50 protein-coding genes and 1 riboswitch (2 of these 51 cut by a window edge) are annotated in these 55,625 nt (G+C 70.7%); of the genes, 25 read left to right on the forward strand and 25 right to left on the reverse strand.

Annotated elements, in window-relative coordinates; all coding sequences use genetic code 11:
* The 5 genes from Adu01nite_RS12790 to Adu01nite_RS12810 all read left to right on the forward strand — a co-directional run.
* Nucleotides 1-212, forward strand: the 3' end of a protein-coding gene (locus tag Adu01nite_RS12790) for a sensor histidine kinase (RefSeq protein ID WP_239132344.1). It extends 979 nt beyond the left edge of the window; only the last 212 of its 1,191 coding nucleotides appear in the window; its start codon lies beyond the left edge, outside the window; it ends in the stop codon at nucleotides 210-212.
* Nucleotides 200-850, forward strand: coding sequence for a response regulator (locus Adu01nite_RS12795; protein WP_203726838.1), 651 nt, complete (start codon nucleotides 200-202; stop codon nucleotides 848-850). The genes Adu01nite_RS12790 and Adu01nite_RS12795 overlap by 13 nt, the downstream gene beginning before the upstream one ends.
* A 101-nt stretch (nucleotides 851-951) precedes the next feature.
* Nucleotides 952-1,704, forward strand: coding sequence for an ABC transporter ATP-binding protein (locus Adu01nite_RS12800; RefSeq protein WP_203726839.1), 753 nt, complete (start codon nucleotides 952-954; stop codon nucleotides 1,702-1,704).
* Nucleotides 1,701-4,172 carry an ABC transporter permease gene (locus Adu01nite_RS49100; protein ID WP_203726840.1) on the forward strand — a complete coding sequence of 824 codons (2,472 nt, stop codon included), beginning with the start codon at nucleotides 1,701-1,703 and terminating at the stop codon, nucleotides 4,170-4,172. The genes Adu01nite_RS12800 and Adu01nite_RS49100 overlap by 4 nt, the downstream gene beginning before the upstream one ends.
* Before the next feature lie 912 nt (nucleotides 4,173-5,084).
* Nucleotides 5,085-6,668 carry an acyl-CoA synthetase gene (locus tag Adu01nite_RS12810; protein ID WP_203726841.1) on the forward strand — a complete coding sequence of 528 codons (1,584 nt, stop codon included), beginning with the start codon at nucleotides 5,085-5,087 and terminating at the stop codon, nucleotides 6,666-6,668.
* A 21-nt stretch (nucleotides 6,669-6,689) separates the two neighbouring features.
* Here Adu01nite_RS12810 and Adu01nite_RS12815 read toward each other — a convergent pair whose 3' ends face one another.
* Nucleotides 6,690-7,253, reverse strand: coding sequence for a PIN domain-containing protein (locus Adu01nite_RS12815; protein ID WP_203726842.1), 564 nt, complete (start codon nucleotides 7,251-7,253; stop codon nucleotides 6,690-6,692).
* Between the two features lie 12 nt (nucleotides 7,254-7,265).
* Nucleotides 7,266-7,826, reverse strand: coding sequence for a helix-turn-helix domain-containing protein (locus Adu01nite_RS12820; RefSeq protein WP_239132345.1), 561 nt, complete (start codon nucleotides 7,824-7,826; stop codon nucleotides 7,266-7,268).
* Between the two features lie 104 nt (nucleotides 7,827-7,930).
* Between Adu01nite_RS12820 and Adu01nite_RS12825 the strand changes: the two genes are divergently transcribed.
* The gene (locus Adu01nite_RS12825; protein ID WP_203726843.1) at nucleotides 7,931-8,878 is read left to right on the forward strand and encodes an acyltransferase domain-containing protein; all 948 of its coding nucleotides are present in this window, start codon (nucleotides 7,931-7,933) and stop codon (nucleotides 8,876-8,878) included.
* A 5-nt stretch (nucleotides 8,879-8,883) separates the two neighbouring features.
* Here Adu01nite_RS12825 and Adu01nite_RS12830 read toward each other — a convergent pair whose 3' ends face one another.
* From Adu01nite_RS12830 to Adu01nite_RS12840, 3 genes are read right to left on the reverse strand one after another with little or no spacing between them, the layout of a single operon-like run.
* Nucleotides 8,884-9,216 carry a restriction endonuclease gene (locus Adu01nite_RS12830; protein WP_203726844.1) on the reverse strand — a complete coding sequence of 111 codons (333 nt, stop codon included), beginning with the start codon at nucleotides 9,214-9,216 and terminating at the stop codon, nucleotides 8,884-8,886.
* 11 nt (nucleotides 9,217-9,227) lie between these two features.
* Complete coding sequence (locus tag Adu01nite_RS12835) at nucleotides 9,228-10,223, reverse strand: ribonucleotide-diphosphate reductase subunit beta (protein WP_203726845.1); 996 nt, start codon at nucleotides 10,221-10,223, stop codon at nucleotides 9,228-9,230.
* Nucleotides 10,224-10,243: 20 nt separating this feature from the next.
* Nucleotides 10,244-12,595, reverse strand: coding sequence for a ribonucleoside-diphosphate reductase subunit alpha (locus Adu01nite_RS12840; protein ID WP_203726846.1), 2,352 nt, complete (start codon nucleotides 12,593-12,595; stop codon nucleotides 10,244-10,246).
* 111 nt (nucleotides 12,596-12,706) lie between these two features.
* Nucleotides 12,707-12,910: riboswitch (cobalamin riboswitch) on the reverse strand.
* A gap of 137 nt (nucleotides 12,911-13,047) precedes the next feature.
* Between Adu01nite_RS12840 and Adu01nite_RS12845 the strand changes: the two genes are divergently transcribed.
* Nucleotides 13,048-13,515, forward strand: coding sequence for a hypothetical protein (locus tag Adu01nite_RS12845; protein WP_239132346.1), 468 nt, complete (start codon nucleotides 13,048-13,050; stop codon nucleotides 13,513-13,515).
* Here the strand turns inward: Adu01nite_RS12845 and Adu01nite_RS12850 are convergent.
* From Adu01nite_RS12850 to Adu01nite_RS12860, 3 genes are read right to left on the reverse strand one after another with little or no spacing between them, the layout of a single operon-like run.
* Nucleotides 13,505-13,969 (reverse strand): group II truncated hemoglobin, encoded by a 465-nt coding sequence (locus Adu01nite_RS12850; protein WP_203726847.1) that lies wholly within the window; start codon nucleotides 13,967-13,969, stop codon nucleotides 13,505-13,507. The genes Adu01nite_RS12845 and Adu01nite_RS12850 overlap by 11 nt on opposite strands.
* Before the next feature lie 22 nt (nucleotides 13,970-13,991).
* Nucleotides 13,992-14,207, reverse strand: a complete 216-nt coding sequence (locus tag Adu01nite_RS12855; RefSeq protein WP_203726848.1) for a hypothetical protein — start codon at nucleotides 14,205-14,207, stop codon at nucleotides 13,992-13,994.
* A 23-nt stretch (nucleotides 14,208-14,230) separates the two neighbouring features.
* On the reverse strand, nucleotides 14,231-15,034 hold the full coding sequence (locus Adu01nite_RS12860) for a helix-turn-helix domain-containing protein (RefSeq protein WP_307836631.1): 804 nt from the start codon (nucleotides 15,032-15,034) through the stop codon (nucleotides 14,231-14,233).
* Nucleotides 15,035-15,051: 17 nt separating this feature from the next.
* On the opposite strand from Adu01nite_RS12860, the gene Adu01nite_RS12865 reads away from it, so the two are divergent.
* Both Adu01nite_RS12865 and Adu01nite_RS12870 read left to right on the forward strand, forming a co-directional pair.
* The gene (locus tag Adu01nite_RS12865; protein ID WP_203726849.1) at nucleotides 15,052-15,552 is read left to right on the forward strand and encodes a VOC family protein; all 501 of its coding nucleotides are present in this window, start codon (nucleotides 15,052-15,054) and stop codon (nucleotides 15,550-15,552) included.
* Entirely contained in the window at nucleotides 15,531-16,328 is a 798-nt protein-coding gene (locus tag Adu01nite_RS12870) for a sulfite exporter TauE/SafE family protein (protein WP_239132347.1), read from the forward strand. The genes Adu01nite_RS12865 and Adu01nite_RS12870 overlap by 22 nt, the downstream gene beginning before the upstream one ends.
* On the opposite strand, the gene Adu01nite_RS12875 is transcribed toward Adu01nite_RS12870, so the two are convergent.
* Nucleotides 16,321-17,319, reverse strand: coding sequence for an LLM class flavin-dependent oxidoreductase (locus Adu01nite_RS12875; RefSeq protein WP_203726850.1), 999 nt, complete (start codon nucleotides 17,317-17,319; stop codon nucleotides 16,321-16,323). The genes Adu01nite_RS12870 and Adu01nite_RS12875 overlap by 8 nt on opposite strands.
* A gap of 97 nt (nucleotides 17,320-17,416) precedes the next feature.
* Here Adu01nite_RS12875 and Adu01nite_RS12880 point away from each other — a divergent pair, with 97 nt between their 5' ends.
* Both Adu01nite_RS12880 and Adu01nite_RS12885 read left to right on the forward strand, forming a co-directional pair.
* Nucleotides 17,417-19,384 (forward strand): right-handed parallel beta-helix repeat-containing protein, encoded by a 1,968-nt coding sequence (locus Adu01nite_RS12880; protein WP_203726851.1) that lies wholly within the window; start codon nucleotides 17,417-17,419, stop codon nucleotides 19,382-19,384.
* A gap of 106 nt (nucleotides 19,385-19,490) precedes the next feature.
* On the forward strand, nucleotides 19,491-21,116 hold the full coding sequence (locus Adu01nite_RS12885) for a sensor histidine kinase (protein WP_239132348.1): 1,626 nt from the start codon (nucleotides 19,491-19,493) through the stop codon (nucleotides 21,114-21,116).
* On the opposite strand, the gene Adu01nite_RS12890 is transcribed toward Adu01nite_RS12885, so the two are convergent.
* Both Adu01nite_RS12890 and Adu01nite_RS12895 read right to left on the reverse strand, forming a co-directional pair.
* Nucleotides 21,082-21,867, reverse strand: coding sequence for an aquaporin (locus Adu01nite_RS12890; RefSeq protein WP_203726852.1), 786 nt, complete (start codon nucleotides 21,865-21,867; stop codon nucleotides 21,082-21,084). The two genes, Adu01nite_RS12885 and Adu01nite_RS12890, sit on opposite strands and share 35 nt — an antisense overlap.
* Nucleotides 21,868-21,916: 49 nt before the next feature.
* Nucleotides 21,917-22,636, reverse strand: a complete 720-nt coding sequence (locus Adu01nite_RS12895) for a DivIVA domain-containing protein (protein WP_203726853.1) — start codon at nucleotides 22,634-22,636, stop codon at nucleotides 21,917-21,919.
* A gap of 227 nt (nucleotides 22,637-22,863) precedes the next feature.
* Here Adu01nite_RS12895 and Adu01nite_RS12900 point away from each other — a divergent pair, with 227 nt between their 5' ends.
* The gene (locus Adu01nite_RS12900) at nucleotides 22,864-23,679 is read left to right on the forward strand and encodes an EamA family transporter (protein WP_239132349.1); all 816 of its coding nucleotides are present in this window, start codon (nucleotides 22,864-22,866) and stop codon (nucleotides 23,677-23,679) included.
* Nucleotides 23,680-23,682: 3 nt separating this feature from the next.
* Here the strand turns inward: Adu01nite_RS12900 and Adu01nite_RS12905 are convergent, their stop codons facing one another.
* On the reverse strand, nucleotides 23,683-25,221 hold the full coding sequence (locus Adu01nite_RS12905; protein WP_203726855.1) for a phospholipase D-like domain-containing protein: 1,539 nt from the start codon (nucleotides 25,219-25,221) through the stop codon (nucleotides 23,683-23,685).
* 103 nt (nucleotides 25,222-25,324) lie between these two features.
* Here Adu01nite_RS12905 and Adu01nite_RS12910 point away from each other — a divergent pair, with 103 nt between their 5' ends.
* Complete coding sequence (locus tag Adu01nite_RS12910) at nucleotides 25,325-26,029, forward strand: sulfotransferase-like domain-containing protein (RefSeq protein WP_203726856.1); 705 nt, start codon at nucleotides 25,325-25,327, stop codon at nucleotides 26,027-26,029.
* Here the strand turns inward: Adu01nite_RS12910 and Adu01nite_RS12915 are convergent.
* Both Adu01nite_RS12915 and Adu01nite_RS12920 read right to left on the reverse strand, forming a co-directional pair.
* Nucleotides 26,009-26,926 carry an aminotransferase class IV gene (locus Adu01nite_RS12915; RefSeq protein ID WP_203726857.1) on the reverse strand — a complete coding sequence of 306 codons (918 nt, stop codon included), beginning with the start codon at nucleotides 26,924-26,926 and terminating at the stop codon, nucleotides 26,009-26,011. The two genes, Adu01nite_RS12910 and Adu01nite_RS12915, sit on opposite strands and share 21 nt — an antisense overlap.
* A gap of 21 nt (nucleotides 26,927-26,947) precedes the next feature.
* A complete protein-coding gene (locus Adu01nite_RS12920; RefSeq protein WP_203726858.1) occupies nucleotides 26,948-28,372 on the reverse strand; it encodes an NAD(P)/FAD-dependent oxidoreductase in 1,425 nt (474 codons plus the stop codon).
* Nucleotides 28,373-28,455: 83 nt separating this feature from the next.
* On the opposite strand from Adu01nite_RS12920, the gene Adu01nite_RS12925 reads away from it, so the two are divergent.
* The 3 genes from Adu01nite_RS12925 (at nucleotide 28,456) to Adu01nite_RS12935 (ending at nucleotide 33,104) form a co-directional block, all read left to right on the forward strand.
* Complete coding sequence (locus Adu01nite_RS12925) at nucleotides 28,456-29,139, forward strand: TetR/AcrR family transcriptional regulator C-terminal domain-containing protein (RefSeq protein ID WP_203726859.1); 684 nt, start codon at nucleotides 28,456-28,458, stop codon at nucleotides 29,137-29,139.
* A gap of 30 nt (nucleotides 29,140-29,169) precedes the next feature.
* The gene (locus Adu01nite_RS12930) at nucleotides 29,170-30,174 is read left to right on the forward strand and encodes a Gfo/Idh/MocA family protein (protein ID WP_203726860.1); all 1,005 of its coding nucleotides are present in this window, start codon (nucleotides 29,170-29,172) and stop codon (nucleotides 30,172-30,174) included.
* 119 nt (nucleotides 30,175-30,293) lie between these two features.
* Nucleotides 30,294-33,104, forward strand: a complete 2,811-nt coding sequence (locus Adu01nite_RS12935; protein ID WP_203726861.1) for an RICIN domain-containing protein — start codon at nucleotides 30,294-30,296, stop codon at nucleotides 33,102-33,104.
* Here Adu01nite_RS12935 and Adu01nite_RS12940 read toward each other — a convergent pair.
* A complete protein-coding gene (locus Adu01nite_RS12940) occupies nucleotides 33,094-34,116 on the reverse strand; it encodes an alpha/beta fold hydrolase (protein ID WP_203726862.1) in 1,023 nt (340 codons plus the stop codon). The two genes, Adu01nite_RS12935 and Adu01nite_RS12940, sit on opposite strands and share 11 nt — an antisense overlap.
* A gap of 69 nt (nucleotides 34,117-34,185) precedes the next feature.
* Nucleotides 34,186-36,774, reverse strand: a complete 2,589-nt coding sequence (locus Adu01nite_RS12945) for an FAD-dependent oxidoreductase (RefSeq protein WP_203726863.1) — start codon at nucleotides 36,772-36,774, stop codon at nucleotides 34,186-34,188.
* Nucleotides 36,775-36,865: 91 nt separating this feature from the next.
* Between Adu01nite_RS12945 and Adu01nite_RS12950 the strand changes: the two genes are divergently transcribed.
* On the forward strand, nucleotides 36,866-37,606 hold the full coding sequence (locus Adu01nite_RS12950; RefSeq protein ID WP_239132350.1) for an ABC transporter permease: 741 nt from the start codon (nucleotides 36,866-36,868) through the stop codon (nucleotides 37,604-37,606).
* Here Adu01nite_RS12950 and Adu01nite_RS12955 read toward each other — a convergent pair.
* Complete coding sequence (locus tag Adu01nite_RS12955) at nucleotides 37,603-38,421, reverse strand: SPFH domain-containing protein (RefSeq protein ID WP_203726864.1); 819 nt, start codon at nucleotides 38,419-38,421, stop codon at nucleotides 37,603-37,605. The genes Adu01nite_RS12950 and Adu01nite_RS12955 overlap by 4 nt on opposite strands.
* Before the next feature lie 695 nt (nucleotides 38,422-39,116).
* Here Adu01nite_RS12955 and Adu01nite_RS12960 point away from each other — a divergent pair.
* On the forward strand, nucleotides 39,117-40,046 hold the full coding sequence (locus tag Adu01nite_RS12960; protein ID WP_203726865.1) for a M20/M25/M40 family metallo-hydrolase: 930 nt from the start codon (nucleotides 39,117-39,119) through the stop codon (nucleotides 40,044-40,046).
* 5 nt (nucleotides 40,047-40,051) lie between these two features.
* Here Adu01nite_RS12960 and Adu01nite_RS12965 read toward each other — a convergent pair whose 3' ends face one another.
* Together Adu01nite_RS12965 and Adu01nite_RS12970 are read right to left on the reverse strand one after the other, a co-directional pair.
* Complete coding sequence (locus Adu01nite_RS12965; RefSeq protein ID WP_203726866.1) at nucleotides 40,052-40,780, reverse strand: methyltransferase family protein; 729 nt, start codon at nucleotides 40,778-40,780, stop codon at nucleotides 40,052-40,054.
* Between the two features lie 49 nt (nucleotides 40,781-40,829).
* Entirely contained in the window at nucleotides 40,830-41,852 is a 1,023-nt protein-coding gene (locus tag Adu01nite_RS12970; RefSeq protein ID WP_203726867.1) for an alpha/beta fold hydrolase, read from the reverse strand.
* Between the two features lie 113 nt (nucleotides 41,853-41,965).
* Here Adu01nite_RS12970 and Adu01nite_RS12975 point away from each other — a divergent pair, with 113 nt between their 5' ends.
* From Adu01nite_RS12975 to Adu01nite_RS12985, 3 genes are read left to right on the forward strand one after another with little or no spacing between them, the layout of a single operon-like run.
* Nucleotides 41,966-43,228 carry a VanW family protein gene (locus tag Adu01nite_RS12975; protein WP_203726868.1) on the forward strand — a complete coding sequence of 421 codons (1,263 nt, stop codon included), beginning with the start codon at nucleotides 41,966-41,968 and terminating at the stop codon, nucleotides 43,226-43,228.
* Nucleotides 43,229-43,249: 21 nt separating this feature from the next.
* Nucleotides 43,250-44,248: a sodium:calcium antiporter gene (locus tag Adu01nite_RS12980; protein WP_203726869.1), complete on the forward strand. Its 999-nt coding sequence runs from the start codon at nucleotides 43,250-43,252 to the stop codon at nucleotides 44,246-44,248.
* A 44-nt stretch (nucleotides 44,249-44,292) separates the two neighbouring features.
* The gene (locus Adu01nite_RS12985) at nucleotides 44,293-45,801 is read left to right on the forward strand and encodes a serine/threonine-protein kinase (RefSeq protein ID WP_203726870.1); all 1,509 of its coding nucleotides are present in this window, start codon (nucleotides 44,293-44,295) and stop codon (nucleotides 45,799-45,801) included.
* Here Adu01nite_RS12985 and yiaA read toward each other — a convergent pair.
* Nucleotides 45,776-46,189 (reverse strand): inner membrane protein YiaA, encoded by a 414-nt coding sequence (yiaA, locus tag Adu01nite_RS12990; RefSeq protein WP_203726871.1) that lies wholly within the window; start codon nucleotides 46,187-46,189, stop codon nucleotides 45,776-45,778. The genes Adu01nite_RS12985 and yiaA overlap by 26 nt on opposite strands.
* A 136-nt stretch (nucleotides 46,190-46,325) precedes the next feature.
* On the opposite strand from yiaA, the gene Adu01nite_RS12995 reads away from it, so the two are divergent.
* Entirely contained in the window at nucleotides 46,326-48,398 is a 2,073-nt protein-coding gene (locus tag Adu01nite_RS12995; protein WP_203726872.1) for a PAS domain S-box protein, read from the forward strand.
* On the opposite strand, the gene Adu01nite_RS13000 is transcribed toward Adu01nite_RS12995, so the two are convergent.
* The 3 genes from Adu01nite_RS13000 to Adu01nite_RS13010 are packed head-to-tail and all read right to left on the reverse strand — an operon-like array spanning nucleotide 48,361 to nucleotide 51,585.
* Nucleotides 48,361-49,104, reverse strand: coding sequence for an alpha/beta fold hydrolase (locus Adu01nite_RS13000; RefSeq protein ID WP_203726873.1), 744 nt, complete (start codon nucleotides 49,102-49,104; stop codon nucleotides 48,361-48,363). The two genes, Adu01nite_RS12995 and Adu01nite_RS13000, sit on opposite strands and share 38 nt — an antisense overlap.
* Nucleotides 49,105-49,125: 21 nt before the next feature.
* Nucleotides 49,126-50,355: a prolyl oligopeptidase family serine peptidase gene (locus tag Adu01nite_RS13005; RefSeq protein ID WP_239132351.1), complete on the reverse strand. Its 1,230-nt coding sequence runs from the start codon at nucleotides 50,353-50,355 to the stop codon at nucleotides 49,126-49,128.
* 48 nt (nucleotides 50,356-50,403) lie between these two features.
* The gene (locus tag Adu01nite_RS13010; protein WP_203726875.1) at nucleotides 50,404-51,585 is read right to left on the reverse strand and encodes a helix-turn-helix domain-containing protein; all 1,182 of its coding nucleotides are present in this window, start codon (nucleotides 51,583-51,585) and stop codon (nucleotides 50,404-50,406) included.
* A 76-nt stretch (nucleotides 51,586-51,661) separates the two neighbouring features.
* Here Adu01nite_RS13010 and Adu01nite_RS13015 point away from each other — a divergent pair, with 76 nt between their 5' ends.
* Entirely contained in the window at nucleotides 51,662-53,452 is a 1,791-nt protein-coding gene (locus Adu01nite_RS13015; RefSeq protein ID WP_203726876.1) for an NAD(P)/FAD-dependent oxidoreductase, read from the forward strand.
* Here Adu01nite_RS13015 and Adu01nite_RS13020 read toward each other — a convergent pair.
* The gene (locus Adu01nite_RS13020; RefSeq protein ID WP_239132352.1) at nucleotides 53,435-54,253 is read right to left on the reverse strand and encodes an Fpg/Nei family DNA glycosylase; all 819 of its coding nucleotides are present in this window, start codon (nucleotides 54,251-54,253) and stop codon (nucleotides 53,435-53,437) included. The two genes, Adu01nite_RS13015 and Adu01nite_RS13020, sit on opposite strands and share 18 nt — an antisense overlap.
* A gap of 31 nt (nucleotides 54,254-54,284) precedes the next feature.
* Nucleotides 54,285-54,728 carry an SRPBCC family protein gene (locus tag Adu01nite_RS13025; protein WP_203726877.1) on the reverse strand — a complete coding sequence of 148 codons (444 nt, stop codon included), beginning with the start codon at nucleotides 54,726-54,728 and terminating at the stop codon, nucleotides 54,285-54,287.
* A 36-nt stretch (nucleotides 54,729-54,764) separates the two neighbouring features.
* Here Adu01nite_RS13025 and Adu01nite_RS13030 point away from each other — a divergent pair, with 36 nt between their 5' ends.
* Nucleotides 54,765-55,013, forward strand: coding sequence for a hypothetical protein (locus Adu01nite_RS13030; protein WP_203726878.1), 249 nt, complete (start codon nucleotides 54,765-54,767; stop codon nucleotides 55,011-55,013).
* A 28-nt stretch (nucleotides 55,014-55,041) separates the two neighbouring features.
* On the forward strand, nucleotides 55,042-55,625 hold the 5' portion of the coding sequence (locus tag Adu01nite_RS13035; protein ID WP_203726879.1) for an NAD(P)H-binding protein. It continues 337 nt past the right edge of the window; only the first 584 of its 921 coding nucleotides appear in the window; its start codon is at nucleotides 55,042-55,044; its stop codon lies beyond the right edge, outside the window.

Raw genomic sequence — 55,625 nt, forward strand, 5'->3', positions numbered from 1 at the left:
CGTCGGCCGCCGCCGTCACCGTGCGCCGGGACGGCGAACGCCTGCTGCTCCGGATCACCGACGACGGTCACGGCGGCGCCGGCCTCGACAGCGGCGGCTCCGGGCTCACCGGCATCCGCCGGCGCATCGAGGCCTACGATGGCCGTTTCACGCTGACCAGCCCACCCGGTGGGCCGACGACGATGGACGTGGAGCTGCCGTGCGGATCGTGATCGCCGAGGACGACGCTCTGCTGCGCGAGGGCCTGGCCCTGCTGCTGCGGGCCGAGGGCCTCGACGTGGTCGCCACCACCGACGCGCCCGCCCCTTTCCTCGACGCCGTCGAAGAGCACAAGCCCGACATCGCGATCATTGACGTACGCATGCCGCCCACCCACACCGACGAAGGAATCGTGGCCGCCGTCGAGGCCCGCCGGCGCCGGCCCGGCCTGGCCGTCCTGGTGCTCTCCGCGTACGTCGAGCAGGCGTTCGCGACCGAGCTGCTGGCGCACGGCAGCGCCCGCCTCGGTTACCTGCTCAAGGAGCGGGTGGGCCGGGTCGAGGAGTTCCTCACCGCGCTGCACCGGGTCGCCGGCGGCGGCACCGCGATCGACCCCGAGGTGATCGGTCAGCTGCTGGCCCGCACCCGCCCGGACAGCACCCTCGACCGGCTCAGCCCGCGCGAGATCGACGTGCTCGCCCTGATGGCCGAGGGCCTCGGCAACACCGCGATCGCCGAGAAGCTCTTCGTCACCGAGGGCGCCGTGCAGAAGCACATCCGCCGCATCTTCGCCAAGCTCGACCTCCCGCCGGACGACCGGGCCGACCGCCGGGTGACCGCGGTGCTGCGGTACCTGGACCTCGGAAGGTAGTGCTGGCACTACCCCTCTTGGCCCGCCTGCGGCATTTTCCGCCCGGGTGTTTTTTAAAAGAATTCTTCGTGAGACCAGCCGGCACACGGAGAGGCAGACGAATGCCCGCGGTTCGCATCCAAGGACTAACTCGCACCTACCAGGCCGACGGCGAGCCGGTCCACGCGCTGGCCGGCGTCGACGCCGACTTCCCGCGCGGCACCTTCACCGCGATCATGGGCCCGTCCGGCTCCGGCAAGAGCACCCTGCTGCAGACCGCGGCCGGGCTCGACCGCCCCACCGCCGGCCACGTCTGGATCGGCGACACCGAGCTGTCCCGCCTCTCCGAGACCAAGCTGACCGAACTGCGCCGCGGCCGGATCGGCTTCGTCTTCCAGGCCTTCAACCTGATCGGCGCGCTCACCGTCGAGGACAACATCCGCCTGCCGCTGCGACTGGCCGGCACCCGCCCCGACCCGGCGTGGCTCGCCCAGGTGATCGAGCGGGTCGGCCTCACCAATCGGCTGCGGCACCGCCCGTCCGCCCTCTCCGGCGGCCAGCAGCAGCGGGTCGCGATCGCCCGGGCCCTGGCGTCCCGCCCCGAGGTCATCTTCTGCGACGAGCCGACCGGCGCCCTCGACACCACCACCGCGGCCGAGGTCCTCGCGCTGCTGCGCGCGGTCGTCGACGAGCAGGGCCAGACCGTCGTGATGGTCACCCACGACCCGGTCGCCGCGTCCTACGCCGACCGGGTGATCGTCCTGGCCGACGGCCGGATCGTGCACGACATGCCACAGCCGGGCGCCGCCCGCATCGCCGAGCACCTGGCCGCCCTCGGCCACCGCCGCGTCGCGACCGAGGGGGCCACCCGATGACCGCGCTCGCCGCCCGCATGCTGCGCCACCGCCCCGGCGCGTCGTTCGCCACCCTGCTCGCGCTCGCCCTGGGCGCGCTGATCCTGACCGCGATGGGCGTGCTGGTGGAGTCCGGCCTGAGCTACCACCCGGCCCCGGTCCGCTACGCCGCCGCCGATCTGGTCGTGGCCCGCCCCGACACCACGTTCACCGGTAAGGACTTCGACGGCGAGATCACCAGGAGCACGGTCGCCCTCCCCGAGGGCGGGACGGTGCCGGCCACCCTCGTTGCGCAGATCCGCGGCCTCCCCGGCCTCTCCGCCGTCGCCACTGACGAGAACATCCCGGTCGTCACCGCGGCCGGTGGGCCGGCGTCCGGGCGCGGCTGGGGGAGTGCGGCGCTGACTCCCTATCGGCTGCTCTCCGGCACCGCGCCGGCCAACGCCGGCGAGGTGGTGCTCGACGCGTCCCTCGGCGCACAGACCGGTTCGCGGGTGAGTCTGCTGGTGGGCGGCGTGCTCCGCCCCTACACCGTCAGCGGCCTGGCCCAGGGGAGCGGACCGGCCTCGGTCTTCTTCACCGACGCGCAGGCGGCGGCGCTTTCGCCGCACCGCGGACAGGTGAGCGCGATCGGCGTGATCGCCGAGCCCGGCACCGACCTCGGCGAGCTGCGCACCCGGATCGCCGCCCTGGCCGGTGACGCCCGCGTCCTGACCCGCGCCGACAGCGGCCAGGCCGAGCGTTCCGCCGACCGCGCCGCCGCGAGCCTGCTCGTGCAGATCGGCGCGTCCTTCGGCGGCTACGTGGCGCTGCTGATCATCTTCGTGGTCGCCGCCACCGTCGGCCTCTCCGTCCGGCATCGCCGCCGCGACCTCGCCCTGGTGCGCGCCGTGGCGGCCACCCCCGGCCAGGTCCGGCGCATGATCATGGCGGAGTCCGCCCTGCTCGCCGCGGTCGCCGGGCTGATCGGCGCGCCGGCCGGCCTGGCCGCCGCGCACTGGCTGACCGGCGAGCTCACCACCCGCGGCTTCGTGCCGGCCAGCTTCCCGATGGTCCCCGGCGCGATCGCCGCCCCCGCCGCCGTCGCGATCGTGCTGGTCTCCGCGGTCCTGGCCGGCCTGCTGGCCGCCCGCCGGGTCACCGGCATCAAACCGGCCGAGGCGCTCGGCGAGGCCGCGGCCGAGCCCACCGGCGGCGGCCGGGCCCGGCTGATCGGCGGCCTGATCACGCTGGCCGCCGCGGCGTCGGCGACCGGCGCCGCGATCGGCATGTCCGGCCAGACCGCGATGGGCGCCGCGATCGGCATGCTCTACCTGTTCGTCCTGGCCGTCTCGCTGCTGGCCCCCTGGATCAACCGGTTCGCATCCCGCTTGCTGGCCGGTTTCGGCACCAGCGGCTACCTGGCCGCCGCCAACCTCCGGGCGAACGCCCGCGGCACCGCCACGGTCCTGACGTCGCTGGTGCTGGCGGTCGGCTTCGGCGGTTCGGTGTGGTTCCTGCAGAACAACCTGGAACGCCAGGCGGTAGCCCAGAGCCGAGCAAGCTTGCTGGCCACGCGGGCACTGGTCGCCCCGACCGGCCTGTCCGACACCACGGTGGCCGACCTGCGCGCGGTCCCCGGCGTCCAGGCGGTAACGCCGATCCGCCACACGACGGTCGTGGCCGCCCTGATGGGCGACGGCGAGTCGATCACCGCCCGGGCGGCGGACCCGGCCACCCTCACCGCGACCCTGGACCTGGACGTGACCGAGGGAAACCTGGCCGACCTGCGCGACGGCACGGCCGCGGTGTCCCGCACCCAGGCGGCCATGTTCAGCTGGGACCTGGGCGACGAGGTCGACATGCGACTGGGCGACGGCACCCCCGTGCGCCCCCGGATCGTGGCGATCTACCAGCGCGGCCTGGGCTTCGGCGACGTGCTCCTGCCCCGCACGACGGTGGCCGGCCACACCGCCACCAACCTGGACGACGAAATCCTGATCAGCGCCCCCGCATCGTCCGACGCCGCCCTGCGCAAGGTCGCCGCCGCCCACCCCGGGAGCAGCTTGGTCGACACCGCCACCCTGACCGGCGGCCTGGCCCGAGACCTGGCCCTGAGCGCCTGGCTCAACCGCATGCTGATCGCCGCCATGGTCGGCTACACGGCAGTGGCCGCCGCCAACACGATGGTCATGGCGGCGTTGGCCCGCCGCCGAGAGCTGGCCCTGCTGCGCCTGACCGGCGCAACCCGCCGCCAGGTCCGCCGCATGGTCAACGCCGAACAGATCGGCCTGCTCGGCACCGCGGTAGTGCTGGGCGGCGCCATCGCCGCCCTGACCTTGAGCAGCGTGGTCCGGGCGCTGACGGGCACCCCGGTGCCATACGTGCCCCCGCTGGGCTGGGCAGCCGTCCTCGGCGGCACAACAGTGCTGGCCCTGGCAACAACGATCCTGCCAATAGCCCGCCTGCTGCGAGTGCCCCCGGTGACGCAAATCGGCATCAAGGAGTAACCCAAGCGCCTGGGCCCCAGCGCCTGGGCCCCAGCGCCTGGGCCCCAGCGCCTGGGCCCCAGCGCCTGGGTCGTGGTGCCTGGGTCCCAGCGCCTGGGTCGTGGTGCCTGGGTCGTGGTGCCTGGGCCGCGGTGCCTGGGCCGCGGTGCCTGGGCCGCGGTGCCTGGGCCGTGGTGCCTGGGCCGCGGTGCCTGGGCCGTGGTGCCTGGGCCGGCAACTGTTCAGCTGGTTCCGGCCGAATTTCTCGCAGGTCCCGGCTCATGGATACTGCCTCCGCTTGGCGAAGGCGCGCGCATGGCAAAGGGCATGACATGCCGTATATGTCGGTCGGTGGTTCTCCGCTCCCGCTAGATCTAGTGGAGTTTCGGCCAGCGTTGAGCAGGAACTCTTCATGATCGCTGAGGAGCGGGAGCCAGGGGTCCGGCCTGCCACAGCTTCATGGACATTGCCTCCGCTTGGCGAAGGCGCGGGCCCGGCATCGTCGAGGGCTGGGGCTGGGGCTGGGGCTGGGGCTGGGGCTGGGGCTGGGGCTGGGGCTGGGGCTGGGGCTGGGGCTGGGCTACCAACCTCGCGGAAGTTGGGGCCTCGCCCTCGCAGCCAGAGGCCGAGATCCGGGAAAACGGGGTCTCGCCGCGCGCCCGCGGCCCGAGATCAAGGAACTTGAAGTCCTGACCCGCGTTGCACAGACCCCGCCATCAAGGAAATCGGGCCGGTCGGCCCGCCTTAGGCCTCGCCGTGGTCGTCGCTGGTCTTCATGTCGAGGACGGTGCCGGGGACGCGCTGGGTGGCCGCCGAACATGCGCCCCCCTTGCCGTGACCCAGCTCACTCATTTACGGTCACGCCAAGCTTTCGGGGATGGCCGCCCGCTCGCTGCACACTCGACCGCCGCCCCTCGAACAAGGGCTCCGACAATGATCGAGCATTTGCACGCCGTCCTGCGCATGCACCAGATCGGCATCGTCAACCTGCTACGTCCGCGCCGGCTGTTGCGCGCGGCGGTCAACAACGCCCGGCTCGGCCCGCAGGCTGCCCTGATCATGAAGGCGGCCGCCGAGTTCCCGGACGCCCCGGCGGTGACCGACGAGCGCGGCACGCTGACCTACCGGGAGCTCGACGAGCAGTCGAACGCCCTGGCCCACGCCCTGAAGCAGCTCGGCCTGCCGGACCGGTCGGTGATCGGCGTCCTGGCGCGGGACCACCGCGGCCTGCTGCTGGCGATCAGCGGCACCGCCCGGGCCACGCTGCGCCTGGCGCTGATGAACACCGGCCTGGCGAAGCAGCAGTTCGCCGAGGTGGTGGCACGCGAGAAGGTGCGGGTGGTGCTGTACGACAGCGAGTTCGCCGACCTGACCGAGGGCCTGCCGGACGACATCCCCCGCTTCCTCACCTGGGGTTCCATCGACGGCGCCCGGTCGATCGACGAGCTGATCGCGGCGCACCCGGTCACCCCGCTGCCGCTGCCCGACCGGCCGGGCGGTTTCATCATCCTGACCAGCGGCACCACCGGCCTGCCCAAGGGCGCGCCGCGCACGAAGGTGTCGCCGCTCGCCAGCGCCCTGATCGCCGACCGGATCCCGTTCCCGCGGCAGGGTGCGGCGGTGTTCGCGTCGCCGCTGTTCCACAGCACCGGCTTCGGAGCCTGGACGGTCGGGTTGTCGCTGGGCAACCACGCCGTACTCCTGCGCCGCTTCGACGCCGAAGCCATCATCGCGGCGATCGCCGAACACCGTGCGGAGATGCTGGTGGCAGTGCCGACCATGCTGACCCGGATCCTCGCCCTCGGCCCGGAGACCATCAGCAAGTACGACACGTCCTCGCTGAAGTCGGTCTTCGTCGCCGGTTCGGCCCTGGCGCCCGAGCTGACCACCCGCTTCCAGGACGTGTTCGGCGACGTGATCTACAACGTGTACGGCTCGACCGAGGTCGCCGTCGCCTCGGTGGCCCAGCCGGCCGAGGCACGCCGCGCCCCCGGGACGGTCGGCAAACCACCGGTGACGGTGCACGTGGCCCTGTACGACGCGAACGACAACCGGATCACCAAGCCCGGGGTGCACGGCCGGGTGTTCGTGCGCACCGGCATCCCGTTCGAGGGCTACACCGACGGCCAGCACAAACAGGTCATCGACGGCCATATGGCCACCGGCGACCAGGGCCACTTCGACGCCGAGGGCCTGCTCTTCATCGACGGCCGCGACGACGACATGGTCATCTCCGGCGGCGAGAACGTCTACCCGGTGGAGGTGGAGAACCTGCTGGCCGAGCGCGAGGACGTGGTCGAGGTAGCGGTGATCGGCGTCGACGACCCGGAGTTCGGCAAGCGCCTGCGAGCCTTCATCGTCTCGACCGAAGACTCCGCCCAAGACCCGCAGGAGATCAAGGACCACGTCAAGAAGAACCTGGCCCGCTACAAGGTCCCCCGAGACGTGGTCTTCCTGGACGCCCTGCCCCGAAACGCCACCGGCAAGGTGATCCGCCGAGACCTGCCCACGGACTGACCGCCGCCTCAGCGGCGGCCGTCACCGGGCCGGCGGTCCGAGGTGCCGTCGCACCTCGGCGGCAAATCGCGGTACGCCGGTGCGTTCGAGGAGAACGAGGATGTCCAGCACGGTGTTGGGCACCCGCCGATAGTCCGCCGCCTGATGGCGGAGCACGTCGACGGTCACGCCGGGATAGAGATCGAGCTGATCAAGGAGGAATTCGTCGGGGTGGATCGCCTCGACGTCGTACGGCTTCAGGGCCGATTCAGGGAAGTCGTTGAGGTTGAAGGTGACGATGACTTCAGCGTTGGCGCGGACGGCTGCAGCGAGAACGTGCCGATCCTTGGGATCGTTGGTCATTCCGCCGGTCAGCGACTCGTAGCCGACGACAAATGCGTCGGCAAACGAGCGGGTCATCTCAGCCAGTCGACGGTCGACCCGTTCGGCCGAGAATCCGTGCTTGATGAGGTTGCGTCGCAGTTCGGCGAGGATCTCGCCCGACCACAGCGGCCGATAGGCCGAGGCCTCAGCCAGCCGGAGCAGCGTGTCGCACAGGTATGACGGGTACAGAACGCAGGTATCGAGGAATGCGGGAAAGGCCATCGCCTGCGCCTGTCACCTGCTGGGCCGAGAGTCGATGGTGGCTTCGTACAGCCCATCCTCCTCGGCGTCGGCAACCATTCGAGCGAGGGCGTTGCGACGTTCGCTCCGACTGCGTTCGGAGTAGTCGAGGATGTCGCGCAGCAGGACGCGCCGGTGTCGTCCGCGCATGGTGTGCGGGATTTCGCCGGAGTCGAGCAGGCGGACCAGCGTCGGTCTGGAGACGTTGAGCAGATCGGCGGCTTCCTGAGTGGTCAACATGGTGTTGTGCGGAGCGATCGAGACGGCCAAGCCCTGGGAGAGGGCGTTGACGACGTCGCGGAGTACGCCGTAGAGCTCCTCCGGGATGTCGATCTGAGATCCGTTCGGGCCGACCAGCTTCGCGCGCCCGGTCGCCTCGGCGTCGATCAGGCCCTGCGCCAAACGACGGAGATCGGCGGGGTCCTCAGGTGGTAGGACGGTTCGCTCGCGCAGCGTACTAGTCATGCGCCTATCGTAGTCGTATTCGAAAAAACCGAAAGGGAATGCGGGGGCTTGCTCGGAGCTCTTCCGTGGATCCATCAGGCGCTGGCTCATGCTTAATGACTATAGTCACATGACACCCACCGTGGTGCCCCGAGATTGCCTCGGCTGGGACCTGTCAGTGCCCGAATGTTGTTCGTGTCAGTAGGGTCGTGCGGGTGGATCTCGATGACATCGCCTCGCGGCTTGGCGTGCCTGTTGCGGAAGTCGAGCGTGTGCACCAGCTTGCCGGGGATCGGCCGTCCGCTCCGCTGCCGGCCAAGGCGGATGCGCCCGCCATCCTTGAGCGGCTCGCGGTGCGGGCGGATGACGCTGCCGAGATCATGGCGGGCTGGCCGGATCCCGGGTCGGCGCTCTGGACGCCCGAGCTGAGCTGGCTGCTCGATCGCTCGATCGCGCTCGTTCGTGGCGATCTCGGGGGCCACGCCTGGCTGGCGCCCGGGCCGGAGTTGCCCCGTGACCGCGGGCCGGCCTGGCGGCATCTCTACGTCTACGGCTACCTCGCCCTGCTCGACGTCGTGACCGGCTACCACCGCGACCACGGCATCCCGGACGCCGTCACCTGGACCACCCTGGCCGACCTCGGGCGCAACCTCGCGGTCGACCGGCGGATGAACCGCGAGGGCTGGCCGGTCATGCAGGCCTGGCTGACCCTGCACGCCCGGGGCGGCCTCTACGAGCTCGGCCGCCTGCAGCATCAGCGCAGCGACGACGGCAGCCTCGGCCTGCACATCCCGGAGTCGGGGCCGATGACGCCCGCGGCGATCGACGCGTCGCTGGCCGAGGCCCGGGCGTTCTTCCCGCGGCACTTCCCGGACGAGCGCTACACGTCGTTCTCCTGCGGGTCGTGGCTGCTCGACCCGCAGTTGCGGGAATACCTGCCGGCCGACTCCAACATCGTCCGGTTCCAGCAGCGGTTCGAGCTGGAGCCGTACGAGAAGGACGACGGCCCGGACGCCGATGTCGAGGTGCTGCGGTTCGGGTTCCGCACGCTGACCACGCCGCTCGACCGCCTGCCCCGGGACAGCGTGCTGCAGCGCGCGATCATCGACCACCTCCGGGCCGGCCGGCACTGGCACTGGCGCCAGGGCCAGTTCCCGATCTGAAAGCCTCAACTCTGCAAGGACGTCCACCACGACAGGCTGTCGGCGTCGACGACGGTGACCCCGGCCTTTGCCGCCGCGTGCAGCACCGGGCCGGGCGCCGTGCCGGCGATGACCAGCATGGTCACCTCGGCGCGGCGCATCTGGCGGACGGCGTCGGCGAAGCGGTGCACGTCGGCCGGGTCGAGCCGGGCCGGGTCGCGGTGACACCGCAGCACCCAGCGCCGGCCGTCCGCGGCCACCCCGACCACATCCGTGCCGAGGTTGCCCATCGAGGCGGTCACCGTCACGTGCCGCCAGCCGCCGGACCGCATCAGGGCGGCGACACGATCGGCGAGCATCGGCAGGGCCGTCAGAACTCGTCGTCGAAGCTGACGGTGCCGGATACGCCCATCTGGTAGGCCGAGACCCGCCGTTCGAAGAAGTTCGACAATTCCTGCACGTCCTGCAACTCCATGAAAGCGAACGGGTTCTTGCTGCCGTACATCGGCGCGATCCCCAACACGGCCAGTCTCCGGTCGGCTACGTGCTGCAAGTATTCCCGCATGTCCGCCAAGGACATTCCCGACACGCCTTGCACAAGTAGATCTTCGGCAAACTGCACCTCGCACTCGACCGCGTCGGCCAGCATGTCCCTGACCTGCTGCTCCATCTCGGCGTCGAACAGATCCGGCTCCTCCTGCCGGACCGTGTCGACCACGTCGAAGGCGAATGCCATGTGCATGCTCTCGTCGCGGAACACCCAGTTCGTGCCGGACGCCAGCCCGTGCAGAAGACCACGAGAGCGAAGGAAATAGACGTACGCGAAGGCGCCGTAGAAGAACAGGCCCTCGATGCAGGCGGCAAAACAGATCACGTTGAGCAGGAACGCCCGCCGATCCGCCCGGCTGCGGAGCTCCCGGAGCGCATAGATCGAGTCGATCCACTGGAAACAGAACTCGGCCTTGCGGGCGATCGACGGAATGTTCTCGACGGCGGAGAACGCGGCCGTCCGCTCGTCGAGATCGGGCACGTAGGTGTCGAGCAGGTTCAGATAGAACTGAACGTGCACGGCCTCCTCGAACAACTGCCGGGAGAGATAGAGCCGGCCCTCGGGCGAGTTGACGTGCTGATAGAGGTTGAGCACCAGGTTGTTGGCCACGATCGTGTCGCCGGTCGCGAAGAACGCCACCAGCCGCGACACCAGATGCTGCTCGGCGGGCGACAAACGAGCCAGGTCGGCGAGGTCGGAGTGCAGGTCGACCTCCTCGACGGTCCAGGTGTTCTTGATGGCGTCCTTGAAACGGTCGAAGAAATGCGGGTAGCGCATCGGCCGCAGCGTGAGATCCATGCCGGGGTCGAGCAGCATCTGGTGAGTGGAAACGGCGGTCACTGGCAGGCCTCGCAGGATTCGGGGTTTTCCAGGGAGCAGGCGAGCGCTTCCTCGTGGGAAGCGGCCGGAAGGATGGCGACGGTCGCCTGCTGAATGCGGGTAGCAGGGCGCGACCGCAGGTAATACGACGTCTTCAGCCCGGCCTTCCAGCCGTACAGGTACATCGACGAGAGCTTCCCGATGGTCGGCGCGCTCAGAAACAGGTTGAGCGACTGCGACTGGTCGATGAACGGCGCCCGGGCGGCGGCCAGATCGATCAGAGCACGTTGCGGCAACTCCCAGGCCGTGCGGAAGAGCGAGCGCACCTCGGCCGGCAACTCGGCAATCTGCTGCACCGACCCTTCAGCCCGTTTGATCTGCTCCCGGACCGCGGAGGTCCACAGCCCGCGCGCCTTCAATTCCCGTACCAGATAAGTGTTGATCTGCATGAACTCGCCGGACATCGTCTCCCGCTTGAACAGGTTGGACACCTGCGGCTCGATGCACTCGTAGCACCCGGCGATCGACGCGATGGTCGCGGTCGGCGCAATCGCGATCAGCAGCGAGTTCCGCAAGCCATGCGAAGCGATCCGCAATTTGAGAGCCGCCCACCGTTCGGGTTGTCCGAGAGCGGAGCCCCACAGCTCCGGGTGCAAATCACCCTTGGCGGCCCGAGTTTCCGCGTACGCCGGATGCGAACCGAACTCCTCCGCAAGAGAGGCCGAAGTCTCCAGCGCGGTAAGGAAAATCTCTTCCTGGACGCGGGTGGACAGCGAGATGGCCGCCTCGGAGTCGAACGGCAGCCGCAGCGTGAAGAACGCGTCCTGCAACCCCATCAGCCCGAGCCCGACCGGCCGCCAGCGCGGATTGGACGCAGCCGCCTGCGAAGACGGGTAGTAGTTGATGTCGATGACCCGGTCGAGGAAGACAACCGCCGTGCGCACCGTCTCGCGCAGCTTCTCCCAATCGACGCCCGAAGCAGAGACATGGGCCCCGAGGTTGATCGACCCAAGGTTGCAGACGGCCGTTTCGTCGTCACTGTTCACCTCAAGGATCTCGGTGCACAGATTGGACAGGTGAATCGTGTTGCCCGGAGCGCCGGTCTGATTCGACAGGGCGTTCGAGCGGTCCTTGAACGTCATCCACCCGTTGCCGGTCTGGGCGAGCGTGCGCATCATCCGCCCGTACAGGTCGCGGGCCTTAACGGTTTTGACCGCTTTCTTCTCGGCCCGGCGGTAGGCCTCGTCGAATGCCTCGCCGAAGAGGTCGGGCAGTTCCGGGGCATCGGACGGATCGATCAGCGACCAGTCCCCGTCGGCCTCGACCCGTCGCATGAATTCGTCCGGGATCCAGTTGGCCAGATTGAGGTTGTGGGTGCGCCGGGAGTCCTCGCCGGTGTTGTCCCGCAGTTCGAGGAATTCCTCGATGTCCGGATGCCACGGCTCGAGATAGACGCAGGCCGCACCCTTGCGCCGGCCGCCCTGATTGACCGCCGCCACCCCCGCGTCGAGGGTCTTGAGGAACGGCACGATGCCGTTCGACTTGCCGTTGGTGCCGCGGATGAGCGCGCCCCGCCCGCGAATCCGCGACCAGGAAATGCCGATCCCGCCGGAGAATTTCGACAGTTTCGCGACCTGGTGGTAACGCTCGTAGATCGAGTCGAGCTCGTCCTTGGGCGAGTCGACAAGGAAGCAGGAGGACATCTGGGTGTGCCGGGTGCCCGAGTTGAACAGGGTCGGTGAGCTGGGCAGATAGGCCAGCGAGGACATCAGCCGATAGAAGCCGATCGCCTCCGACGGGTTCTGCGACAGGCCACAGGCGACCCGCAGCAGCCAGTACTGCGGGGTTTCGACGACGAGCCGGGACTGCGGATGACGCAACAGATAGCGGTCGGCCACGGTGCGCAGCCCGAAGTATTCGAACCGCAGATCGTTGTCCGGCAGGACCGCGTCATCGAGCTTGCGGGCATTGCGCTTCACGAACGCCGCGGTGGCGTCCCCGATCAGCCCTTGCTGGTGGGCGTACCGAATGGATTGACTGAACGAAGCAACGCCTTGCAGGCGAACTTCCTTGTCGACGTACGCGGCGAGCAGGCGCGCCGCCAGCTTCGAGTATTGCGGTTCCTCGCCGATCAGCTCAGCCGCCGTCTGGATGGACAGTTTGTCCAGCTCAGCCGTGGTGGCACCGTCGTAGAGCCCGCTGATCGTCTTGGTCGCGACCCGCAACGGATCGACCTCGTCGAGATCGGCGACCCACCGCTCGACCGCCTTGACGATCTTGTTGACGTCGACCGTCTCCTGGTCGCCGTTCCGCTTGCGCACCTGCATCCCGTGCCGGCGCTGCTCCGGCACGGTAGTAGTGACCGTCATGCCCCGTCCCCCTCAAGCCCGGAAGGGCGCGCAGGGGGACGCCACCGGGCGCGTGAAAGCCCGGCTGATGGCGTCGGCCGTCCCACGCGGCCTTCAACCGCCGCACACCGGTCGGCATGCGGCGCGCTGGCAGGTCTTCGGACTCGTAGGCGTCGATCAACTTCCTACCGGCCGTCGCTTCCCAGGCCGGGGCCCAGTGCTTGTTGACGGCTTTCGTTCCCACTCACCGCTGCGGGGCAGTCCCGGATTTCCACCGGGTTCCCTGTTGTCTCGATCACCGCGAGCGATGATCGAACCAGCTGCGGGAGACACCATATATGGGTGCGGTCCGCCAATGCCAACCCCATATGGTGTGCCGGGCGTGTCGTACTTCCACAGTGGCTGAAGATCGGCCCAGCCGTACGATGGCCCGCGTTGGTCTGTCGGGCGTTGTGCGCTGCAGTGATCGGGGGATGGCGATGGGTGTGCTGTACGACTACTTCCGGGCGCCGGGCACGGCCGAGGTGCTCGCGCACATGGCCGAGCACGACGCGTTCTCGCCGGTGCCGGACACCTTCGACGGGATCGAGCTGAAGAGCATCGACCCGGCCGTGATCCTGGCCCGGCTGGTCGGTTTCGTGACCGGCCGGGCGTGGAGCGTGGACCTGGTCGACGAGCGGCTGATCTGGCCCGAGGGCGGCGAGCAGGACATGGAGCACGAAGGACCGTGGGTGTCCGTGCTCGACGATCCGTCCCGGGACGTGCTCGCCGGCATCCCGGCCGACCGGATCCCGGAGCTGGCCGACCGGTGGGCCGCCGTCGAGGAGTTCAGCGGCTTCGCCGACCCGGAGTTCCTGCGCGACGTGATCGCCGAGTTCGCCGCCCTCGCCACGCGTGCCCGGGCGCACGGCGAATCCCTCTATTGCTGGATCAGCCTGTGAACGGCGGGGCGACGCCCCACCCCCAGTGCGGCACCGGTGCCTGCTGCACGACGTCGGCGCCCGGCGCCGAGTTGGCCAGCGCGATCCTGGTGCCCCACTCCACGTAGCCGACGAACGCGGCCCGGAACTCCGGGTCGGACGGCAGCCCGGCGTCGTCGGCGGCCAGGCTCATCAGCGAGGCGAAGCGGAACCGCTGCTCGGGCGTGATGCCGAGGTTGACGTGCTTGTTGACCATGCGGTGATAGCCACCGAGGCCGGCCGTGTAGGTGGCCGGGCCGCCGAAGACCTCGATCCACCAGGCGGTGACGTGTTCGCGGTGCTCGGTGGACACGCCACCCGGGAACAGCGGGGCGAGCAGTTCGTCGTGCTCGACCCGGTCGTAGAAGGCGTCGATCAGTCGCTCGAAGGCGGCGTCCCCGCCGGCCCAGGCATGAAGACTCGGAATCTCAGACACCTGCAACAGTGTAATCATGTAATCAAGCGCCGGAGGACCCTCGCACCCGGAGCGTCGTCGGCATGCGGGGTGCCGGTGGCAGTGCCGGGTCGAGCAGGTGGCGGATCGCGGCTGCCGCCTCGTCCTCGACCGGCATGTAGACCGAGGACAGGTCGGCGGCCTCCGCCAGTGCGCTGCCGTCGAAGCCGACCACGGCCACGCGTGCGACGTCAGCGAGAGTGGGGCGCCGACCATCCATGGTGGTCACGATATCGCGGCACGTCAGTCCGGTGTGGTGTCCCGCCGGTAGCCGCTCAGGGTGAGGCCGAGGACCGCGCGGAACTCGTTGGCCAGGTGGGCATGGTCGCTGTAGCCGAGGTCGGCGGCGACGTCGGCCAGGTTGGTGTCCGGGTCCTTGCGCAGGCGTTCGGCGGCCTCCTGCAGGCGCCGCCGCCGGATCATCGCCAGCGGCGTCAGCCCGACGTAGCGGCGCGCCAGCCGCTGCAACGACCGGACCGAGATATTCAGGCGGGCGGCCGCGTCCTCGACCGTACGGACAGTCGGATCGGAGTCGATGACCGCGGCCATCTCGTTGGCCTGCAGCGCCTCCCGGTCCGGCGGCGGGATCTCGCCGGCCAGCCATCCGGCGAAGGCCTCGACCGCGCGGCCATGCCGGTCACCGGGGCCGGTCATGGCATCGGACACGAGCCGATGAAGAACGGGAAGATCAACCGTTGCGTACGTGTCCCGCCAGGCCGTCGGGTCCCCGAGGAGATGGGGGACCGCGGCCGGCTGCAGCAGGGCGCCGACGCCCCAGCCGGTGCCGGTGAGATCGCGGTACGAGCTGCGGGTCGTCGGCCCGGCCAGGCCGGCCGCGCCCGGCTCGACCACGAGGTTGCTGGCCGGGAAGGAGATCAGGTGCTGGCGGGAGGTGCGGCCCGGCTGGATCTGCCACTCGGGGATCCAGAACCATCGCACCAGCTGCGCCACCGGGTCGGGTGCCGGGAGCCGGTCGAAGGTCGGCAGCCGTGCCGGATAAAGGATCCCGCGCGGTCGCGAATCTTCAAGCTCGGAGGGGCCGGCCATACCTACGATCCTGACCTATGACGGAGACGAACCAGGCTGCTGCTGACGGCCAGTACACCACGAACGGAACCCCGCACGGCGCCACCAGTCTGACGCCCTTCCTGGCCATCCCGGAGGCCCGCGCGGCGATCGACTTCTACCGCGACATCTTCGGGGCGCGGGTGGTTGACGTGACCGAGTTCGGCGGCACGGTGGCGCACGCGGTCCTCGACTTCGGCAACGGGTTGTTGCAGCTCGGACAGCCGATGCCGGAGTACGGCCTGGTCGCGCCGCCGGCCGGGGACGAGGACTGCTACTCGATCGGGCTGTACTGTCCGGATGTCGACGACGTGGTCGCCCGGGCGGAGAAGGCCGGTGCCACCATCCGCGAGGCGCCGACCACATTCGTGTCCGGCGACCGCTTCGCCAGCATCCGCGACCCGTACGGTGTGCGCTGGTCGGTGTTGACCAGGGTCGAGGACCTGTCCGAGGAAGAGAGTGCACGACGAGTAGCGGAGTGGGCCAAGCAGCAGAGCTGAGCTGGGAGACCGGGCTTCTCGGGTTTCTCGCCGGGCTGCTCATCTCGATCGTGACGTCGCCGGTCGGGGTGTCCGGAGCGGTGTTCCTGCTTCCGGTCCAGCTCAGCGTCCTGCACGTGCCCAGCCCGGCGGTCACCCCCACCAACCTGCTGTTCAACATCGTGTCCGGACCGGGTGCCCTGCTGCGCTATCACCGCCGCGGGCACCTGGCCGGGCCGCTCACCCGGCTGCTCATCCTCGGCACGCTGCCCGGCGTCGTACTCGGCGCGGTGATCCGGGTTTTCGCCGTTCCCGGCCCGGAGGTGTTCCGGCTCATCGTCGCCGCGGTGCTGCTGCCGCTCGGGCTCTGGCTCTGCCTGCGGACGCTGCGGCCGGTCCGGCGCGACCGGCCGCCGCTGCCCGGCCGGACGATCGTCGGGCTCAGCGCGATCGTCGGGACGGTCGGCGGCATCTACGGCATCGGCGGCGGCTCGATCCTCGGCCCGATCCTGGCCGGCCGGGGCCTCCCGATGAGCGAGGTCGCCCCGGCCGCGCTCGCGTCGACCTTCCTGACGTCGGTCGCCGGGATCGCCACGTATGCCCTGCTCGGGCTGACCACCAGCGGTGACATCGCCCCGCACTGGGCCCTCGGGCTGCTGTGCGGCCTCGGCGGGCTGATCGGCGGCCACCTCGGCGCCCGCCTGCAACCGCGGATGCCGGAGACGGCCCTGCGGCTGCTGCTCGGGGTGCTCGCGAGCGGGCTGGCGGTGCTCTACGTCGCCCAGGCGGTCAGCTGATCCCGGCGGTCAGGGCGGCGCCGGTCAGCTCGACCGAGCGGATCCGGTCGGCGGTGTTCTGGGCCTGGTGGGTGGTGATGACCTCGTCGGCGTGGCAGCTGTCGGCGAACGCGGTCAGGTAGTCGCGGACCTCGGCCGGTGTCCCGGCCACGCTGTAGCGGGTCATCGACGCCAGCTGGGCGCCGCCGGGGGAGGCCAGGAACTCGTCGATCTCGGCGTCGGTGAAGTTGCGGGCCACCGGGCCACGGGTGATGAACGCCCTGGTCCGGGCCCGGAATGCCACCTTCATCTGGTGCGCGGCCTGGTCGTGGTCATCGGCGGCGAAAACATTGACCCCGGCGATCACGTACGGCTCGGTCAGCTGCGCGGACGGCCGGAACGTCTCGCGGTAGACGGTCACCGCCTGGTGCAGGGCGTCGGGGGCGAAGTGCGAGGCGAATGCGTACGGCAGGCCGAACCGGGCGGCGAGCTGGGCGCCGAACAGCGACGATCCGAGGATGTAGAGCGGCACGATCTCGTCGGCGCGGGGGACGGCCTGCACGCCGGGGATCCGGGTGTGGCCGGACAGGTAGCCCTGCAGCTCCAGCACGTCGTCCGGGAACGAGTCGGCCGACGACGGGTTCCGGCGCAGCGCGAGCATGGTGTTCTGGTCGCTGCCGGGCGCGCGGCCGAGGCCCAGGTCGATGCGGCCCGGGTGCAGCGTCGCCAGGGTGCCGAACTGCTCGGCGATGGTCAGCGGCGAGTGGTTGGGCAGCATGATCCCGCCGGCGCCGAGCCGGATCGTCTCGGTGTGGTCGGCGATGTGGCCGATCAGCACGCTGGTCGCCGAGGACGCGATGGTCGGCATGTTGTGGTGCTCGGCGTACCAGACCCGGCGGTAACCGCTGCGTTCGGCCGCGCGGGCCAGCTCGACCGAGGTAGTGAAGCTTTCCCGCACCGGCCGCCCGGCCGGCACCGAGGCCAGATCGAGCAGCGAAAGACCAAATGCCATGAGCCGACCGTAGCGCTGCGCCGGCACCGCAAAAGAGGCCCGGCCCGTAACCTGCGTCACGGGCGGCGGCGCCGTGATGTTGCGATAAGTTTCGGGGATGAGCTCCGTGTTCCATGTGGCCGTCACCGGCGACGACAGCGCCGACGGCTCGAGCGACCGCCCGTTCCGCACCATCAACCGGGCCGCGGGCGTGGCGCACGCCGGCGACACTGTCGAGGTGCACGCGGGGGAGTACCGCGAGTGGGTGCGCCCGCGGCGCGGCGGCCTCAGCGACACCCGGCGGATCACCTACCAGGCGGCGGCCGGCGAGCATGTGGTCATCAAGGGCTCGGAGCGGGTCACCGGCTGGGCATCGGACGGCGGCACGGTGTGGACCGCATCGGTGCCGAACGCGGTGTTCGGGGACTTCAACCCGTACGCGGAAGAGGTTGCCGGTGATTGGATCGTCTATGCCGACGGCGCGCCGCACCGCCATCTCGGCGACGTCTACCTCAACGGCCTGAGCTTCTACGAGGTGGCGAGCCGCGACGAGGTCACCGACCCGCCGCTGCGCACCGAGGCGGTCGACGGCTGGACCGGGGTCGCGATGCCGGTGCCGAACCCCGAGCAGACCCGGCTGGTCTGGTTCGCCGAGGTCGGCGCGGACACGACGACGATCTGGGCGAACTTCCAGGGCGCCGACCCGAACACCGAGCTGGTCGAGATCAACGTACGCCGATCGGTGTTCTTCCCCGAGGCGAATCACCTCGACTGGATCACCGTGCGCGGGTTCGAGTTGGCCCAGGCGGCCTGCCCGTGGACGCCGCCGACCGCCGACCAGCCCGGACTCATCGGCCCGAACTGGGCCAAGGGCTGGATCATCGAGGACAACGTCATCCACGACGCGAAGTGCTCGGCGATCTCGATCGGCAAGGAGGCGTCGACCGGCCACAACTACGCCACCGAGCGCGGCGACAAGCCCGGCTACCAATACCAGCTGGAGTCGGTCTTCACCGCCCGGCAGATCGGCTGGGACGCCGAGCACATCGGCTCGCACATCATCCGCCGCAACACCATCTTCGACTGCGGGCAGAACGGCATCGTCGGCCATCTGGGCTGCGTGTTCTCCACGATCGAGGACAACCACATCTACCGCATCGCCACCAAAAGAGAGTTTTACGGGTACGAGATCGGCGGCATCAAGCTGCATGCGGCGATCGACGTGGAGATCCGGCACAACCACATCCACGACTGCACCCTCGGCACCTGGCTGGACTGGCAGACCCAGGGCACCCGGATCTCCCGCAACCTGTTCCACCGCAACAGCCGGGACCTGTTCGTCGAGGTCAGCCACGGGCCGTACCTGGTCGAGCACAACGTCCTCGCCTCGCCGGCCGCGATCGAGATCTTCAGTCAGGGCGGCGCGTTCGTGCACAACCTGATCGCCGGCACGGTCTGGGTGGTGCCGGTCCCGGACCGCGCGACTCCCTACCACCGCCCGCACAGCACCCAGGTGGCCGGCTACGCGGTGATCTTCGCGGGTGACGACCGCTGGGTGGCCAACGTCTTCGTCGGCGGTGACGTGGCCGCGGCGTACGGAAAGGCGCCGCAGGAGGGTCAGGGCCTGGCCTTCGCCGGCACCGCCGGCTACGAGGGCTACCCGGCCTCCTACCCGGAGTATCGGGCGCGCGTCGACGCCGTCCAGGGCGACCACCAGCGGTTCCTGAACGTCAAGCAGCCGGTGTACGCCCGGGGCAACGTCTACGCGGCCGGCGCCGAGCCGTTCACCGGCGAGTCCGGCCCGCTGGTGGTGACGGGCGGCAGCGCGTCGGTGGTGACCGAGGGTGACGAGGTCTACCTGGTGACCGACCTGCCGGCCGAGTTCGGCGCGGTCCGCTCGGGCGTGGTGACCGGCCGGGACCTGGAGCGCGTCCGGTTCGCCGACGCCGACTTCGAGGAGCGCGACGGCACCCCCGCGATCATCGACGTCGACCTGGTCGGCACCCGCAAGGACCACGACGGCGAGTCGGCGGCCGGCCCGATCGCCGGCCTGACCTCGGGCGCGGCCCGTACCCGCATCTGGTGAGGCGGGCGGCGCGGCGGACGTAAAGGTTGACGTTCTGCAACATTCATCTTGAGGCAAGCGGTAAAACCATCTGGCCGGGACAGCGGGCCGATGAGACGAGCGTGCGATGGTGGGAGTGGACGGGGTGGCGCTGGACAGCGCTCGCTTTCTGACCGCGCTGCTGGACAGCCTGACCGTCGGCGTGCTCGCCTGCGACCACACCGGCCGGGTCGTGCTGTTCAACCGGGCGCTGAGCGATGTCCAGGGGCATCCGGCCGACCGGGTGCCGGCCGACTATCCGGGGCTGGTCTCCGGCGTCCTGTTCGACGCCGATGGGCAGCCGCTGGCCTGGGACCGGACCCCGCTGATGCGCGCCAGCCGCGGCGAGTCCGTCGACACCGATCTGATCACCAAGGTGCCCGGTCAGCAGGCCCGGACCTACTCGGTGACCGCCCGCCCGATCCTGGGCGCGGACGGCCACCCGCAGGGCGCGGTGGCGGTCAGCACCGAGGTCACCGCCGTCCGCCGGGTGGAGCGGTTCCGCGGCTGCCACCGAGCGGTCGAGCATGCCCTGATCGCGGCCGGCTCGGTGACCGAGGCGGCGCCCCGGGTGCTGGAAGCGGTCGGCACCGCCCTCGGCTGGTCGGCAACCGAGCTGTTCCTGGTCGACGAGCTCACCGGCGAACTGGGCGCGGTCGGGCACTGGAGCGCCGACGGATCGGAGCCGGACGGCTTCTTCGGGCACACTCCGATCAAGGGCACCGGCGTCACCGGGCGGGTCTGGCAGACCGGGGAGCCGGTCTGGATCGCCGACCTGGAGACGGCCGCCGACCTGTGCACGCCGTACGAGAGGACGCGCCTCGACATCTGCGTCGGGCACGGCATCCACACCGTGCTCGCCGTCCCGATCTGCGACGGCGGCAAGTCGCTGGGCGTGCTGACCTGCTACGCGAGCGTGCCCGAGGTGCAGGAGGACCTGCTCACCGTGCTGCTGGACGGGGTCGCCGCGCAGATCGCGGTGTTCCTCGGGCTGCGGCACGCCGAGGAGCTGAGCCGGCAGCTGGCCCGCTCGCAGGGTGACTTCCTCGCCCTGGTCGGCCACGAGATGCGGACGCCGCTCGCCTCGATCGCGGCGCACGCGTCGATGCTCGCCGAGGAGAGCCACGCCCTGGACGGCGAGAGCCACCAGATGATCACCACCATCGCGCGCAACGCCGGCACCCTGCAGTCGATCGTGACGACGCTGCTCGACCTGGCCGGTCTGGAGAGCGGTACGGTGCCGCTGGACCTGGGCGTCGTCGACATCGCCGCCGTGGTCGGCGAGGCGGTGGCGGCGGTGCGGCACGCCGCGGTGGTGCCGGACCTGCAGTTCGAGGTCGACCTGCCGCACCGCGCGCAGATCGACGGCGACGTGCTCCGGCTGCGGCAGGTCGTCGACGACCTGCTCTCCAACGCGGTCAAGTTCAGCCGGGCCGGTGGCCGGGTGTCGGTCACGCTGGAGGAGCGGGAGAACGCGGTGGCGCTGGTCATCGCCGACGCCGGGATCGGCATCCCGGACGGCGAGCGGGACCGGCTGTTCGAGCGGTTCTACCGGGCCGGCAACGTCCGCCACCAGGGCATCGCCGGCAGCGGCCTGGGGCTGAGCCGGGCCCGGCTCATCGTCGAGCTGCACGGCGGCGTCATCGCGCTGACCGCCAACTCGCAGGCCGGCACCACGGTCACCGTGCACCTGCCGTGCGGGAAGGCGCGGTAAGCCGGCGGCGCAGCGCCCAGGCGGCCAGCGCGGCGCCGGCCACCGGCGCGATCAGGTAGGCGGCCAGCACGTGGGTCTGCCCGGCGAACAGCGCCGGGCCGAGCTGGCGGGCCGGGTTGGCGGACCCGCCGGTGAGGGTGCCGAGCAGGGCGCCCTGCACGCCGAACATCATGCCGACGATCCACGGCATCGGCCAGGACGGCCGGTGGTCCGGCACCCAGCAGATCGCCGCGACGATGATCGCCAGGACCGCCGCCTCGGCCAGCGCGACCATGGTGCCGCTCGTGCCGGTGCGGGGCTGGACCACCGCGTACCGGGTCGGGCTCGCCGCCATCGCGGAACCCCAGACCAGGCCGGCCACCGCGGCCGCGGCGATCGAGCCGGCGATCTGGGCGACCAGGTAGGGCAGGACCCGGCGGCCGGGGGTGCGGCCGTAGATGAACAGCGCCACGGTGATCGCCGGGTTCATGTGCGCGCCGGTCCAGCGGCCCGGCCGGGACACCACGAAACCGACGATGACCAGGCCGACCAGCATCGACACGACGGCGCACCGGAGCCAGATCTCGACCGGCGTGGCGCCGGCGGCCGCCGTACCCAGACCCCAGCGCACCAGGGAGAAGACCGCGAACATGAACGCGGTGGTCAGGACGAACTCGCCGGCGGCCAGGCCCAGATCCTCGCGGTCCGGCCGGAGTCCGTGGGCCGGAGCCCTGGTCGCCGTCGTGCCGGGCCGTGCGCTGATCAGAACCATGACTTCAGTCTTGGGCGGGCACCCCCGCCAAGATCAGGGCTGATGGTCCCTAGATCGCCGCTGACCTCGACTCGAACGACGCGGCCGGCTCGGTGACCCCGTCCAGGTGGTTGGTCTGCCGGCGGATGTGCTGCTCCAGGGCCGTCCGGTAATTGGCGATGAAGTCGGTCATCTCGTCGATCTCGACGATCAGGCCGGCCCGCTTCGTCTCCAGCTGGGCGGTCGCCTCCCGGTGCCGGCGGCGGGTCTTCTGCTCCAGGTCGTTGGCCCGGTCGCGGGCCTCGCGGGTCAGCTGGTCGCACTGGTCCCGGGCCTCGCCGAGCAGCGAGTGCGACTCCTCCTGGGCCTGGGTCATGTAGTTGTCGGCGGTCCGCTGGGCCATCGCCAGCATGCCCTCGCCGTTGTCGTCGCTGTGCTGCGCGACGGGGGCCGGGGCGGCCGCGCGGGCCTGGCGCGCCTCCTCCAGGCGGCGCTGCAGCGCGCGCGCCTTCTGCTCGGCCTGGTCGCATGCGCGACTGAGGCCCTGCAGCTGGGCGGTGGCGGCGGACAGCTCGGCCATCACGCCGTTGGTGATCACCTGGGTCTCGGCCGGTGAAGCCGTGGCGGCCCCACCCTGGCTCTGCAGGGCGGCATTCTCCTCGAGGAGTTTGATCATCTCGAGGGTGACCTCGTCGAGCAGGGAATCGACCTGCTCCTCGTCGTAACCACGACGGCCGAGTGAGGCTTTCCGGAATTCCCGGTTGTGGATATCAGCCGGTGTCAGCGGCACTCTGCTCCTCCGGTCGCTGGGATTGGGATGCTTCGGAGGCGACGCGGGCAACTGTACGCGCCGCGGCTGCGAAGAGCACCCTCGAAGTCCCGCCGATCGGATTAACCCGGTCGGACGGCCGCCTGCGGGCGACTGACCTGCGGCTTTGTGCTCGGCATCATCGGCCGCATGAGTTCGGGCGTATCCGCAGCAATGGGCAAAGCCTCTTGATGGGCATGGCTTGGGTGATGACCGCCGCCCTGGGAGCGGCGGTGGCGTGGGGGTTCTCCGACTTTCTGGCCGCGGTGCTGGGCCGCCGCATTCCGGTGCTGACCATCCTGATCGGCTCCGAGCTCACCGCCATGGTGCTGGCCCTGCTGGCGGTGGCGGTGCGCGGCACCCCGCCGCCGGCCGACGGGCGGCTGTGGCTGGGAGTGGCGGCCGGGCTGGTCGGGCTGCCGTCGATGGGCCTGCTCTACCGGGCGATGCGGGACGGCTCGCCGGCCGTGGTGGCGCCGGTCGCCGCGATCTCGGCGCTGGTGCCGGTCGGGTGGGGGCTGCTGCACGGCGAGCACCTCGGGCTCGGCGCCGGGCTCGGGGTGGCGGCCGGGCTGGTCGGGGCCACGATGGCGAGCTGGCCGGTCGGCGAGGAACGCCGGCCCACCCGGCGGTCGGCGAACCTGTGCGCCCTCGGGGCCGCTCTCGGGCTCGGCGTCTTCTTCGTGCTGCTGCACGAGGCGGGCACGGCCGATCAGCTGTGGGGCCTGGCCGTCGCCCGCACCACCGAGGGCGTGATCGCGCTGGCGCTCGCGATCGCCCTGAAACGGTGCGATCTGCGGCTGCTGGCACCGCCGATCCTCGTGGTCGGCGCGTCCGACGTGCTGGCCGACGCCGCGTTCATCGCCGGCGCCGCGGCGGCGCTCGCCCCGGCGGCCGTGATCGCGTCGCTGTACCCGGCGGTGACGCTGCTGCTCAACCGCTCGCTGCTGCGCGAGCGCCTGCACGGCGTACACCTCTGCGGTGTTCTTTCCGCCCTGTTTGCCATCGCTTGCCTGGCGCGTTGATCGCTACGGCGGGCCGACCAGGCTCAGCACCGACTCCAGGGGGTCGAAGCCGGCGGGCATGCCGGTCTTGCGCCAGGAACCGGCCGGGGCCTCGGGCGGCAGCCACTCCGGGCGGAAGATGCCGAGGGCCAGGTCGAGGTCTTCCAGGTGCGGGCGCAACTCGTCGGTCAGTGGCGTGCGCAGGTGCTCGGCCCAGAGCCGGACCCGCAGGTCGCGGACGGTGTCGCCGGTGGTGACCAGCGCGGCCGTCAGCTCGGTGTCCACCCCGACCATCGAGCGGCTGAACAGGTTGGCCGAACCGACCGCGGCGAACCGGTCGTCCACGATGACGATCTTGGCGTGCACGGTGAGGTGCTCGACCCGCCACAGTCCGACGTTGCGGCGCAGCGACTGCGGCAGCGGTTCGAGGACCTTCTTGCGCAGGTCGGCGTTGACCGTGCCGTTGATCATCGGGGCCGACTCGGCCGGGTCCCGGGTGCCCGAGCCGACCAGAATGACCTTGACCCCGCGGGCGGCGGCCGCCCGCAGGTAGGGGTAGAGCTCGAAGCGGTTGTCGCCGCCCGGGTACTCCTTGAAGTACTGATCCTCGATGTAGATGTAGCGCTGGGCGGCGCCGATCGCCTGCACCAGGGTCAGGTAGACCTCGTGCACGCCGTCCGGCGCGACGTCGCTGTAGTGCCGCCGCTCCCAGGGCAGGAGCGAGTCGATGTACCACGGGCCGACCGACCGCAGGATCTGGCAGGCCGACCCGGGCGCGGGCTGGGCGGTCTGCGGCGGCGGCGCCGGGATCTCGGCCGGGATGCTCGCCGGGTTGAGCACCTGCAGGCCCTTGACCATCGGCCAGAAGTAGCGCCGCCGGGGCAGGTTGACCGCGCCGATCCAGCGCATCCGCATCACCCGCCACACGTCGTCGGCGGCCGGTCCGCGGACGATCGCCCCGGCGTCGTGCCAGCCCCAGCGGCCGCCGCGGACGGCGAGCCGCCGGTGCGGGCCCTCGTCGATCCGGCTGGCCGCGTAGTCGATGCCGCCCACGCACGCGGTGAGCTCGGTGCCGCGCCGCACCAGGGTGACCTTCTGGTGGTTGGAGCCGACGCCGGAGCCGGACCAGTCGAGCAGGACCCGGTCGGCGAGCGGCGGCGGGCCGATCGGCCGGTCACCGTCGCGCCGCCAGCGCCGCAGCCGGTGCGCCGCGCTCACGTTCTGGTGGAACGGCCCGAGCGTGGGCCGGGCGATGCTGCTGCTCACCACCGCGCCGGCCAGGATCACCCGGACGTCGACCCCGTCGGTCGCCAGCCCGGCCAGGAGCTCGCCGAGCGGCTGAAAACCCGGTTCGCCCGGCAGCTTGCCGGTCAGGTCCATGTCCGGTTCCAACTGCAGACCACAGATGTACGCCGCGTCGCCCGGCCCGAGCGACGTCAGCAGCTCCCGCATCCGGTGCATCCACTGCCGGCCGTCGACGACGAACTCGACCGACGAGTTCGCATAGTGCGACGTCACCGCGGGGGAGAGGTAGCGGGTAACGAGGTCGTCGAGCGGCGCCATGGTCAAGACCCTATAAACGCGGTCATCGGGACTCGACCCCGGCATCGACAACCCCGATGATCACCACGACAGCCTAGGCCGGGCGTGGGCGATCATCGTGGGTATGACGACGCGGATTGCGATGTGGTCGGGGCCGCGGAACATCTCGACCGCGATGATGCGCAGCTTCGGCTCGCGGGCCGACACCGTGGTGGTCGACGAGCCGCTCTACGCGCACTACCTGGCGGTCACCGGCATCGACCACCCCGGGCGCGCGGAGATCATGGCGAGCCAGCCGCGCCGCTGGGAGGACGTGGCCGGGGCGCTGACCGGGCCGCTGCCCGGCGACCCGGCCGTCTACTACCAGAAGCACATGACCCATCATCTGCTGCCGGCGATCGGGCGGGAGTGGCTTGGCGCGCTCACCCACGCGTTCCTGATCCGCGACCCCGGGCACGTGGTCGCGTCCTACGCCCGGGTGCGCGGCGAACCCACCCTCGAGGACCTCGGCTATCCGCAGCAGGCGGAGATCTTCCGGGCGTACGGCGGGCCGGTGGTCGATGCGGCCGATGTGCTGCGCGACCCGGCCGGGACGCTGGGCCGGCTCTGCGACGCGCTCGGCATCGGCTTCGACCCGGCGATGCTCGCCTGGCCGCCGGGCCCGCGCGACGACGACGGCGTCTGGGCACCGCACTGGTACGCCTCGGTCTGGAAGTCGACCGGCTTCGCGCCCTACGACCCGTCCCCGGCCGAGGTGCCGGACCGGCTGCGCCCGCTGGTCGAGGCAGCCCGTCCGTACTACGACGAGTTAGCCCTCCACCGGCTTTAAGTCCAGGCGGACGCCGTTGGCGGCGGCGTGCTCCTGGTAGATCTTGGCCAGCCGGGTGGTCACCGGGCCGACCTCGCCGGCGCCGATGGTCCGGCCGTCGATCACCGTGACGCCGGCGATCTCGCCCATCGTGCCGGTGCAGAACACCTCGTCCGCGTTGTACATCTCGGTCAGCGCCACGTCGCGCACCACCGCCGGGATGCCCGCGGCCGGGGCCAGAGCGAGGATCGTCTCCCGGGTGATGCCCTCCGGGCAGGCGGCGGTGGTCGGCGTGACCAGGCCGCCGCCGAACACCGCGAACAGGTGGGTGGCGTTCGTCTCGGCCACGAAGCCGCGCTGGTCGAGCATGAGCGCGTCGTCGGCGCCGGCCGCGTTCGCCTCGATCTTGGCGAGGATCGAGTTGAGCAGGTTCGCGTGGTGGATCTTCGGGTCGAGCACGTCCGGGGCCGGGCGGCGCATGCTCGACGTGGCCAGCCGCAGGCCGCTCGTGTCGTAGACCGGTGCCTTGTGCTCGGCCAGCACGATCAGCGTCGAACCCGAGCGGTTGAGCCGCGGGTCCATCCCGCTGGTCACCTTCACGCCGCGGGTCAGGGTCAGGCGTACGTGCACCCCGTCGTGCATCTCGTTGGCCCGCAGCGTGGCCGTGACCGCCTCGATGATCGCGTCGTCGCCGGGGATGTCCGCGAAGTTCAGCGCGGTCGCCGACCGGCGCAGCCGGGCGAGATGCTCGCCGAGGCCGAAGATCGCGCCACGGTAGAGCCGCAGCCCCTCCCAGACGGCATCGCCGCCCTGCACCACCGAGTCGAAGGGCGAGAGGCCCGGCTGGTCCCGGTGCAGCAGCTCACCGTTGACCCAGTAGCGGAGGGCGGCGTTGCGCTCGTCGTACGTCTGCAGCATGGCTCTATGTATATCGCGCTGCTAGGAATCGAAGGAGTAGCCGAGCATGTTCGCGGCCTTCAGGATCAGGCCGTCGCGGCCGCCGTTGCGGTCGGAGCGGGCGATCGCGCGCCGGACCACCTGCACCGCCGGGTAGATCAGCGGCTCGGGCGGGATCGGCAGCGGGCGCCTGGTCGCCATCCGCAGCCGGGTGCGCGGGGTGTCGGCGCCGGCCAGCAGGTCGAGCATCACGGTGCCGGCGAACCGGGTGGCGGCCACGCCGAGGCCGGTGAAACCGCTGCTGTACGCCACCTTGCCGCCCATCGCCACGCCCTGGAACGCGGCCAGCTGGGTCGACATGTCGATCATGCCGCCCCAGGTGTGCGTGAACCTGATGTCGCCGAGCTGCGGGAACGTCCGCAGGAAGTGGTCGGCGAGCCGGGCGAACGTCTCGGGCCGCTGGTCGTACTCGGGGCGGATGTCGCCGCCGCGGTGGTAGACCGCGTCGTAGCCGCCCCACAGGATCCGGTTGTCGGCGGTCTTGCGGTAGTAATGGAACTGCCGCGAGGTGTCCGAGATGCCGAACGGGCGCTGCCAGCCGATCTCGTCGAGCTGGCCGGCCGTCAGCGGCTCGGTCATCAGGACGTAGTCGTACACCGGCAGGGTCAGCATGCGGTTGCGCTTGAGCAGCGACGGGAAGCCGTTGGTGGCGAGCGCGACCGTCCGGGCCGAGATCACGCCGTTGTCGGTGCGGGCGCGCACCACCGCGCCGTCGTCGGTGATCCCCTTGACCGGCGTGTGCTCGAAGATCCGGACGCCCAGCTTCCGGCACGCCGCCTTCAGGCCCCAGGCCAGCTTGGCCGGGTGGACCAGGGCGATGCCGTCCTTGCGGAAGACGCCGGCCCGGAAGAGCGGGGAACGGACCAGCTCGGTCAGTTCGTCGCGGTCGTAGAACACGCCGCCGTCGTGGCCGGCGGTGCGCATGGCCGCGGCCTGATGCCGCTCGGTGGCCACCGACAGGCCGCCGCCCTGCTCGTACTCGGCGTCGATGCCGTGCCGCACCAGCGCGTCGGCGAAGCCGCGGAAATTCTCCTCGGCCAGGGTGCCCAGCACGGCCAGGTCGTCGCCGAAGTAGCGGCGGCCGTTCTCCGGGCCGTGGGTGAGGCTGGCCTCGACGAAACCGCCGTTGCGGCCGCTGGCCGCCCAGCCGATCTCGGCGCTCTCCACCAGCACCACGTCCCGGCTCGGGTCGGCCTCCTTGGCCTGCAGCGCCGTCCAGAGACCGCAGTAGCCACCGCCGATCACCAGCAGATCGGTCTCGGTGGTGCCGGTGAACCACGGCTGGGCGTCGGGCCGGCCCGGATCCTCGAGCCAGAACGGGGTGCGGGCCGCGCCGGCGAGGGCCGCGCGGATCCGCTTCTCGTCGGTCCGGATGTCGAGATCGTAGGCCGGTGTGTCCGCCTGCATGTGACTGATCCTCCCTGGTCAGGGCTCAAGCAAAGCGGGTGCGCTACGGTTAAGTCAATGCGTTGACATAAGGAGCTCCGGCCTTGGCCACCAGATCGACATCCATCCGCGTACGCCGTCGGCCGACCCGGGCCGGCGTGGTCCTCGACGCCGACCTGATCATCGCGGCGGCGCTGCGGCTCATCGAGGCGCCCGGCGGCAACGCGCTGACCGTCCGCCGGCTCGGCGTCGAGCTGGGCGCCGACCCGAGCGCGATCTACCGCTACTTCCGCAACCTCGACGCGATGCTGATCGCGATCACCGACCGGCTGCTCGCCGAGACCCTGGACGGTTTCGTGCCGGCCGCGCACTGGGCCGACTCGCTGCGCGCGCTCGCCGAGGGCGTCTACCGGTCGATGCTGCGGCACCCGCGGCTGGCGCTGCTGCGCGCGGTCCGGTTCACCGCCGGGCCCAACGAGCTGCGCGCCGCCGACCTCGGCATCGGGCTGCTGATGAGCGCCGGGTTCAGCGGGCCCGACGCGGTCCGGCACTACCGGGACCTGATCGAGGCGGTCTACGCGCTGGCCGCGATCGACGCCAGCGAGATGACGGCCGAGCAGGAGCGGGCCGAGGAGCAGGCCCTCTCCCGGGCGTATGCGACGCTGCCGGCCGAGGACTATCCGCATCTGGCGGCGGTGCGCGCCGACCTTCCGGCGATGTCCGAGCCGGCTTTCCCGGGCGTACTGGAAAAGCTTCTCGATGGGTTTTTGATGGTTTCGAAGCGCTGAGTAACCACAAAGGCTTCGTAGCGTGAGGCCATGCGTATCGGACTCATCGGGCTCGGCCGGATCGGCGCCTTCCACGCCGGCACGCTGAGCGACATGCCGGCCATCGACTCGCTCGTCGTCACCGACCTCGTGCCCGACCGGATCAAGGACGTCGCCGACCGGCGCGGGGCCGAGGGGGTCGACTCGGTCGACGCGCTGCTGGCCGCCGGGGTCGACGGCGTCATCATCGCGGCGAGCACCGGCGCCCACCCCGACCTCATCCTGTCCTGTGTGGCGGCCGGCGTGCCGGTGCTCTGCGAGAAGCCGGTCGCGCCGAGCGGCGCGGACGGAGCGGCGCTGCTGCGGCGGCTCGCGGGCACCGGCGTACCCGTGCAGATCGGGTTTCAGCGGCGCTACGACGCCGGGATCGCCGCCGCGCGGGCCGCGGTCGAGAGCGGCGAACTCGGGCGGATCACCACCGTCCGGTCCACCACGCTCGACCCGGCGCCGCCGAGCGAGGAGTACATCGCCGGGTCCGGCGGCATGTTCCGCGACTGCGGCGTGCACGACTTCGACATCGTCCGGTGGATCACCGGCCAAGAAGCCGTCGAGGTGTACGCGACCGGCAGCAACGGCGGCGCCGCGTTCTTCCGCGAGTACGGCGATGTGGACACCTCGGCCGCGATCGTGACGTTCGCCGGTGGCGCGCTCGGCGTCGTCTCCAACACCCGCTACAACGGCCGCGGCTACGACGTGCGCCTCGAGGTGCACGGATCGCGGGACAGCGTCGCGGCCGGCATCGACGACAGGTGGCCGATCCGCTCCACCGAGCCGGGCGCGACCCATCCCGGCGGCGAGCCGCACCGGTTCTTCATGGACCGTTTCGAGCCCGCCTTCCGCGCCGAGTTCGAGACGTTCCTGGAGGTCGCGGCGGGTAAGCGCCCGTCGCCGTGCACGGTCGCGGACGGCCTGGAGGCGGACTGGATCGCCGAGGCCTGCACCCGATCGGCCGCCGAGCGCCGGCCCGTTCGGATCGAGGAAGTGCGGGTGTCCTAAGGGGCAGCGTTGCGCGTGTGTTCGGGCCCTTTCATTTACAGGTATGAATTCAGATTTTACGATCCTGTAACGCAAAGGCTCGCACATTATCGCGCAAAAGCGCACGCGGGGAGTCCCTCATGGATCGTCGTACGCTCCTGACCTCGGCGGCCGCCGTCGCCGCCGTCGCACCGTTCGCCGGGGCCGGTGCGGCGCAGGCCGCGGTGCCCGGATACGTCACCAACCGGGCACCGCTCAACCCCGACGCCTTCCTGCGGCTGCCGCCCGGCGCGACCAGGGCCGGCGGCTGGCTGGCCACCCAGCTGAACTACCAGCTGACCGGGATCAACGGGCGGATGACCGAGATCTCGCACTTCCTGCAGTACGACAGCACCGGCTGGATCCACCCGAACCTGACCGGCTGGGAGGAGCTGCCGTACTGGCTGAAGGGCTTCTCCAGCCTCGGCTACGTGACCGGGGACGCGCGGGTGCGGACCGAGACCACCAAGTGGGTCAACGGCGTCCTGGCCACCCAGGCGAGCGACGGCTATTTCGGGCCGGCCGGGCTGCGCACCAGCCTCGGCGGCGGGCCGGACTTCTGGCCGCACATGCCGATGCTGCACGCGCTGCGGTCCTACGCCGAGTACACCGGCGACGGCCGGATCGTGCCGTTCTTCACCCGGTTCTTCCAGTTCGTCAACGCGCAGGGGCCGAGTGCCTTCAACCAGAGCTGGGGGAGTCTGCGCTGGGCCGACACCCTCGAAGTGGTGTTCTGGACCTTCAACCGGACCGGCGACGCGTTCCTGCTCGACCTGGCCAAGAAGATCCACACCAACTCGGCGAACTACCTCGACAACCTGCCGTCGCTGCACAACGTCAACCTGGCGCAGGGGTTCCGCGAGCCGGCCGTCTACTCGGTCCTCAGCGGCGACGCGGCGCACCGGCAGGCAAGCTACCACGACTACAACACGATCATGAGTACGTACGGGCAGTTCGCCGGCGGGGGATTCGCGGGGGACGAGAACGCCCGGCCCGGCTTCGGTGACCCGCGGCAGGGGTTCGAGACGTGCGGGATCGTCGAGTTCATGGCCAGTCACGAGATCCTGGCCCGGATCACCGGCGACCCGGTCTGGGCGGACCGGACCGAGAACCTGGCGTTCAACTCGCTGCCCGCGTCGCTCGACCCGCAGCAGCGCGGCATCCACTACATCACCAGCGCGAACAGCGTCGCGCTGCTCGATGTGCCGGGGCATGCCGGGCAGTTCCAGAACTCCTTCGCGATGCAGGCGTACATGCTCGGCATCGACAACTACCGGTGCTGCCCGCACAACTACGGGATGGGCTGGCCCTACTACGTCGAGGAGATGTGGGTGGCCACGCCGGACGGCGGGCTCGCCGCGACCCTCCATGGGCCGGCCACCGTCACGGCCAAGGTCGGGGACGGGACCGCGGTGTCGATCAAGGCGGACACCGCCTATCCGTTCGGCGACACCATCACCTACACGGTGAGCACGCCGAAGTCGCTGTCCTTCCCGGTCTACCTGCGGGTGCCGGGCTGGTGCACCGATCCCGCCCTGACCGTGAACGGTGCCGCTGCGTCTGTGGCCGCCGGTCCGGCGTACGCAAAAATCAGTCGTCTTTGGGTTAATGGCGACAAGATCGTGCTGAAGCTGCCGATGCAGGCGAAGACTCGCACCTGGACGGCGAACCACAAGGCGGTGTCGGTCGATTTCGGGGCGCTGACGTTCTCGCTCGCCATCACCGAGAACTGGACCCAGACCGGCGGCACGGCGACCTGGCCGACCCGGGAGGTGCGACCGGGCTCCGCGTGGAACTACGGCCTCGACGGCGCGACCCAGTTCGCGGTGACGACCGGGCTCGGCAACGTCAACGATCCGTTCACCAGCGCGAACGCGCCGATCCGGATCACCACGCCGGCCCGGCGGATCCCGGCCTGGACGGCGGACGCCGACACGATCGTCACGCCGCTGCAGGACAGTCCGACGCCGTCGAGCGAGCCGGTCGAGCAGATCACGCTGATGCCGATGGGCGCGGCCCGGCTGCGGATCACGTCGTTCCCGACGATCGGCGCGGGCACGCCCTGGCAGAGCGCGGGCGTCGCGTTCCGGATCCAGAACCAGAACAGCGGCAAGGTGCTCGGCGTCGACGGCATGTCCACCGCGAACAGCGCCCGGGTGGTGCAGTTCGGCGATACCGGCACGGCCGACCACCTGTGGCGGTTCGTCGACAACGGCGACGGCTGGGTGAAGATCCAGAACGTCAACTCGGGCAAGCTGCTCGGCGTCGACGTGATGTCCACGGCCGACTCGGCGCAGGTGGTGCAGTTCGAGGACAACGGCACGGCCGACCACCTGTGGCAGGTGCTGGACAACGGCACCGGCTACGCCCGGATCAAGAACAGGAACTCCGGCAGGGTCCTGGCCGTCGCCGGGATGTCGACGGCCGACTCGGCGAACGTCGTGCAGTACGCCGACAACGGCTCGGCCGACCACAACTGGCGGCTGATCCCGGACGGGAACGTCAAGCTGCAGGCCACCCACTCCGGTCAGGTGCTGGCGATCAACAACATGTCGACCGCGAACGGCGCGCAGTTGCAGCAGTATCCGGCGGTCGGCTCGGCCGACCACGTCTGGAAATTCCAGGATGCCGGGGACGGCTACTTCACCATCATCAGCACCATGGACGGCAAGTGCGTGGACATCTCCGGGCAGTCGACCGCGGACGGCGCCAAGGCCGTGCAGTGGGACTACGCCGGCGGGACCAACCAGCAGTGGCGGCTCGCGTGGGCGGGCGCGGGCGTGTTCGCGATCGTGGCCCGGCACAGCGGCAAGGTCCTCGAGGTGCAGGGCCAGTCGACCGCGAACAGCGCCGACGTCGGCCAGTGGCCCGACCTGGGCCTGGCCAACCAGCGCTGGCGCATCATTCTTTAGCGAAGAAGTCGGTGAGTACGCGGGTGAACGAGGCCGGCTGGGCGAGGTGGACGACGTGGGTCGCGTCGATCCGCCGGTAGGTGCCGTTGGTGAGCAACGACATCGCCCGGTCGGCCTCGGCCTGGCTCATCGCGCCGTGGAAGACGCCGTTCGGCATGGTCTCGAAGTTCGCGTGCAGCAGCAGCACCGGGCAGGTGATCCTCGCGAGCGCCTCGGCGTGGTCGAACCCGGTGTTCCAGCTGCCGTCGTAGAAGGCGGCGCCGAAGCGCGGGTCGTACCGGTCGAGCCCGCGAACGAGCTGCCGGACCGTGTCGTTCTTCAACAGCCCGATCTCGGCCGGCTTACCGGGGTTGGCCCGGCGGTACGCCATGACGGCCTGCGCGAGGGCGAAACCGGCGCCCCGGCGGACGTTGTTGTCGAAGAACTTCTTGTTGCTGTCGATCCAGTAGAGGAGGAAGTCGCCGGCCCGGTCGCGCACGGCGGCGTCGCTGGTGACGAACGACCGGTAGGCGATGGTCTCCCTGATCCGCGGCTGCTCGGCGGAGAACAGCGGCGGGTCCTCCAGCAGCACCGACCGCACCAGATCGGGCCGATCGGCGGCGAGCCAGGTGGCCAGCAGACCGCCGGACGAGTTCCCGGTGACGTACACCGGAAGCTTGATCTTGATCTTGATGAAGTCGGCCAGATCGCCACCGATCTGCCCGGCCGTCATCGGGTAGTCGCCGGGAACGGTGGTCTTCCCGTGCCCCGGATAGTCGACGGCGAAGACGTGGAAGGATCGGGCCAGCTCGGGCAGCACCCGGTTATAGCTGAACCAGTCCATGTGCTGGGCGTGCAGCAGCACCAGCGGCGGCCCGTTGTCCGGCCCCTCGACGTAGTTCAGGTTCACCGCGTTGACCTGAGCGTTCTTCTCGGCGTAGCCCGCGGCGGCGACCGCCGCATGGCCCGGGTCCACGTACCGGCCGATCCGCAGAGCCCGGGCCGCGACGGCAGCTATTACTGAAGTCTTCATCACCGAAGATCAAATCATCCGGCGGCGGGTCCGTTGCGCTCGTGCCTCGTCATCTCGGTTCTCCTTCGGTCAGTTGCGGGTGATCAGCAGGTCGGTGGTGGGCAGCGTCTGGCAGGCCAGGCGCCAGCCCTGGTCGATCTCGGCGGCCGAGAACATGCCGCGGGTGTCGGTCTCGTATTCGCCGGCCACCACCCGGACCCGGCAGGTGCCGCAGGCGCCCTCGCCGCACGACTGCGGGAACGGGACGCCGGCGGCGTTGGCGGCGTCGAGGACGGTCTGGCCGGGCGGGCAGTCGAACGTGGTGCCCTCGTCGCGGACGCCGATCGCGTAGCCGGTGATGCCGGCCTGCTCGGCGGCGAGGGCGACGGCGTGCGCGCGTTCCCGGCGGGTCTGCCGGCTTCCGCCGGACACGAACGCCTCGGTGTGCACGGCCTCGCGGGGCACGTCGAGGTCGGCGAGGGCGCCGAGCAGGTCCTGCATCATCGCGGCCGGGCCGCAGAGATGGACCCTGGTCACACCGCCGACGAACGGCCGGAGTGCGTCCAGGTCGATCCGCCCGCGCCGGCCGGTCCAGCCGTCGGCCGGCCGGGTGAGGAAGACAACCACCTCCAGGCCGGGCAGGCGGCCCTGAAGGCGCGCCAACTCCGTCCGGTACGGGATCTCGTCCTCGGTGCGGCAGCCGACCAACAATCGGATTAATCCGGTATGTCCCCCAGCTGCTGCCGCGGCCAGCACGCTGATCAGGGGAGTGATCCCGATGCCGCCGGCGATGAGCAGAAGCGGCCCTGCTTCCGGCCCGGGCTCCCAGGTGAACTCGCCGTGCGGGCCGCTGACCCGCAGCGCCTCGCCGACCTGGAGCTCGTCGTGCAGGAAGGTGGAGCCGAGGCCGGCCGGGTCCCGTTTCACCCCGATCTCGACGTGGCCGGTCGCCCCCGGCCCACTGGAGATCGAGTAGGAGCGCTCGATCGACTCCACCGCCACCGGCAGGTCGATCTTGAGATATTGGCCGGCGGCGAACGCGAACGGCAGTTCGCCGCCGCCCATCGGTTCGAGGCGGATCTTCCGGACCGCCGGGGTCAGCTCCTCGATCCCGGCCACCCGCAGATAGCCCTCCCAGGCGGCATCCGGGTCGCGGACCGGGCGGGCGCGAATGGCCCGCCACATGTCCCCGAGCTGCCGCGGCTTCAGCACGGCGTTCGCCGCCATCAGCCCACCGGCGAGCGCCCCGACCACCCCCGAGCCCCAGGCATCCTGACCGGCGACGACCAAACCCTTTATCGGTGTACGCGTCCCGGCCAGTCCCGACCGCAGGCGTTGCGGGGTGGCCGCCAGTCCGTAGAACGAGCCGAGCGCGCTGTGCTGGTAGTTCTCGAACGTCAGCGGCGTGGCGAGCTCGGCGAACGCGATGGTGTCCCGCAGGCCCGGCCACTGCTTGTCGAGGCGGTCGATCAGCCGCCGGGTCAGATCGTCCTTGAACGCGCGGTAGTCGTCCGGCCGGTCCTGGTCGTCGGTGCCCCGCCACCGGTCGAAAACGGCCGGGTCGACCAGTTCGAGGGCCTCGACGGTGTGGAACCGGGCGGCCGGATTGTTCAGCGACGCGAACGAGACGTAGAGCGTGCCGTCGCCGGGCTCCCGGTGGAAGCCGTCGCGACCGTCGAGGTCGGGATTGAACCAGTGGTTCTCGCCGTGCACCCCGAACCGGGCCGGCGACGAGTCCAGCCCCAGGAACAGCATCACCGCCGACGGCTCGGCCGGCAGGTCCACCGGCTCCCGCCCCAGCATCGCGTACGTGTTGCGCACTCCCGCCGCCGAGACCGCGGTCGGCGTCCGCACGTGGTACTCCTCACCGGTGGCGCGGTCCTCGACGTCGACGCCGGACACCCGGTTGCCGTCGGTGACGATCCGCCGCACCTGCTGGCGGGTGCGCAGCTCGACGCCGTAGCGGTCGAGGATCTCCAGGACGATCCGGTTGAGCGCGCGCGGGCCGCCGACCGGATGGGCCGTGCCCGCCATGAAGAACGTCGTCGGCACGGCGGCGTGATAGCCGAACGCGTTCGACCCCGGCGGCGTGCCGTAGAGCCCCCAGCGCGCCGCCACGATCGCCCGCAGCCGCGGATCCCGGAAGCTGCGCTCCAGTTGCTCCCGCGTGGTGCGGTAGGTGGCCGGCGACAGCCATTCCACGAGCGGAAATCCGAGCCGGCGCAGCGGCGCCGAGAACGACGAGAGGACGTTGCGCGCGGCGAGTCCGATCATCGCTTTCTTGACCGTACGGAAATAGCGGTCGATGTTCTTCGCCTCGTCCGGGAACTGCTCGGTGAGGCGGGCCTGGAAGTTCGCCCGGCCGGCCGGCACCGCGAAGTCGAAGTCCGGGAAGTGCAGCACGTCGTAGTCGTCCGGCAGCGGCCACAGCTGGGCCCGCCCGTCGGTCATGAAGTCGAGGAACGGCCCGGCGTCGGCGCTCATGTAGTGCAACCCGGTGCCGAACTTGAACCGCCCCTCGCGGGCGAACTCGTGCGTCATCCCGCCGAGCGTGTAGTGCTGCTCCAGCACGAGGACCTTCCGATGGCCGAACTGCGCGAGCATCCGGGCCGCCGCCAGGCCGCCCATGCCCGACCCGACCACCACCACATCGGCTTCTTCGTTCCTGGTCACGGTCACCTCGGCTGCTCGACGGTCGCTTGCGCCGAAGTTAGGGAGACGTTCTGAACAGCCAGTGGACGGTTACTGGACCGTCGGCTTGAATGCGGCCATGACCCCGCTGACCCCGCAGTTCGCCGTCGTGCTGGTCGCGCTGACCGCGGTGGCCGTGCTGGCGACCCTGGCCGGGCGGATCACCGTGAGCCGGGCGGTGGTGACCGCGGCGGTGCGAGCGGTCCTGCAGCTCGCGGCGGTGTCGCTGGTGATCGCGGCGGTGCTGAAGTCGTGGTGGTCGACGGCCGGGTTCATCCTGGTCATGCTGCTGGTGGCGGTGGCCACCGCGGCCCGGCGGATCACCACACTGCGCCGCGGCTGGTGGGTGGTGCTGCCGATCGCGGCCGGCGCGCTGCCGGCCGGTGCGGTCATCGTCGCCGCCGGCACGGTGCCGCTGCAGGAGGTCGCGGTGCTGCCGATCGCCGGCATCCTGATCGGCGGCGCGATGACGGCGACGTCGCTGGCCGGCCGCCGGGCCCGCGACGAGCTGAAGAACCGGCACGGCGAGTACGAGGCGGCGCTGGCACTCGGCTTCCTCGACCGGGACGCGGCCCTGGAGGTGGTGCGCCCGAGCGCCGGCCAGGCCCTGGTGCCGGCCCTCGACCAGACCCGGACGGTCGGCTTGGTCACGCTGCCGGGTGCGTTCGTCGGGGTGCTGCTCGGCGGCGGCTCCCCGTTGCAGGCCGGCGCCACCCAGCTGCTGGTCCTGATCGCCCTGCTCGCGGTGGAGGCGATCGCGCTCGTGGTGACGATCGAGCTGGTGGCCAGGGGCTACCTGACCACCAGCTCGCCGAATTAGTCCGTGCCCAGCTGGTCGCTGTGCTTCTCGAAACCGATGTAGAGGCGGGCTGCCGCGTTCGAGCCGAGCGCGCCCAGCGTCTCCAGCTCGCGCAGCCGCAGCAGGGCCGGGTGCTGCGCGTACGCCTCGGCGCCCGCGGCCAGCCGCTGCAGCGCGTCCACCTCGGCGTCGGTGCGGATCCGCTTCGCCTCGGCGTCGGCCTCGGCGGCGAGCCGGGTCGACTCCGCCTTGGAGGTCGCCTCCAGGGCCTCCCGGTCGGCCCGGGTGCGGGCCTCGACCATCTGCGCCTCGGCCATCCGCTGCGCGGTCAGCACCCGGTTCATGATCTCCTGCAGGTTGCCCGGGAAGACCAGGTCCTTCACGTCGGCCCGGATGATCTGCACGCCGTAGCCCGCGGAGACGCCCTCGACGTCACGCAGGATGTCCTCGCTGAGCTGGTTGCGGTTGGTCAGGATGGCCTCGAGCGTCATCGACGCGAGCGACCGGCGCGCGGCGAGCTGCACGTCGCTGTAGATCCGGTCGCTGTAGTCGGCGACCTGCTCGACGGCGGCCCGCGGGTCGATCACCCGGAAGTGCGTGACGATGTTGACCCGCACCGCGACCTTGTCGGCGGTGAGGATCTCCTGACCCTTGATGTTGAGCTCCCGCTCACGCACGTCGATCGGCACGACGGCGACCCGCGGCACCCGCGCACCGAAGAGGCGCCGCTTGGGCAGCTCGTAGCGGCCGGGCTCGAGCACCTGCTCGAACCGACCGTCGGCGTAGCGAAGCCCGCGGAATCCACTGTGGACGATAATCTCGTGACGGTCGGTCATGGTTCACCTCTTCACCGAAGGAATGGGTGGCCCCGGAGCGGATCCGATGTGAAGGATCGGTCGCCAGGAGGACAGTCGGATCAGCGTGGTTTGATCGCCAATGCATCCGCTGCGGAAGCGCGTACTTCTGAAGCCGCCGGGGCCGAGATCAGAATCCCAAACCCCACCCCCGCCGACAACGCAATTAGCAGCCCCCCGGCACCCTCGGCCGACCAGAGCACGGCCTGGCCCACCGCCCCCGCCAGTGCCAAAACGCTGTTGTCCCACGGATCGAGGCGCCCAGCGCAACACCAAGCCGGCAGCCCATTACCGCCCGCGCGACCAACCGCCGCCCACCACCCTCAACGACCGCCCCTGACGCTCGCCGCCCATGGTCCACGCGATCGCCCCAGCCCAACCAGATGTTCCGACCGCTTTGCTTTGCTCACCAATACGCACCAATACGCGCTGCTTTCCTTGATTGCGGGGTCTGTGCGCGGGTCAGGATTTCGATTTTCTTGATGTCGGGGCCTCGGGTGTGCGACGAGAGCCCGTTTTTCTGGATCTCGGCCGCTGGTCGCTCGGCCGAGGCCCCAACTTCAGCATGACTCCCGCCTGTGGAGTCGCCGGGTCGGCCTGCCGGGCCTGAACAACCCGAAAGATATTGATGAATTGCTATCTTTGCAGGCCCGGGGTGGGTGCGTAGCGTCCGCTTCATGTTCGACTTTCGTAAGTTCGCCTATGCCGGGGTCACCGTTGCCCTGACCGCCACCCTCGCGGTCACCGGGCTGACCCATGCCGACGCGGCCCAGGCCCCGGCCCCGGCGGTTGCCGCTCCGCCGGTGATCACCGCTACCGTGCCGATGGCGCATCTCAGCAAGCTGATGGAGTTTGCCGCCGCCTCCAGCAACACCCGGGTCATCGGCAGTGCCGGCTTCACCGCCACGGTGAGTTACCTCCAGGCGCAGCTGGCCGGGCTCGGCTGGACCACGACCGTGCAGAACTTCACCGTTCGCGGGAAGAAAGCGGCCAACGTCGTCGCCGAGTGGCCCTACGGCGACGCCGGGCATGTCGTCATGGCGGGGGCGCACTCCGACTCGGTTGCGGCCGGGCCGGGGATCAACGACGACGGGTCCGGGGTGGCCGCGCTGCTGGCCAATGCCGCCGCCATCACCCAGTCGAACCTGCGGCCGGCCAAGCGCATCCGGTTCGGCTTCTGGGGTGCCGAGGAGCAGGGCGACGTCGGCTCCAGCTACTACGTGTCGCACCTGGCCGGTGGGGAGGCCGCGAAGATCGACGCCTACCTGAACTTCGACATGGTCGGCAACAAGGTCGAGAACGGCAAGGCGGTCGGCTGGAGTCTCTACGCCGAGGGCCAGTCGAACGGCCTGAACGCGCCGTTCCAGTCGTATTTCGCCGCGCAGGGCATCACGGTCAACCCGTCGCTGGACACCGACGACCGTTCCGACCATGCCGCGTTCAAGAACGCCGGCGTCGACGTCACCGGGGTGAGTTCGGTGCGCAGCCTCAACGAGCTGGGCGCCTGCTACCACAAGGCGTGCGACAACCTCACCGACGTCGACCAGAACAGCATGGTCCTGGCGTCGAACGCCATCGCCAATGCTGTCTGGTCACTCGCCGGCTGAGACGGTTAAGACCGGACCCCGCGGTGCGCGCCCCTCGAGCGCACCGCGGGGACCAGGGCCGGGACGTCGCGCGCGTATTCGTCGTAGACGACGGGGAGGTGCGCGCGGAGGTCCCGCTCCTCGAAGCGGATGCCGACCGCGATGTAGCCGGTCGCGGCGACCGCGAAGAACAGGTGGCCCACGCTCATCCGTGGGGTGGCCCAGAAGGTGACGACCAGGCCGAGCATCATCGGGTGCCGGCACAGCGCGTACAGGCCGCGCCGGGTGAACGACGGCGACTGGTAGGGGAGTCGGCGCAGGTACGTGTAGGCCTGCTTCAGCCCCAGGAAGTCGGCGTGATCGACCGCGTAGGTGGACACCACGACCAGCACCCAGCCGGCCGCGTAGACCACCCAGATCGCCACCGACCACGGCGCCCCGACGTGCCAGAGCGCCGCCGGCACCGGCTGCCAGAAGACGAACTGGGCGAGCAGCAGCAGACCCGCCACCAGGACGTAGGTGCTGCGTTCGGCGGCCGCCGGGATCAGCCGGGTCAGCCGCTGCTTGACGCCGGCCCGGGCCATCACCGAATGCTGGACGGCGAAGGCGAGCAGCAACGCCCCGTCGACCGCGAGCGCCACCCACGGCGAGCTGACCGCGGGGCCGTCGATCCCGCCGGCCAGGAAGTAGACGGCCCAGGCGGAACTGAGCAGGAACACCGTGTACGCGATCACCGCGTACCCAAGAATCAGCATGTCCTCAGCGTGCGGGCCGGCCCCACCCCGGCACAGGCCGGGAAATACCTCAGTCCGGCCCGCCGGTGGCCACGTACCAGGCGGCGATCTGCGACCGCGACCGGAAGTCCATCCGGTACCGGATCCGTTCGACGTGCGCCTCGGCCGACCGTTCGGCGATGCCGAGGCGTTCCCCGATCTCCCGGTTCGTGCACCCTTCGGCGATGAGCGCGGCGACTTCGCGTTGCCGCGCGGTGAGCGTCGGCGCGGCACCCCGATGCGTCCCGGGCAGCCCGAGGAACCGCCGGATCATGCTGGTCACCGGCCGCACCTCACCGATGTAGGGCAGATGCGACCGCCCCGGCAGAGCCTCGAACCGCGCCCCCGGAATGCCGTCCGCCAGCCGCCGCCCCTGCTCGATCGGCGCGGCCCGATCCCGTTCCCGGTGCACCACGAGAGTCGGTGCGGAGATCAACGGCAGAAGATCAACAACATTGATGGTGTACGCCGCCGCAAGCATCGCGCACGCCGTCTCGGCGCTGGCCGAATCCCGCTGGTAGCGGGTGAACGCCACCCGGGTCGCGGCGTCGGCGTCCGGCGCGAAGATGTCGGTGAGCAGGTCGGACGCGAGTCCCCAGTGCTGCCGGACCAGGCCGATCACGTGCTCGCGGATCTCCGGCGCGGCGACGTCGACGCCGCGGGGCCAGCCGCCGTAGAGCACGAGCCGGGACACCGAGGCCGGCTGTTCCGCCGCCCAGCCCGCCGCGACCCCGGCCCCGAGCGACGCCCCCATCAGGTCGAACCGCGCCACCCCGGCCGCCGCGACCACGGCCCGCAGGGCGTCCTGCTCGCGCTGCATGGTGTACGGACCGTCGTGCCCCTCGGACAGCCCGCAGCCCGGCTTGTCGTAGCGGATCAGCGTCCGCCCGTCCGCGAGGGCTTCGTAATAGGCGCGCTCGGCGGGCAGCGCCCAGCTCAGCTCGAGGTGCCCGAGCCAGCCCGACACATACACCAGCGGCGGCCCCGACCCGGTCACCGCGTACGCGATCCGATCGCCGCCGGCCGATGCGGCCATCGCGATCCGCTGACCCATCGCCCGAGTCTATGCACCGAGTTCTTCGTCTCTTCGGCGTGGTGCTCAGCGGGGTCCGATGATCGAATGTCCCCCGTAAGGATGACCTAAGGCCACGGCAGGAGACCCCGGAAGTGGAAGCGACCCCGGCAGGCACGGTCTACGAGCACCACGAACGCCGGTGGTATGCCCGCTTCTGGGTCCTGATCGTCGCCGCCCTGGTGGTGCTGGTGGTGGCGGCCGCGGTCGCCGCGGTGGTGATGACCCGGCGCACCCCCGCGCTGCTCCCGGCCGGCCGGTCGGTGGCCGGCGTCGCGGTCGGCGGCCTGGACGAGCGCCGGCTGCGCGCCACGGTCGAGTCGGAGGTCCGCACCCGAGTCGGGCAGCCGGTCACCGTGCAGGTAACCGACACCGACCGGACATTCACCCTCGACCCGGTGACCGCGGGCATCACCCTCGACGTCGACGCGACGGTCAAGGCGGCCCTCGACGGCGCCGACACCGCGGCGGTGACCGTGGACGCGGCCAAGCTGCGGACCGCCCTGGACGCGCAGAAGCAGGCGGCCACCGACACCGTGGTGAAGCTGGCCACCCCGACCCCGCGGCTGGAGGCCAAGGGCGACACGTCGTTCACCGCCTCCACCGCCGGCGTCGACCGGACCGCCGGGAAGGCCGGCTGGACCGTCGACGAGAAGGCGGCGGCCTCGGCGATCGAGTCAGCGGTCCGGTCCGGCCGCAGCAAGACGTCGGTGACCAGCACCGCGGTGCCGTCCACCACCACGCCGGCCGAGCTGGCCGGGGTCGACCAGCTGATCGGCACGTTCACCACCTACCACCCGTGCTGCGCACCGCGGGTGACCAACATCCACCTGATCGCGAAGATCGTCGACGGCACGGTGATCAAGCCGGGCACGAAGTTCTCGCTGAACGAGAAGGTCGGCGAGCGCACCGAGGCCAAGGGTTTCGTGGCCGCCCCCGCGATCGTCGACGGGGAGCTGGAGGACCAGCTCGGCGGCGGCATCTCGCAGTTCTCGACCACGCTGTTCAACGCCGCCTGGTTCGCCGGCCTGCCGATCCTGAAGCACCAGCCGCACTCCAAGTACATCTCCCGCTACCCGCCCGCCCGCGAGGCGACCCTCGACTGGGGCAACATCGACCAGGTCATCCGCAACGACACGGACGCCCCGGTGGTGATCCGGGTGAAGACCACCGGCACGTCGGTGACGGTCGCCCTCTACGGCCACACCGGCGAGCGCAAGGTCGCCTCGGTGACCGGCGCACGCAACCCGACCGGCGCCGAGGGCGGCTTCAGCATCCGGGTCACCCGCACCGTCTACGACGACGGCACCAAGGCCGGCACCGACACCTTGCGCTGGACATACGACGGCCTGGACTGACCCGGCGTAGCGTCGAACCACGTGATCCACGTGGTGCTGCTGCTCCTCTGCGCGCTCGCGATCTACCTGTCCTGCGAGTGGTTCGTCAACGCGGTCGAGTGGCTGGGGCAGCGCCTCAACGTCGGCAAGATGGCCGTCGGGACGATCCTGGCGGCGTTCGGCACCGCGCTGCCCGAGTCGGTGGTGACGCTGGTCGCGGTGACGACCGGCGCGACGGAGAACGCCAAGGACATCGGCGTCGGCGCGGCCATGGGCGGTCCGCTCGCGCTTTCCACCATTGCGTACGGCGTGACCGGCCTGATGCTGCTTCTCCACCACCGGAGGGCACCCGCCGCCCTGGGCACCGAGAAGGACATGCGGCGGCTGGCCAAGGACCAGACGTGGTTCCTGCCGATCTTCGTGGTCAAAGTTTCGCTCGGGCTGGTGGCCTTCGCCGTCAAACCGGTGCTCGGCCTGGTGTTCTTCGCCGCCTACGCGGTCTATTTCTGGCGGGAGATCCGCGGCGGCCACGACGACGACGGCGGCGACGACGAGCTGGAGCCGCTGAAGTTCCAGCCGAAGGCTGCCGCCCCGGCGACCTGGGCGGTGGCCGCGCAGACCCTGCTCACCCTCGCCGTCATCTTCGTCGCGTCGCAGTTCTTCGTGAAGCAGCTGGACGCGATCGGCCCGATGCTGGGCCTGTCCACCGCCGTGACCGCCCTGCTGCTGTCCCCGGTCGCCACCGAGCTGCCCGAGGTGATGAACGCGATCATCTGGGTCCGCCAGGGCAAGACCAAGCTGGCCCTGGCCAACATCTCCGGCGCCATGATGATCCAGGCGACCGTGCCGAGCGGCCTCGGCCTGCTGTTCACCACCTGGAAGTTCGACGGCGCCCTGCTCTGGTCCGGCCTGATCACGATGGCCTCGATCATCTACCTGCTGGCCCTGATGCGGGCCCACCGGCTGACCCCGGCCCGGCTCGCCGCGGCCGGCCTCTTCTACGTCGTCTTCGGACTCGGCCTGATCCCGCTGCTGAGCTGAGACCGGCGGGCGTGGCCCGCCGCGATTCGGGGTATGTCGATGGCATGACCACCGCGGACCCCCAGCTGGTGGCCGGTCGTTACCAGGTGCAGGCGCCGCTCGGCGAGGGCGGGATGGGCCGGGTCTGGCTGGCCCGCGACGTCGTGCTCGACCGCGAGGTGGCGGTCAAGGAGGTCGTGCTCCCCGACGACCTGACCGAGAGTGAACGCGACGCGATGCAGGGGCGGACGCTGCAGGAGGCACGGGCCGCGGCCCGGCTGGCGCATCCGAACGTGGCCCGGGTCTTCGACGTCTTCGAGGATGACGGCCGGCCCTGGATCGTGATGGAGCACGTGCCGTCCCGGACGCTGCAGGACGTGATGGACGCCGAGGGGCCGCTCGACCCGAAACGCGTCGCCGAGATCGGGTTGCAGGTGCTGGCCGCGCTGCAGGCCGCGCACCGGGCCGGGGTGCGGCACCGCGACGTGAAGCCGTCGAACGTGCTGCTGGCCGACAACGGCCGGGTGGTGCTGACCGACTTCGGGATCGCGACCATCGAGGGCGACAGCAACATCACCGGTTCCGGGCTGGTGCTGGGCTCGCCGCAGTTCATGGCGCCGGAGCGGGCGCTGCGCGGGGGCTCACCGCCGGAGTCGGACCTGTGGTCGCTGGGCGCGACGCTGTACGCCGCGGTCGAGGGCCGCCCGCCCTACCAGCGGCCGTCCGCGGTCGGCACCCTGATGGCCCTCGCCTCCGAGGACCCGGAGCCGCCGCACCGGGCCGGCGCGCTGCGGCCGGTGCTGGAGGGGCTGCTGCGCAAGGACCCGGACGAGCGCATCGACGCGGACGAGGCAGGACGGCGGCTGCGCAAGGCGGCCGGCCGGAGCCGGCCCCGGCGGCGTTCGCGGGTGTGGCTACTCACCCTGGCGGTGGTGCTGCTGGCCGTGGCCGGCGGCCTGACCGCGTTCGCGCTGCGCTCCGACAAGCCGGCGAGCCCAGCCGCCCTGCCCACGACGGCCCCGGTGACGACGGCCCCGGTGACGACGGCTCCGGTGACGACGGCTCCGGCGACGTCGGCTCCGGCGACAAAAGCGCCGGTGACGGAGGCGACCAAGGCGACCACGGGATCGCTCCCGGCGCTGCCGGCCGGCTGGGAGGATTACCACGACCGGACCGGGTTCTCGGTGTACGTACCCCAAGGGTGGACGAAGTCCTTGAAGGGGTCGATGGTCTATTTCCGGCATGACGGCCGGGTGCTCGGCATCGATCAGACCACCAAGCCGAACATGAACCCGGTCGGCGACTGGCAGGGGAAGGCGGAGTATCGGGTGGGGCGCGGCGACTTCCCCGGCTACGACGAGATCCGTATCAAGCCGGTGAGCTACTTCAAGAAGGCCGCCGACTGGGAGTTCACCTTCGACGGCTCCGGCACCCGCCAGCACGTCAACAACCGTGGTCTCGTGGTGAACAACCATCAGGCGTACGGAATCTATTGGCAGACGACGGACGCCGACTGGACGAAGGCGTACCCAGATCTGCAATTGATCTTCAGTAGCTTCCGGCCGACGGCGTGACCCGGGCCTGGAGCAGGTCGCGCACGTTCTTCTGCACCGCGACCGCGGCGAACAGGGTCATCGCGTACGCGAGCCCGTAGAAGCCCTTCTCGCTCAGCGCCATGCCGCTGTTGACCAGGCCGAGCCCCAGCATGATCACCGAGGCCCCCACCACCGACCAGGACAGGCCCAGGTAGAGGGCGGAGACCGGCAGGTTCTCGGCGCGGTCCCGGACCGATTTCTGCAGCGAGACCGCCGCGAACACCCCGAGGATCAGCACCGTCGCGTAGAAGCCCTTCTCGCTGCGGGTCATCGTCGCGTTCCACAGGCCGACCGCGAACGAGACCATGCCGAGGAGCAGGACGGTCCAGGAGGCGCCGACGAAGGCGGGGGTGGGCTTGGTGTTCATGACACTCTCCGTAACGAGAATCGGCGGAAGCAGTGCGGAAATCATGTCGTCCGCGGTGGCCGCCGGCCCTGAGCACGGCTACTCAATCTCGCGCTGGGCAAGCTCAGACCCTGCCGTAACTTGCCGAACATTGGGTATGAGCGTTCCCGCCGGCCTGAAGGAATGGTGGCGGGCGGCGATGGTGCCGCTGCTGGTGTGGCTGATCGTGGTGACGGTGGGGACCGGGGTGCTGCTGTGGCAGCAGGAGTCCAGCCGGCAGGCGGTGGCGCAGCGCTACGACGACGGTGTGAACGCGCTGGGCACCTACATGACCGCCACGGTCGCCGAGCTGCTGCTCCGGGAGCGCGCGCAGGCCGAGGCGGTGCTGACCGACCCGGTCGTGCAGGCCCGGGATTTCAACCTGGTGGTCGGTGGCCTGGGGGTCGCCTCGGCCCTGCTCCTCGACTCGCAGGGGCGGGCGCTCCAGAACTACCCGGCCACGCCCTCGCTGATCGGGCAGGACCTGGCCGTCCGCTACCAGCATCTGCGCACCGCGCTGGCGGGCACGCCGGTGGTGTCGCAGGTGGTGCCGAACGCCGCCCGGGGCATCCTGGTGGTCGCGTTCGCGGTGCCGTTCGACACGACGTCGGGCCGGCGGGTCTTCTCCGGTGCCATCCCGATCCGGGCGAGCCCGCTGGCCGCCTACTTCTCCATCGCCCTCTCGCTCGAAGGCGCCGCGGTGCAGCTGGTCGACACGAGCGGCAGCATCGCCGCGGCAACCGACGTCTTCGACATCACCCGGCCCACGCTCGCCGCGACGAACAGCGCGCTCGCGGCCGCCCTGACCCGCGAGCCGGATGGGCGCTACCGCGACGGCGGAGAGTGGTGGAAGTACTCGTCGGTGGCCGTCGCCGGCACGCCGTGGCGGCTGTCCGCGACCGTCCGGGAGGACGTGCTCTTCGCGTCGCTGGCCGACAACGAGATCGCCGGCCGGGCCGCGCTGGCCGGCGCCGCCCTGGTCGGGCTGATCGTGGTGGTGGTCGTCGGGCGGGCCCGGGTCGGCCGGCGTGACCTGCTGCTCAGCGAGCGGCGGTTCCGCAAGGTGTTCGACGGTTCCCGGGTCGGCATGCTGCTGGTCGACCTCCAGGGCCGCTTCCTGCGGGTCAACCCGGCGGCCTGCCAGATCTTCGGGCGCTCCGAGGAGGAGCTGGCCGGCCGGCCGATCGCCGACTTCACCTACCCGGACGACCTCGGGCTGGGGGCCGGGCAGGTGCGGGAATGCCTGGCCGGGCGGATCGACGGCTTCGACCTGGACAAGCGGTTCATGCGCGCCGACGGCCAGGTCGTCGAGGCGGCCGTCACCACCGCGGTGCTGCGCGACGAGACCGACCGCCCGATCTACTTCGCCACCCAGATCATCGACACCACCGAGCGCCGGGCCCTCGACCGGGAGCGCGAACGCCATCAGGAGGAGATCGCCCGGCACGCCGAGGAGTTGCAGGACGCCAACACCCACCTCGCCGACGTGATGGCGATGCTCAGCCACGACGTACGGCAGCCGCTTGCCAAGATCGTCGGGTTGGGTGGTCTGCTGCGCGAGGAGTGGGGGGCCATTCCCGAGCACACCAAGCTCAACTACGTGCAGCGGATGACCGCGGCCGGCCACCGGGCCAACGACCTGGTGACCGACATCCTGATGCTGGCCCAGTTCGACGCGGGGGCGATGCTCGCCCGGCCGGCCCGGATCGACCTGTCGCACGCCGTCCGCGAGGCGGTCAACTCGCACGACATCAGCACCGGGACCCCGGTCACGGTGATCGCCCCGGACGAGACGACCGGTCTCGCCGACCCGGGCCAGCTGCAGCTGATCCTCGGCAATCTGTTCACCAACGCGGCCAAGTACGGCGCGCCACCGGTCGAGGTGACCGTGGTCAACGCGGGTGAGCAGGTGTGGATCCGGGTGGCCGACCGGGGCGAGGGGGTGCCGGCCGAGTTCGTGCCGCGGCTGTTCGACCGGTTCGCCCGGGCCAGCTCGGGCGTGGCGACCACCAAGGCGGGCACCGGCCTCGGCCTCTACCTGGTGCGGCAGCTGGCGCGGGCCGGCGGCCTGGACGTCTACTACGAGCCGAACCAGCCCAACGGCGCCGTCTTCACGCTGACCGTGCCGCGCGCCGCCGCGGTCTCCCGCGGCTTCAGCGCCGACGCGGAAGTGACGGCAGCTCAGCCTTAGCCAGGAATTCCATCACTTCGGTGGCGAACCGGTCGGGGGCGAGGCTGTGCACGCGGTGGCCGACCGGGATGGTGGTCATCCGGGCGCCCGGGATGGCGGCGGTCGCCTCGGCCAGCCGCTGCGGCGGGATGATGCTGCTCGGCCCGCCGGAGAGCATCAGCGTCGGCTGCCGCACCCCGGCGAGCCGCCCCCACCACTGAAGGTCGGGCCGGGACAGCTGGCGCAGGATCGACCCGACCGCGCGCAGCTGGTAGTCGCGGCGGGTGGTCAGGATGGCGGCCACCGCCGACAGCACCTGCACCGGGCGGACGCCCTTGCCGCTCGCGGCCACCTTCGGCGGCGCGGCCAGGTCCTCCAGCGCCAGCGCGGCGACCCGCTCCGGCGCCCGCAGCGCGGTGGCCAGCGCGGAGTAGGCGCCGACCGAGTGGCCGACCAGGACGGCGTCGCGCAGATCGAGGGCTTCGAGCAGGCCGAGCACGTCGTCGCCGAGAGCGGCCAGCGGGTAGCGGCGGGTCCGCGCGCTGGTGCCGTGCCCGCGCATGTCGACGGCGATCACCCGGTGGCCGGCCGCGGTCAGCCGGGCGCCGAACCGGTCCCAGGTGCCCGCGCTGCTGCCGGTGCCGTGCAGCAGCACCACCGGCGGGCCGGCCGGGTCACCGGACTCCCGGTAGCCGAGCCGGACACCGTCGATCGCGACGAACCTCATCCACGTTGTTTACCAGACGTTTCAGCTTCGTCTGTGTGACATCCATTGCCATATGTGTGTTCCGTCGATGCGTGGGTCGTTGCGGGCCACGTAGATCCAGGACCAGTGCCCGGGGAACTGGTGGCCGTTCCACACCACGTGGTCGTAGAGCGACACCCGCGAACCGGGGATCAGATCGTCCGCGTGCACGGTGTTGGCCTGCGGCGGAACCGTATCGTCGTCGAGCGAGGCGACGAGCCAGGTCGGGGTGTCGATCGCCCGCAGCTCGGCGTCGGTGATCATCGGCGGACCGCCCGGGGTGAGAGACGTCACCACCCCGCAGATCGGCACCGACGCGGCGAACAGATCCGGGTAGACGGTGGTCATCTTCAGGCTCATGTAACCGCCGTTGCTGCAACCGACCACATGGATACGCCGGCGGTCGATCGGGTAGCGGCGGGCCAGATCACGGACGATCTCGGCGATCTGCGGCGCGAACCGGTCCCCGTCCTGGAGCCAGAACGACGTGCTCTGCGGCGCCACGACGTACGCACCGCCGAAGATCCGCTGGGCCTCCGGAGTGGCGAAGCCGAGCGCACCGCGGTTGGCCCGCAGCGTGGTCTCGTTGTCGTAGTAGTTGTCCGGCAGCGAGGCACCCTCACCGCCACCGTGCAGCCAGACGACGAGCGGCCGCCGCCCGTGCCCGCCGGGGGAGTAGAGCCGATATTTCATCCCGGACCCGGAGGTGCGGTAGCCGAACGCGTCCACCTCCGGATTGGACAGCCGCCCCTGGACAAACTTCTTGATGGTGTACGCCCCGTGGCGTACGGCGATCGGCTTGTTCTGGGTGATGGTGTAGACGAGGTCGAGTTGGACGTTGCGGCCTTTGCTCGCGATGTAGCCGAGCGTGCCGCCGCCGAGCTGACCTTCGGCGTAGCTGAGATCGAGCACGATGTCGCCGTGCCGGTCGAGCCGCGCGCGGGTGACCGGCCGGTCCAGGTCGTACTCGCTGAAGATCTGATCGCCGGGGGCGAGCGGGATCGGACTGGTCGCCTTGGCGTGCACGGTGAACGTGCCGGTCGTCAGGCTCGCCGGGTCGATCCGGCCCAGCCGGCTCGTGTCCAGAATGACCGCGACGACCTGCTCACCGCCGTCGAGTGTCCGGGCGTCGAGCGTGAACTTCACCGTGGTGGATGCCTCGGCGGCGCCCGGCAGGGTCAGCCCGACCGCGGCCCCCGCCCCGGCGGCCAGTAGGGAACGACGGTTGAGCATGAGGCCTCCCATGTTTCGACCGTGTTAACAGGCAATGACACCGGTCTATCACATGTGGCCGAGGACATCGAGCGTCACGCCCGCCGCGAGACGGTAGGGATTGGTCGCCACCAGGGCCCCGATCGCCCGGCGCAGGCGGCTGATCTCGGCGCGGACGGTGACCACGTGCGCGCCGTCGCCGTACAGGACATGACTCAATTGCGCGGCGGTGCGCCCGGCCGGACCACTGTCGTGCAGCAACGCCAGGATGTCGGCGTGCCGCCGGGTCAGCGGGGTGCGCCACGGGTCGCCCCCGCCGCGTACCTCGAGAAGCGGCGACGCCCCGGTGAGATCGAGCGTCGCGGTGATCGCGGCGTGCGGCCCCGCGGGCCGCACCAGCCAGCCTTCCGGCAGGCGTTCGGCAAGACAGAGTCCCAGGCCGGGTACGCCGAGGGGCGCACCCTCCCGGGGCGCGCCGATCCGGTCGCGGACCGCCACCCCGCTCGCGTGCGCCACCCAGCCGTGGTCGTCGACGATCAGCAGCGGACCCCGCGCCGTGCCCGCCACGTGCGCCGCCGACCGCCGCAGCCGCTCCAGCCGGTCGGCGTGATGCCGCCAGAGCTGCACCTCGGCCAGCCGCACCCCGGTCTCCACCAGCACGCCGATCGCCGGGTGCAGGGTGAGCGCCGGCCCGCTGACGTCGACGATGCCGAGCAGGTCGCCGGTGCGCGGGTCGTGTACCGGGTGGGCGCAGCAATACCAGGCGTGCTGGGCCGGCTCGAAGTGCTCGGCCGAGAAGAGCTGCACCGGCGCCGCCTCGACCAGGGCGGTGCCGATCGCGTTGGTGCCGACCGCCGCCTCGGTCCAGCTGGCGCCCTCGCCGAAGCCGAGCACGTCGGCCCGGCGGCGCAGCGCGACCGGCCCGGCCCGCCACAGGATCGTGCCGTCCGGCCCGGTGATCACCATCAGGAACGCGGCGTCCTCGGCGATCCGCAGCAGGTCGGCGGCGACCGGCGCCAGCCCCGACGCGCGGCGCAGGCGCTCGACGTCGCCGGCCGGCAGCGGATCGCGGGTGTTGGCGTGGCCCGGGTCGAGACCGAGCCCGAGAACCCGCGACCAGGAGCGCTCGACCAGCGGGCGGGGGCGGTGCGGCGGCCGGTCGCCGGCCAGCACCGCGTCGTGCACCCGGAGCAGGTCACGGGCATGACTCGACAGGTCGGTGCCCGGACGCACCGCGCTGTAGTCGCCCATCTTCGTGAGCATGCGCGGATGTGCAATGTGTTGCAACCCTGTTGCGCCGGGTTGTTGTGCCGGTTTCGTGAACGCCATGGAGACTTCCCCCAAGCAGCGCGTCGATGACTGGCTGGCGTCGTTCGAGTCCGCGTTGCGGGACCGCGACGTCGAGGCCGCGGCGGGCCTGTTCGCGCCGGACTCGTTCTGGCGCGACCTGGTCGCCTTCACCTGGAACATCACCACCGTCGAGGGCCGCGACGGCGTCGCGGACCTGCTGACCGCCACCCTTGATCAGGCCGACCCCCGCGGCTTCGAGGTGACCGAGGAACCGACCGCGGCCGGCGACGTGGTCGAGGCGTGGATCCGGTTCGAGACCGCGACCGGCCGGGGGACCGGCCATCTGCGGCTCAAGCCGGAAGGAGCGTGGACGCTGCTGACCACGCTGCGCGAGCTCAAGGGCTTCGAGGAGAGCCAGGGGGCGCGGCGGCCGCAGGGTGTCGAGCACACCCTCGACAAGGGGCGGAAATCGTGGAAGGAGCGGCGGGCGGACGAGCAGGCCACGCTCGGCGTCTCGCCGGACGACCAGCCGTACGTCGTGGTGATCGGGGGCGGGCAGGGCGGGATCGCGCTCGGGGCCCGGTTGCGGCAGCTCGGCGTACCCGCCCTGGTGATCGACAAGCAGGAGCGGCCGGGGGATCAGTGGCGCAAGCGCTACAAGAGCCTCTGCCTGCACGACCCGGTCTGGTACGACCATCTGCCGTACCTGCCGTTCCCGGCGAACTGGCCGGTCTTCTCGCCGAAGGACAAGATCGGCGACTGGCTGGAGATGTATACCCGGGTGATGGAGGTGCCCTATTGGTCGTCCTCGACCGTGCGGTCGGCGACCTTTACCGATGGTCGCTGGAGCGTGATCGTCGACCGTTCTTCCGGCGTGGTGGAATTGACTCCCGCGCACGTCGTGTTCGCTACCGGCATGTCGGGTAAGCCGAATAAACCCGACTTTCCCGGCCAGGACATCTTCCGCGGCGAGCAGCAGCACTCCAGCGAGCACCCCGGCCCCGAGGCGTACCGCGGGAAGAAGGTGGTGGTTGTCGGGTCGAACAACTCGGCCTTCGACATCTGTGGCGCGCTCTGGGAGCACGACGCCGACGTGACCATGGTGCAGCGTTCGTCCACGCACATCGTCAAGTCGTCGTCGCTGATGGACATCGGGCTCGGCGACCTCTACTCGGAGCGGGCGGTGGCGGCCGGCGTCACCACCGACAAAGCCGACATGATCTTCGCGTCCCTCCCGTACCGGATCATGCACGAGTTCCAGATCCCGCTTTATCAGGAGATGGCGTCCCGGGACGCCGACTTCTACGCGCGCCTGGAGAAGGCCGGCTTCCGGCACGACTGGGGTGCGGATGGGTCCGGCCTGTTCATGAAGTACCTGCGACGCGGCTCCGGCTACTACATCGACGTGGGCGCGGCCGAACTGGTCGCCGACGGCCGGGTGAAGCTGGCGCAGGGTCAGGTCGCGCATCTGACTTCGTCGTCTGTGGTGCTCGACGACGGCACCGAGCTGCCGGCCGACCTGGTCGTCTACGCCACCGGCTACGGCTCGATGAACGGCTGGGTCGCCGACCTGGTCGACCAGGAGACCGCGGACCGGGTCGGCAAGGTGTGGGGGCTGGGCTCGGACACCCCGAAGGACCCCGGACCGTGGGAGGGCGAGCAGCGCAACATGTGGAAGCCCACCCAGCAGGAGAACCTGTGGTTCCACGGCGGGAACCTGCACCAGTCCCGGCACTACTCGCTCTACCTGGCGTTGCAGCTCAAGGCCCGCTACGAGGGTTTGCCGACCCCGGTCTACCGCCTGGCCGAGTCACACCACCGGGGCTGACCGGGTCTGCTCCGTAGAGCACCACCAGGTCGTCCGCCCGGCGACGGTGCCCCGCACCATCGGGGCACCGTCGCGCGGGCACCGGCCGTCCGCTCGCCGGTGGCCGATGATGTCGAGGGTGTGGACGCCGCCGTCCTTCAGCGCGGCCCGGACCGACTTTCGGGTGCTCTTGAGGAGGCGGTCCACCTCCGGCCCGGTGATCTCGTCGCCCGGCCGCGCGGGGTGGATCCGCGCCTGCCAGAGGATCTCGTCGGCGAGCAGGTTGCCGATGCCCGCGATCAGGTGCTGATCCATGAGGCGGCCCTTGACCGGCGCGGTCCCGCCGGTGACCGCGTGCGCGAACGCCGCCGCGGTGATGCCCTTCGCGTCCGGCCCGAGCTTCTCGACCGGCGGATCGAGCCGGACCCGGCCCAGCCGCCGCGGGTCGACGAGCATGAGCCGCCCGCCGTCGGTGAACGTCACGGTGAACCGCGCCCACCGGTAGTCACCGGGAACGCGCCGCCCCTCCCAGTAGTCCCCGCCGTCGATCTCGTCGCCATCTTTCGCGGCGACCACGATCTTCCCCGACATACCGAGGTGGATGCCGAGCACCGCCCCGCCGCCGGAGGTGTCGCACCACATCGACTTGCCGCGCCGGTGCGCAGCGGTCAGGGTGCGCCCGACCAGGGCGGCGCGGATGTCGCCGGCCCGGTGCGGCCGGCAGACGTACGCATCGGTGTCGTCGACGTCGGCGATCTCCCGATCGAGCGCCGCGCGCTCGATGACCGACCGGGCGAACTCGACTTCCGGCAACTCAGGCACGCGCTCGATCCTAGGGTCGTGACTTTTGCGTTCATTCTCCAGGCGGCGGGGCCTGCAGGTGGTGCTCGATGGCGGTCCGCCAGGTCGCCAGGTAGTCGTGATAGCCGGCGGCGAAGGTCGCCAGGTAGTCGTCGGCCGACGGGTCCAGGCTCGTCAGGTCGTAGGTGACGGTGACCCGCGTGCCGGTGTCGGTTGCGGCCAGGCGCACGTCGACCGTGCCGGCGGTCTGCGTGGCCGCCACCCGTGCGTAGCGGATGTGGTGGGCCGGGCGGGAGTCGGTGACGATCCACGTCGAGCGGCCGGCCTGGCCGTCGGTCAGGAACACCGTGCCGGGAAGGCTGTCGTCGGGGGTCTCGGCCGGAAATTGCGCCTGCCAGCCGGGGGCCCACGCCTCCTCGCCGCGCGCGGTGAAGAGCGGGAAGGCCTCCGACGGGGCGATGTCCAGCTCGAAGGAGTCGACGAGGGTGCGATGCATGGTTCCTCCCGGGCCGTGGGGTGTTATCTTGTTACCATGGTAACAGTCAATCGAGTGCAGACCGGGTTGCGGATCGAGGGCCGGCTGCTCAAGGTCCTCAAAGGGCTGGCGGAGTACCTGGACATGCCGCTGGGTGAGCTCGTCGAGGGGATTGTGCTGCACGCCTTCGATGGTTCGGCGCCGTTCGGGCAGCCGACCCTCGACAAGATCGCCCAGCTGAAGCAGGTCTACGACCTGGAACTGACCGCCGCCGACGCCCACCGCCTGCTGGAGCAGGACGGCTGACATCCCCAAACGTGGGTAGTAGGACCGTGTGACCAAGACGGTTCTGGTAAGCGGCGCGTCCGGCTTCGTCGGCTCCCACGTGGCAGCAAAGCTGGCCGAGGACGGTTACCGGGTCCGGGCGATGACCCGCCGGCCCGGGGGCTACCACGGCGCGGGCGAGCCGATCGCCGCCGACGTCGCCGATCCGGGCAGTCTGCCGGCGGCGTTCGCCGGGGTCGACGTGGCCTACTACCTCATCCACTCGCTGGGGTCCGACGACTTCGAGCGGCGCGACGCCGACGCCGCCCGTAACTTCGCCGCGGCCGCCGCCGCGGCGAACGTGGAACGGATCATCTACCTCGGCGGTCTCGGCGCCGGCGAGGGCAGGCTGTCCCCGCATCTGCGCTCCCGCCGGGAGGTCGAGAGGATCCTCCGATCCGCTCCGACCCCGGTGACCGTGCTGCGCGCCGCCGTGATCATCGGCCACGGCGGCATCTCGTGGGAGATGACCCGGCAACTCGCCAAACGGCTGCCGGCGATGATCACCCCGCGCTGGGTCCGCACCCGCACCCAGCCCATCGCGCTGCCGGACACCGTCCGCTACCTCACCGGGGTGCTGGAGCCGGCCGAGGC

The organism is Paractinoplanes durhamensis, assembly GCF_016862175.1.
Taxonomy (GTDB): Bacteria; Actinomycetota; Actinomycetes; order Mycobacteriales; family Micromonosporaceae; genus Actinoplanes; species Actinoplanes durhamensis.

Excerpts from the sequence above, each read along its gene's own strand:
- Adu01nite_RS12800 (WP_203726839.1), top strand. The coding sequence starts at position 952 with ATGCCCGCGGTTCGCATCCAAGGACTAACTCGCACCTACCAGGCCGAC.
- Adu01nite_RS49100 (WP_203726840.1), top strand. The coding sequence starts at position 1,701 with ATGACCGCGCTCGCCGCCCGCATGCTGCGCCACCGCCCCGGCGCGTCG.
- Adu01nite_RS12810 (WP_203726841.1), top strand. The coding sequence starts at position 5,085 with ATGATCGAGCATTTGCACGCCGTCCTGCGCATGCACCAGATCGGCATC.
- Adu01nite_RS12815 (WP_203726842.1), bottom strand. The coding sequence starts at position 7,253 with ATGGCCTTTCCCGCATTCCTCGATACCTGCGTTCTGTACCCGTCATAC.
- Adu01nite_RS12820 (WP_239132345.1), bottom strand. The coding sequence starts at position 7,826 with ATGAGCCAGCGCCTGATGGATCCACGGAAGAGCTCCGAGCAAGCCCCC.
- Adu01nite_RS12830 (WP_203726844.1), bottom strand. The coding sequence starts at position 9,216 with ATGCTCGCCGATCGTGTCGCCGCCCTGATGCGGTCCGGCGGCTGGCGG.
- Adu01nite_RS12835 (WP_203726845.1), bottom strand. The coding sequence starts at position 10,223 with ATGCTGCTCGACCCCGGCATGGATCTCACGCTGCGGCCGATGCGCTAC.
- Adu01nite_RS12840 (WP_203726846.1), bottom strand. The coding sequence starts at position 12,595 with ATGACGGTCACTACTACCGTGCCGGAGCAGCGCCGGCACGGGATGCAG.
- Adu01nite_RS12845 (WP_239132346.1), top strand. The coding sequence starts at position 13,048 with ATGGCGATGGGTGTGCTGTACGACTACTTCCGGGCGCCGGGCACGGCC.
- Adu01nite_RS12855 (WP_203726848.1), bottom strand. The coding sequence starts at position 14,207 with ATGGATGGTCGGCGCCCCACTCTCGCTGACGTCGCACGCGTGGCCGTG.
- Adu01nite_RS12860 (WP_307836631.1), bottom strand. The coding sequence starts at position 15,034 with ATGGCCGGCCCCTCCGAGCTTGAAGATTCGCGACCGCGCGGGATCCTT.
- Adu01nite_RS12865 (WP_203726849.1), top strand. The coding sequence starts at position 15,052 with ATGACGGAGACGAACCAGGCTGCTGCTGACGGCCAGTACACCACGAAC.
- Adu01nite_RS12875 (WP_203726850.1), bottom strand. The coding sequence starts at position 17,319 with ATGGCATTTGGTCTTTCGCTGCTCGATCTGGCCTCGGTGCCGGCCGGG.
- Adu01nite_RS12880 (WP_203726851.1), top strand. The coding sequence starts at position 17,417 with ATGAGCTCCGTGTTCCATGTGGCCGTCACCGGCGACGACAGCGCCGAC.
- Adu01nite_RS12885 (WP_239132348.1), top strand. The coding sequence starts at position 19,491 with ATGGTGGGAGTGGACGGGGTGGCGCTGGACAGCGCTCGCTTTCTGACC.
- Adu01nite_RS12890 (WP_203726852.1), bottom strand. The coding sequence starts at position 21,867 with ATGGTTCTGATCAGCGCACGGCCCGGCACGACGGCGACCAGGGCTCCG.
- Adu01nite_RS12900 (WP_239132349.1), top strand. The coding sequence starts at position 22,864 with ATGACCGCCGCCCTGGGAGCGGCGGTGGCGTGGGGGTTCTCCGACTTT.
- Adu01nite_RS12905 (WP_203726855.1), bottom strand. The coding sequence starts at position 25,221 with ATGGCGCCGCTCGACGACCTCGTTACCCGCTACCTCTCCCCCGCGGTG.
- Adu01nite_RS12910 (WP_203726856.1), top strand. The coding sequence starts at position 25,325 with ATGACGACGCGGATTGCGATGTGGTCGGGGCCGCGGAACATCTCGACC.
- Adu01nite_RS12915 (WP_203726857.1), bottom strand. The coding sequence starts at position 26,926 with ATGCTGCAGACGTACGACGAGCGCAACGCCGCCCTCCGCTACTGGGTC.
- Adu01nite_RS12920 (WP_203726858.1), bottom strand. The coding sequence starts at position 28,372 with ATGCAGGCGGACACACCGGCCTACGATCTCGACATCCGGACCGACGAG.
- Adu01nite_RS12930 (WP_203726860.1), top strand. The coding sequence starts at position 29,170 with ATGCGTATCGGACTCATCGGGCTCGGCCGGATCGGCGCCTTCCACGCC.
- Adu01nite_RS12935 (WP_203726861.1), top strand. The coding sequence starts at position 30,294 with ATGGATCGTCGTACGCTCCTGACCTCGGCGGCCGCCGTCGCCGCCGTC.
- Adu01nite_RS12940 (WP_203726862.1), bottom strand. The coding sequence starts at position 34,116 with ATGAAGACTTCAGTAATAGCTGCCGTCGCGGCCCGGGCTCTGCGGATC.
- Adu01nite_RS12950 (WP_239132350.1), top strand. The coding sequence starts at position 36,866 with ATGACCCCGCTGACCCCGCAGTTCGCCGTCGTGCTGGTCGCGCTGACC.
- Adu01nite_RS12955 (WP_203726864.1), bottom strand. The coding sequence starts at position 38,421 with ATGACCGACCGTCACGAGATTATCGTCCACAGTGGATTCCGCGGGCTT.
- Adu01nite_RS12960 (WP_203726865.1), top strand. The coding sequence starts at position 39,117 with ATGTTCGACTTTCGTAAGTTCGCCTATGCCGGGGTCACCGTTGCCCTG.
- Adu01nite_RS12965 (WP_203726866.1), bottom strand. The coding sequence starts at position 40,780 with ATGCTGATTCTTGGGTACGCGGTGATCGCGTACACGGTGTTCCTGCTC.
- Adu01nite_RS12970 (WP_203726867.1), bottom strand. The coding sequence starts at position 41,852 with ATGGGTCAGCGGATCGCGATGGCCGCATCGGCCGGCGGCGATCGGATC.
- Adu01nite_RS12985 (WP_203726870.1), top strand. The coding sequence starts at position 44,293 with ATGACCACCGCGGACCCCCAGCTGGTGGCCGGTCGTTACCAGGTGCAG.
- yiaA (WP_203726871.1), bottom strand. The coding sequence starts at position 46,189 with ATGAACACCAAGCCCACCCCCGCCTTCGTCGGCGCCTCCTGGACCGTC.
- Adu01nite_RS12995 (WP_203726872.1), top strand. The coding sequence starts at position 46,326 with ATGAGCGTTCCCGCCGGCCTGAAGGAATGGTGGCGGGCGGCGATGGTG.
- Adu01nite_RS13000 (WP_203726873.1), bottom strand. The coding sequence starts at position 49,104 with ATGAGGTTCGTCGCGATCGACGGTGTCCGGCTCGGCTACCGGGAGTCC.
- Adu01nite_RS13005 (WP_239132351.1), bottom strand. The coding sequence starts at position 50,355 with ATGCTCAACCGTCGTTCCCTACTGGCCGCCGGGGCGGGGGCCGCGGTC.
- Adu01nite_RS13010 (WP_203726875.1), bottom strand. The coding sequence starts at position 51,585 with ATGGGCGACTACAGCGCGGTGCGTCCGGGCACCGACCTGTCGAGTCAT.
- Adu01nite_RS13015 (WP_203726876.1), top strand. The coding sequence starts at position 51,662 with ATGGAGACTTCCCCCAAGCAGCGCGTCGATGACTGGCTGGCGTCGTTC.
- Adu01nite_RS13025 (WP_203726877.1), bottom strand. The coding sequence starts at position 54,728 with ATGCATCGCACCCTCGTCGACTCCTTCGAGCTGGACATCGCCCCGTCG.
- Adu01nite_RS13030 (WP_203726878.1), top strand. The coding sequence starts at position 54,765 with ATGGTAACAGTCAATCGAGTGCAGACCGGGTTGCGGATCGAGGGCCGG.